This is a genomic window from Chondromyces apiculatus DSM 436 (assembly GCF_000601485.1).
GTDB classification, from domain to species: Bacteria; Myxococcota_A; Polyangia; order Polyangiales; family Polyangiaceae; genus Chondromyces; species Chondromyces apiculatus.
In genome coordinates this window covers 1-57,671 of sequence record NZ_ASRX01000051.1, presented here as the reverse complement: position 1 = coordinate 57,671, position 57,671 = coordinate 1, and the positions used below count along the sequence as shown (strand labels likewise).

The window sequence follows — 57,671 nt, the reverse complement described above, 5'->3', positions numbered from 1 at the left end:
TCCTGGCGGAGCGCGGCGAGGACCGGACCGCGATCGAGCGGTTTCGCCGCGAGGTGAAGATCGCGCGGCGGATCTCGCACGCGGGCGTGTGCCGCGTGTTCGACTACGGCGAGGCGGACGGGCTGCATTTCCTGACGATGGAGCTCGTCGAGGGGAAGACGCTGCGCGCGCACCTTGCAGGTGGGGCGTTCCCGCTGGAGCGGGCGCTGGACATCGCGCGGCAGGTGGCCGAGGGGGTGTCGGCGGCGCACGCGCAAGGGGTGATCCACCGGGACCTGAAGCCCGAGAACGTGATCCTGCGCGAGGACGGGCGCGCGGTGGTGGTGGACTTCGGCCTCGCGCGGAGCCCGGCGACGGAGCATTCGAGCATCGCCGCGGTGGCGGGCACGCCGACGTACATGTCCCCGGAGCAGCTCCGGGGAGAGGCGCTCGACGTGCGCAGCGACGTGTTCGCGATGGGGCTGATCACGGCGGAGCTGCTCACGGGGCGGTCGCCGTTCGATCAAGGGTCGTCGGCGGCGACGACGAGCGCGATCTTGCGGGATCCGCCGCGGCCGCTGGAGATGCCGTCGCTGCCGCGGAGCACGGTGTCGGCGCTGGAGGCAGTGATCCAGCGGGCACTGGCGAAGTCGGCGGTGGACAGGTTCGCCTCGGCCACGGAGCTGGCCTCGGCGCTGTCGCTGGTGCAGGGCGGGGTGGCGTCGCTCGCGTCGCTCACGTCGGTCGGATCGCTCACGTCGGTCGGGGGGGCGGTGGTGAGCGCAAGCGCAAGCGCGAGCGCGAGCGCGAGCGTGCGGGGCGTGGACGCGCGCAGCGAGCCTGAAGGCGGCAGACACCCCACGAAGAGCAGCACGAAGCGCGCCCTGAGCGGCGTGGGTGGCTTGCTGCGGGATCGACGGCTGCAGGCTGCGCTGGCGATCGGGGCGATCATGGGCGGGACGGCGCTCGTGGCGGGCGCGGTGCGGCGCTACGACACGGCGAACACCCAGGCGGTGAGCGCGGTGGCGACAGTGCCGGCCGATGCGCCCGTGGAGGTGCCGGAGACGAAGACGCCGACGCTGCTCGTGCAGCCGTTCCAGAACCTGAGCGCGGACCCGGCCTGGGAGAGCCTGTGCTCGAGCGCGACGGAGTCGATCCGGGCAGGGCTGCGCAAGCTGCCGGACACGCGGTTGCTCGACGCGATCCCCGGGGCGGAGACGATGGCGGACGCGCGGCGCCGCGGCGTGACCTGGGTGATGACCGGGAGCGTGCAGCGGCTCGGGAGCGCGCTGCGGTTCGCGGCGCAGATCCGGGCGTCGTCGGGGCAAGCGGTGGGAGAGCCGATCGAGGTGGACGGCAATCCCTCGGAGGCCGCGGCGCTCCTCGGGCGGCTGCGGGAGCGGGCACTCGACGAGCTGCGGCTCCTCCGGCAGGAGCACGATCGGGAGCAGCGCGCGGTGCTGGAGACGCAGAGCGAGACGGCACGGAAGAAGCTGCTTCAGTACTACGCGATGGTGGGGCCGGCGCCGGGGTCGGAGCACCTGCACGTGGGGAAGCGGCTGCTCGACGAGGCCATCGAGGCCGACGGGAGCTACGTGGGGGCGCTCGTGGAGCGCGCGTACCTGCAAGCGCGCGGGGGCGGCGCGGCGACGCTGAAGGAGCGGCTGGCAGGAGGGCTCGCCGACATCGATCGGGCCCTCGCGGTCGAGCCCACGAGCGGGGCGGCGCTGGTGATGCGGTGCCGGCTGCTGCAGGTGGCGCTGGAGGCAGAAGGGGATCCGACAGACGTGGGGATCGCGCGCGCGATGGATGCGTGCGGCGCGGCGCTGCAGGCGGATCCTTCGTCGGCGCAGGTGCGGCTGGTGCTCGCGCGTCTGTACGATCGGACGTGCAGGGACGATCAGGCGATGGCGTCTCTGGAGAAGGCCAACGAGCTGGATCGGAGCCAGGGTGGGCGCAGCCTGAAGCACCTCGGGGAGCTGGCGCTGCAGAACGACAAGCTGCAGCTCGCCGACCGGGTGACGCGCGATCTGGTGGAGCTGCAGGAGGAAGAGCGGCGGGTCGGGGCGCGGTCGCTGAGCCAGCGGGCCGGGGTGCCGACGACGAGCGATGCGCACCTGCTCCGCGCGGCGGTGCTGCTGCGGCTCGGGCGCCTCGCGGAGGCGCGGACGGCGCTGGAGCGGCAGCTCGAGCTGGTGCCGCCGGGCGGGGGCGACACGCTGACGGAGGCGAGCGCGCTGCGGGGGCTCCTGCGGGTCGCAGCCCAGGCGAAGGAGGCTCCGCCGGCAGGCGCATCAGCGCGGCTCGGGGCGCTGGAGGCAGAGCTGCGCGCGGCGGTGGCGAAGGAGCCGCGGGTGGGGCTGGACGTGGCGAGCGCATACCGGTGGACCGATCCGGAGGCGGTGGTGCCGTGGCTGGAGCACGCCGGGGGCGCGGTGGCGGCGACGTGCGACGAGGCGCTGAAGCGCGCAATCTTCTACGAGGCGGCAGGGCGGCGGCGCGAGGCGCAGCAAGTGCTCGAGCGCTGCAAACCGCAGCACCGCTGGGAGGAGAGCTGCGTCGGGTGGGTGCGGGCGCGCGTCGGACGCTGAGAGCCGTCCGGTAAAGCTGCTGCGCGCCCCGCGTCGTCGGTCGGCCTCCCTCGAAATCCACGTGGATTCCTCGGTCGGCCTTCCTGGTCGCGGGGCGCTCGCGACGCTTTCCCGGTCAGCTCTCGAGCCGAGGTGAGCGACGCGCGTGAGGGGTCAGGTGAGGGCGTCGTGAGCGAGGTGGCCGCGCAGGACCGGGGCGCGGGTCACGGCCAGTCGCTCCAGGCATGCGCAGGCGTGAGCGAGGTCGGCGTGCTTCGCGAAGGCGCGCTGCAGGGCGTGGGCGCTGGCGCGCGGAGCGGGGTCGGCGAGGAGCGTGCGGAGCGCGTTTCTGAGCGCTTCCGGGGAGAGGTGCGCTGGAGGCAGGAGCAGGGACGCTCCGGCGGCGGCGCACCGCTCGGCGACGTCGGGTTGCTCGCTCCCGCCGGGGATGTGCAGGCTGGGCAGGCCGCTGGTGAGGGCGCCGAGGGCGACGGTGCTGTTGCCGCTGGCGATCACGGCTTGCGCGTGGCGCAGCGCGAGGGCCTGGGGGACGTGGGGGCGCACCAGGAAGTTGTCGGGGATGTCGCCCATCTCGGCGTCCATGCGGCCGACGGAGGCGATGACCCGCAGGGGTTCGTGGCGCAAGGCCTCGACGAGGGCCGTCCAGAAGCCTGGCTGATCGAAGGAGCGCCCGTGCTGCACGTAGATCACGGGGAGATGCTCGGCGTGCGCGCGCTCCAGCCAGTCGACGATGTCGGCGGGGGCTTCGGCCGGCTCCCAGAGGCACGCGCCGATGGCGTGCACGCGGGAGGGCAGGGCGCTCAGATCTCCCTCCAGCTCGGGGACGCTGCGCAGCAGGAACAGGTCGCCGAGCAGCGGCGTCTCGCGGGGGTGGGCCACGATCTCGGGCAGGCCGAGCCGCTCCCGCGCGCGCTGGTACCAGGTCGCCATCTCCTGGTAGCGCCAGCTCATGCGCTCCTCAGCAGTACTGCGTACCCTGGTGCTGCGTACCCCGGAGCAGGGACCCAGGGTCCCTACGCTCCCGTTGGTCGCTACCCCCTCCTCCTGGGGCCATTCGCCTTCCCAGGAGGGCCACAGGTAGGCCGCCTGGCCCAGCACGGCGACGGGGATTTGCGCGCGTTCGGCCATGATGTGGCCGCCGAGGGTGAGCATCTGCCCCACGAGGGCGTCGGGGGAGAACAGGGTGAGGGCGTGCTCGATGTGCCTCGCCTGGAGGCTCACCGCGGGGGCGAGCCACCAGTTCTCCACCTGGAAGCTCTCGCCGTCCTTGGGGCCTCGCGGCAGACGCTTGAGTCCATGTTCCTCGAGCAGCGAGGCCGCGCCCATGGCGGTGACGAAGGCGACCTCGTGCCCGCGCGCTTCGATTGCTCTCGCCAGCGCGATGGAGGGATACAGAAACCCGGGCGTGCCCAGCGAACAGAAAAGAAATCTCATTGCAATGACTCGAAGGTGCAGCAGCCGGCAATCTTTTCTCGAATGCCCTGCAGCCCTCTCATTCTCTCTCTCAAATTCGCTTCTGAACCTTCGGCTTCCCGCTTTGCATGAAACGAGGGGGTAGCGACCAACGGGAGCGTAGGGACCCTGGGTCCCTGCGCCAGGGTACGCAGTACCGGTACTCAGGTTTCGCAGGAGCGGACGACGGTGGCTTCGCTGCGTTCACCGCGGAGGAATTCCTGGTAGGCCTTGGCGACGCTGGCGCGGAAGCGTTTTCCGAAGCCGTCGCAGTGGTTCGTGTAGGCGTCGCCGTTGGATTCCTCGGCGAGGATGGCGCAGCCGCCGCCGCAGGAGGCGGCGTAGCGACACTTGCGGCAGACCGGGTTGGAGACCACGCTGCGACCGCGCCATTGCGTGAGCATGGACCGGTTCATCAAGGGGCGGCCGAGATCGTCGATGTGGCCGATGCGTTCCTTGGTATCGCCGGTGCGCTCCCAGCAGGCGTAGATGTCGCCGAGCGCGTCGAGCACGTACATCGTCGAGTGGGCGCCGCAGAAGGAGGCGCGGAAGGAGGGGTTCGTGGCGCTCTTGCCGTCGAAGATCTGGCGGGCGCGGGCGAGGATGGAGTTGTCGGAGATGCCGATGCAGGACACGCGGGGGTCGCTCTGCTTCAGGGCTTCGAGGGAACGGGACAGCTCCCAGGAGCCGAACACGGATTTCGCGTCCACGTTGGTGTTGGCGGCGTGGATGGGGGCCACGTAGGGCAGGAAGCCGGGGTGGGAGGCCCAGCCTTGCGCGTGGAAGACCTCGGCCAGCTCCGGGAGCTTGGCGAGGTTCACGCGGTCCACGTTGATCCGGATGCTCACCTCGACGCCGAGGTCGAGTGCCATGCGGATGTTGCGGGCGATGCGATCGAAAGAGCCGGAGCGGTCGGGGTAGATGCGCCGCAGATCGTGCTCGGCGGGGGGGCCGTCGAGGGTCACCTGGATGCTCGCGATGCCCTCGGGGCCCAGCAGGTCCTGGTAGGCGTCGAGCTCGGTGGCGTTGGAGACTGCGGAGAAGGACGCCTTGCCGCGCTCGCGGAGGCGCGCGATCAGGTAGCCCACGACGTCGTGGTTCGAGGCGAGGAGCGGCTCTCCGCCGAAGAACGTCACCTGGCGCGTGATGTCTGCGGCCGGGTCGAGGCCGTGGCTCGCTTCGAGGTGGAGCATCCCCTGCAGGATCCGGTCGGCCATGGGACGATCCATGGCGCGCAGGATGTGCGCGTAGGCCGGATCAGTGCGCATGTGATCCTGGAAGCAGTAATGGCAGCGCAGGTTGCACTGGTAGGTCGGAATGATCACGTAGCCGGGGGCGCGGCGCTGCGAGGCCTGGTGATAACGACCTGCAATGCCGCTGAAGAACTGGTCCTCTTCCTCGGGGGACATGTCCACGAGGTAGCCGCGCTTCTTCAGGATGGCGATGACCGCGTCCGAGGGCGTGACCACCTGCCCGTCCACGCGCGGCTCGGAGACCCATTGCCCGTAGAGGGGCTTCGGGGCTCGGTGCGTCTCCAGCGAGCGCAGGTAGGTGGCGACGCGCCGGGAGACCCGATCGTAGGCGCCGGTGTAGCCGTGCACGAGGAGCATGTCGCTCGGCTCGCCGGGCAGATCGACGTAGATCGTGAAGCTGCTGGTGCGGAGGTGCGGGGTCACCTCGCTGGAGGTTGCGGAGGGCTCGTTCGTGGAGAGCGGCCGCGTGACTGGAGGGAGCGTCAGGTCCGGCAGCGCGAAGGGCTCCAGCTCGGCGAGATCGGCGCCAGCGTTGAAGAGGGGAAGGCGCAGCTTTTCAGCCTTCGGCACGGATGGATCTCCTGTTCTACGGGACACTGGCTCGGACGCGCCGGCGTGGCTCGCTCGGGCGTCATCGAGGGGCGAGGGGAGCACCGCGCTCGGCTGGGAGGCGGACGCTGATTGCGAGAGCGAATGTACAGCCACCCGCCGCCTTCCGAGGGGAAGGCGGCGAATGCGCGGATCACTCGCCCTGCGGCTCCTCAGCGGCGTTCTGCTGCCGGATGTTGACGCCGCAGTTGACGCCACACCCGCCGCCGGCCACGCGCTTCAGCTCTTCCTCGTCGAGGTCCACGAGCTGGTTCGCCTCGGGAACTCCCTGGTTGAAGCTGGTGATGTCGGTGGTCGTCTCGTCCTTCTTGCTGTCCATCGTCTGCTCTCCTTGCGCCGGCCCTGGGGGCCCGGAACGTTGCGAAGTGCGGAGAGTACACCAGCGCCTGGAGGCAACCGTCAAGCGCGCTGGACTGGCCGCGATGCATTCACGGACCCATGGAGGGCCTGCGGCCAAGATTCGCTCATGGCTGTATCGCGAGGGACGGCGGGGCGGGAACTGGCGGAGAAGCGTCGGGGGCGCGTGTTGCGCTGCGCAATGCGTCGAAGCTCAGATCTGGTTGCAGGTCGTACCGGTGCAGAGACCGTTGGGGGAGGGGGGAGGAGGAGGGGGCGTCTCGTCGTCGCCGCCGTCGGCGATCTCGTCGCCGGCCTCGGCGTCCTCGTCACCGGCCTCGGCGTCCTCGTCGCCCGCCTCGTCGTCGAGCATCTCGGTGTCGGCGTCGCCCATCTCGTCGCCCGTCTGGGCAATGCAGCCCGTCGCGAAGACCGCGAGGCCGAGGACGATGGCGAGAGAACGCAGCGACTTGAGGCACGAGTTCATGTCCGACTCCTTCAGAGCGCAGGGTGCAGGTCGCCCTTCCACGGGCGATGCGTGGTCCAGTTCGGCGTGAGACGGCGCTGGGCGGCTCGGGCGCCGGGCAGAACGCGCCGGCACCCACCGCGTGGGCAGTCTCGCTAGCGATGTCTTGCGGGCCGGTGCGACCGCCGGTGGGCGGCGCTCAGTCGTCCCGCGCGTTCAACCCGAAGCGGTCGACACGCCGCTTCAGCATGATCCGGGTGATGCCTAGCAAGCGCGATGCCTCGGAGAGATTGCCGCGCGCCGTGCGGAGGGCTTCCTCGACGAGCTGGCGTTCCAGCACGTCGAGCTGTCCAAACCGTTCTGCAAGCGTCGCGCCAGCGCTCGGAGCCGCAGGGGTCTCCGCCGACGCCGACCGGAGCCGGGGGCTCAGGTCGGTGAAGTCCACCAGGGGACCGTCGGCGTTGATCGCTGCGCGCTCCATCTCGTTCCGAAGCTCCCTCACGTTGCCAGGCCAGGGGTGCCGTCTCAGGGCTGCGAGCGCCGCGGGGGTGAATCCCTCGAGCCGCTTGTCAGCGCTGGACGCGGAGGACTGAAGCAACGCTTGTGCCAGCAGCTCCAGATCGCCCTCGCGCTCTCGGAGAGGCGGGGTTTCGACCTCGATCACGTTGAGCCGGTAGTAGAGGTCCTCGCGGAAGCGGCGGGCGGCGATCTCCTTCACCAGATCCTTGTGGGTGGCGGAGACGACGCGGACGTTGACGCGGTGCGTTTTCTCGGCGCCGAGAGGCTGGATCTCGCCTTCTTGAAGGGCGCGCAGAAGCTTGGCCTGGGCGGCGAGATCGAGGTCGCCGATCTCGTCGAGGAAGAGGGTGCCGCGGTCGGCGAGCGTGAATTTGCCGCGTTTGTCGCGGATGGCGCCGGTGAAGGCGCCTTTGACGTACCCGAACAGCTCGCTCTCGATCATCGACTCGGGGATGGCGGCGCAGTTCAGGGTGATGAAGGGCTGGGCGGCGCGGGGGGAGAGGGTGTGCAGGAGGTGGGCGATGAGCTCCTTGCCGGTCCCGCTTTCGCCCCGGATGAGGACGTTGGCGGAGGCGGCGCCGTACTTGTGGAGCTGCGCCTTGAGCTGGAGCATGGGGGGGCTCGCCCCGATCAGATCGTCGGTGGGGCCGCCCGCGCCCAGGGCTTCGGCCATGGCCGTGGCGCTGCGGAGGCGCTCGGCGCCCTCCAGGGCGGCGGCGGTCAGGTGGCCGAGGGAGGTGAGAAACTCGAGATCTTGCGGGGAAAAGCGGTCCACCCGGGCGCGGTCGTCCACGTAGAGGAGGCCGAGGAGGCGGGAGCCCACGAGGAGGGGGGCGCCCATGGCCGAGAGGATGTGCTCCCGGACCAGGGTGTGGGGGGTCTCGCGGCCGCCGGCGTTGCGGAGGATCACGCCCTGGCGGCGCTGGAGGATGGCCTCGACCATGGCCCGGCTGAGGACGATCTCCTCTGCGGCGGCCGTTTTTCGGCTCCGGACCACGCGGCGCAGGCTGCCTTCAGGCCCGCTGGTCAGGCCGACCAGGGCCCGATCGCAGTCGAGGACGTCCAGGATGGCTTCCAGCATGCGCCCGAGCAGCTCGTCCTCGTTTTCGAGGGCTCCGATGGCGCGGCTGACCTCGTAGACGAGCCGCAGCCGTCGGTTGGCGCCATCGTCGGGCTGCGACGGGATCGCCGCCGACGTGAGCTGCTCGTGGACGATCTGCTGGGTGACCTCGGCCTCGATGAAGGTGATGAGGACGCTGCCGACCTGGATCCGGTCGCCATCGGTGAGCTCGTGGGACTCCTCGATCCGGCCTCCGTTCACGAAGGTGCCGTGGGTGGACCGGAGGTCTTTCACCCGCCACCCCGCAGGTGTCCGCGAGAACTCGATCTGCTGCCGGGAGACGCGGTGATCCGCCAGCACCAGGTCATTCCGCTCGTGGCGGCCGGCACGGAGGCCATCGCGGAGGGGAACGGCGACAGAGACCTGCCCGGGTTCGGTGACGATGATGTGGGCCATCTGCTTCGGGGGGGGCAGGGCTCATTGGGGGGCAGTTTGATCTTTTGATCAAGCGCTTGATCGAAACATCAAAGGGGGGGCTGATCATTCGAGACAGGGTCGGCGCGAGGGCCCGGAGGCGGCGCGATCGGAACTGGCCGCGGTGTGGCGCGCGACGTGCATAGAGGGTCTTCCGTGGCAACCCTACGAACCCTTCTCCCCCGTCCGGTGGCGATGTCCGCCGGGGTCCTCCTCCTCTCGATGGCTGGATCGGTGGCGCTCGCCGCGATCGGCAAAGAAGAGGCGCCGGTCAGGGCGTCGGAAGGTTCGGCGCTCGCGCCCCCGGCGGTGAAGATTGCCGAGGAGGCGCGCCCCCGGGCGTCCGAGGAGGGGCTCCTCGGGGTGGTGCTGGCGCGGGCTTCGGTGGATGTCGTCGCGCCGGCATCGGGGAAGCTCAGCGCCGTTGACGTGCGGCTCGGGGACAAGGTGTCGGCCGGCGGCAGGGTGGCGCTGCTCGACCTGCCCAGCTCGCGCCTGGAGCTGACGGTGGCCGACGCCTCGGCGCGGGAGGTCGAGGTGGAACTCGATCGGGCCCGGGTGCAGCTCGCGGAGGCCGAGGAGAAGCTCGCGCGCAAGCAGTCGCTGCGGGCGGAGTCGCTCGCGTCGGGCGAAGACCTGATGACAGCCACCTACCAGGTGAAGCTCGCGCGGGTGCAGGTGGAGGCGATGGAGGCGCGGCTCAAGCAGCACCGGGGCAAGGTGGGGATGCTCCAGCACGCGAACGCGGAGGCCGAGCTCCGGGCGTCGTTCGAGGGGATCGTGGCGGCGCGGTACGTGGACCCGGGGGCGCGCGTGGAGGCAGGGCAGCCGATCATGCGCCTGATCGCGGCGAGCGAGAGGTTCGTGCGCTTCGCGGTGCCGGAGGACAAGGTGTCGGAGATCGGGGTGGGCCTCCCGGTGCGGGTGCTCGCCGGGCGGCTGGAGCTGATGGGGCGCGTCGAGAAGATCTCTCCGGAGATCGATCCGGCCTCGCGCATGGTGATCGTCGAGGCAGGGCTCGAGCAGGTGGCGAGCGCGCTGGATGGCGTGCTCTCCGGTGAAATCGCGCGGGTGTTGCTGCCGGAACCTTCGCAGAAGTAAAAGCGATGCCATGACCGAAGGTCGTGGCAGCCTGTTCCGTGAAGAGGCCGTCAAGCATGCGGCGGCCATGCGTGGGGGGGGCGACGGGGACATCCTGCGGCTCTCGCCAGCCTGGACGCGCTGGGCCTACTGGGTGCTGGTGGCGGCCTTCGGGCTGGGCACGCTGTTTATGATGACCGGGACCGTGCACGAGTACGCTGCGGGGCCCGCGGTGATCTGGGTCGCGGGGAGGACCTCGCTGACGGCCACGGCCTCGGGGACCGTGGAGACGGTGGAGGTGCAGCCCGGCCAGCAGGTGGAGGCCGGCGCGGTGCTGATGCGCTTCCACGCGGAGCGGGAGATCGCCGAGCTCGAACAGATCCAGCGCGAGTTCGATCTGCAGCTCGCGAAGTCGCTGCGCGATCCGCTGGACCAGGCCTCCAAGCAGACCTTGACCGCGCTGCGGACGCAGCGGGATCTGGCGCAGTCGCGGATCGAGCAGCTCGCGGTGCGGGCTCCGAAGGCGGGCGTGATCGGCGACGTCCGGATCAGGTCGGGCCAGCTCCTCAGCCAGGGCGACGTGGTGCTGACGATGCTGGGGCAGGGGGCGCGGACCTCCATCGTCTCGATGCTCCCTGCCCATTTCAGGCCGCAGCTCCGCCCGGGGATGTCCCTGAGGTTCGAGCCGACCGGTTATCGCTATGCCTATCAGGACATGATGATCGAATCGGTGAGCACGCAGATCATCGGTCCCAACGAGGTGCAGCGATACCTGGGGCAGGAGATCGCCGACACGATCAAGGTGGAGGGGCCGGTGGTGCTGGTGGAAGCGCGGCCCAGCGCGCCGACCTTCGAGGTGGACGGGGTGCGCTTCGAGATGCACCACGGGATGAACGGCACGGCGGAGGCGCGGGTCCGCTCGGAGACCATCCTGTTGACGCTCTTGCCCGGTCTCCGTGCGGTGCTGGAGGTGCTGCGTGCCTGAGGGGAAGTCGAAGCGATTGACGGAGCGGTTCCCCGCGCTGTGGAAGCTCGGCAGGGGGCGGGATCAGATCCCCTTCGTCCAGCAGCTCTCCGGCACGGAGTGCGGGGTCGCCTGCCTCGCCATGGTGCTGGGCTACCACGGCAAGGAGCTGAGCCGCGAGGAGGTGCGGGACGTCCTCTCGGCCGGCCGTGACGGGACCAGCGCGCGGGACATCCTCAAGGCCGGGGGCCATTACGGCCTGCGTGGCCGCGGCGTGAAGGTCAAGCTCGACAACCTCCAGTTCCTGACCCGCGGGACCATTCTGCACTGGGAGATGAACCATTTCGTGGTCTTCGACCGGCTCCTCCCCGGCGGCGCCATCGAGATCATGGACCCGGCCATCGGGCGGCGGCGGATCGGTGCGGAGGAGGTGAACCGCGCCTTCACGGGCGTCGCGCTGCTCTTCGAGCCCACCGATCGCTTCGAGCGCCGCGGGGCGCAGACCACCACGAACACCCGCGTCGGGCGGCTCCTCTGGCAGAGCGGGGAGTGGGGGCGGGTGATCACCACGTCGGTGTTCCTGCAGGCGCTGCTGCTCGGCTTGCCGCTGCTCACGGGGGTGATCGTCGACCGGGTGATCCCCCGCGGCGACGAGCACCTGCTGCTGATGCTCTCCATCGGGCTCGGCCTGGTGATCGTGTTCTACATGCTGGCCTCGATGGTGCGCGCGCACCTCTTGCTCCACGTGCGGACCCTGGTCGACGCCCGCATGACCCTCGGCTTCCTCGACCGGCTCCTCGCCCTCCCCTTCGGGTTCTTCCAGCGGCGATCGGCCGGCGATCTGATGATGCGCCTGAACAGCAACGTGATGATCCGCCAGATCCTCACGACCGGCGTGCTGTCGGCGATCCTGGATGGGGGGCTGATGCTGACCTACCTCGCGCTGCTGATGGTGGGCAGCGCGCAGATGGGCGGCGTCGTGCTCGCGGCCGGGGTGCTGCAGGTGATCGTGTTCCTCGCCACGCGCGGCAAGCGGCGGGACATCAACACCCAGATGCTCACCCGGCAGGCGCGCTCGCAGAGCTATCAGGTGGAGATGTTCTCCGGCATCGAGACGCTGAAGGCCATGGGCGTCGAGGAGCGCGCGGAGGAGCAGTGGTCGAACCTGTTCGTCGACGTGCTCAACGCCTCCATCGAGGAGGGGCGCCTCGCCGCCGTGCTGGAGGCGGTGAACACCACCTTGCGCATGGGCGCGCCGCTCGTGGTGCTGGGCGTGGGGACCATGCAGGTGCTCGCCGGCGAGCTGACCCTGGGGAACATGCTGGCGCTGAACACCTTCGCGATCGGGGTGTTCGCGCCGCTCGCCAACCTGGTGCTGCTTGCGGGGCAGATCCAGCTCCTCGGCAGCTACGTGGAGCGCCTCAACGACGTCGAGGCGACGCCCCCCGAGCAGGACGAGGACCGGGTGCGGTCCGCGGGGAAGCTGCGGGGGCAGATCGAGCTCGACGGCGTGAGCTTCAGCTACGGGCCGCTGGATCCGGTGGTGGTCCGCGATGTGTCCGTGAAGATCGCGCCGGGCGAGATGGTCGCCATCGTGGGGCGCTCCGGCTCTGGCAAGTCGTCGCTGGCGAGCCTGCTCCTCGGGCTTCATCGCCCCACCTCGGGGCGCGTGCTCTACGACGGGATGAACCTCGCCGATCTCGATCTGCGCAGCGTCCGCACCCAGCTCGGCATCGTGACCCAGCGGTCCACGCTCTTCGGCTCCAGCATCCGCGCCAACATCTTGCTCGCCTCCCCGGAGGCCACCCCCGAGGAGATCGTGGAGGCGACCCGGGCGGCCCAGATCCACGACGAGATCGTGCGCATGCCGATGGGTTACGAGACGCTGCTCCTCGACGGGGGAGGGTCGCTCTCGGGAGGGCAGCGTCAACGGGTCGCGCTGGCGCGGGCCCTGGTGCGCAGGCCCGCGATCATGCTCCTCGACGAGGCGACGAGCGCGCTCGATACGATCACCGAGCGCAAGGTGCAGGACGAGCTGGATCGCCTCCGCTGCACGCGGGTGGTGATCGCCCACCGGCTCAGCACCATCATGAGGGCGACCCGGATCCTGGTGATGGAGGAGGGGCGGCTCGTCGAGCAGGGCTCGCACGCCGAGCTGATGGCGAACGGCGCCCTCTACGCGGAGCTGGTGAAGACGCAGACCGACGGGAACGCCGACCTGTCCGCCGCGGCGTAGGCGGCGTAGGCGGCATAGCAGAGAGGCGGGTCAGCGGCAGGGGCGCGGGTCCCCTCGTGGAGACTCAGGGCGCGTAGCGGGTGACCGTCAGCGTGTAATTCGCGCTGCTGTAGCCGCGGATCATCACGTACGCCGAGGAGTTCGAGGCGGGGGAGGTGAGGGCGCAGGTCTCGTTGGTGCCGTTCTGGTAGGGCCGGCAGGTGTACGCGCTGGTGGTCGGCGGGGCGCCGAAGCGGACGTAGAGGTCGGCGTCGCCCGTGCCGGTGAGGGCGGCGGTGATGCTGGTGCCGGGGAGGGTCGGGAAGGGGCCGTACTGCACGCTCTGGCCCTGGGCCACGGTCCCGGTATGGGTCGTGGTGGTGGGCGTCGGCATGGTGGGCGGGTCCTCGCCGTCGTCGCTGTAGTCGAGGGCGCCCTTCGCGAGTTCGGCCATGTACGCGGCGCCCAGCTTGGCGAACTTGAGGGCGTGGTTGGCGTTGCCGCCGCTCTGGGCGAGGGTGTCGGCCCCGGAGTGGATGTGGGGGTTGGACTGAGCGAGGCTCGACTCGAAAGGGATGGAGGCGACGAAGCCGCGGTTGTGCCAGGAGGCGTGGTCGGAGCACCCGTAGCCGCAGGAGGTGTCGAGCGTGGTGTAGGAGGTGTACGTGGTGATGAGGTTGCGGAGGAACTGGTTCTGCGCGGCGTTCGTGTAGTCGGTGACCAGCGCGATGTCCTTGGTGGACCCCTTGTAGTTGGTCATGTCGAGCTGGAGGACGCCGACCACGTTGACGCCCTGGGTCTTGTAGGCGGCGGCGATGTCGCCCGAGCCGCGGAGGCCGACCTCCTCGGCGGCGTAGCCGATGAACTTGACGGTGCGGTCGGGCTTGAAGCCGCTCGACAGGGCGACGCGGGCGATCTCGGTGATGGTGGCGATGCCGGAGGCGTCGTCGTCGGCGCCGGGAGACGGAGAGAGCGGGCTGCCCGACGTGGTGGTGGAGTCGAGGTGGGCGCCGAGGACGATGACCTCGCCAGGGACGCTGTCGCCAGGGATGGTGAGGATGACGGAGGGCTGGGGGTAGCCAGTGTGCTGGTACGTCTCGACGGTGGCGTCGGGGCGGCCCGAGGTGAGCTGCTGCCAGCGGTCCCGGAGCCAGTGCGCCGCGTCCACGCCGCTCTGGGTGGTGTAGTAGCGGGTGCTGTAGCTGGAGAGGGTGTTGATGGTGCTGCGGATCTGGGGCTCCTGGACCGCGGAGAGCAGCGCGTTCACCACCGAGGCGTTGTTCAGGGTGTAGCTGACGAGGGAGCTTTCGGCGGCCTGCTTGCGCACCGACGTCTCCAGGGCGCCCGCCGCGTCGTCGAAGGAGGCGTGGACCATGTAGCCGCCGCAGCGGTGGAGGTGGTCGTGCATGACGCGGGTGAGGGCGGGGAGCTGAGAGGTGGCGACGCGGAGGACGGTGGCTTCCCCGGTGGTGTCGTAGGTCTCCAGCTCGCCAGGGAGGTCACCCCGGGCCATGGCTTCGTGGATCACCTCGATGGCGTCGGTGCCGATGGTGATCCAGGCATGGGCGGCGTCGGTCTCGCCCGAGGGGAAGGTGTCTTCCAGGGAGCCGCGGGACGGATCGTCGGAGGCGGTCTCGTGGGTACACGCTCCCAGGAGAGCGCCGAATGCGAGCAGAATGGCTGTGGCTTTCATCAACACCTCGGTGCGGTCGCCGTGAGGGCCGGCAAGCTACCGGGATGGATTGGGCACAGCAAAGTTCACGGCGCGTGCAACCGTGGGTGCGGCCCTTGATCAGGCGGGTCTGGCCTCGCGGAGGATGCGGGGGAGGGGGTGGCGGTGCGCGGTGTACCCCTCCTCGTCGGCGACACCGAGGGCGATGACGGCAGCGACGGCCGCGTGCTCGGGGAGGCCGAGCACGGCCTTGACCTCGGCCGGGACGAATCCGCCCATGATCGAGGTGGCGTACCCGAGAGACTGCGCGGCGAGCGAGAGGTAGCCGACGGCGATGAAGGTCTGCGCGGTGCCGAAGGCGTCGAGATCGGCGTCGCTCTTCGGGCCGAGGAAGCCGCGGATGCTGGTCAGCATCTGCTCGCGCGGGGGGCCCTGGAGGCCGGGGTGGACCACCTCGTCGAGGGTGGCCAGGGTGTCGCGCATGTCGCTGTAGGCGACGATGGCGACGGGCGCGGCGTCGACCTGCGCCTGGTTGTAGGAGGCCGCGCGCAGCGCCGACTTGAGGGCAGGATCGCGCACGAACACGAAGCGCCAGGGCTGGGTGTTGGCCGAGGAAGGGGCGTGGCTCGTCAGCGCGAAGATCCGTTCGAGATCGGCGTCGGGGACCGGGACGGGCTTGTACTTGCGGATCGAGCGGCGGGCCTCGATGGCCTGGGAGACGGAGAGGGATGCAGCCTCGGGGGCATGCGCAGGGGAGAGGGAACCGTCGGGGGGGCTCATGGTCGTCTGTGCTCCTCGATCAGGGCGTGTGGGACTGGTTGAAGGTCGGAGGTTGCGGTGTTGCGGGGGGGCCGGGGCCACCGCTCAGGTGGCGAGGGAGGCTTCCGGGGAGACGGGGTGCGACGAGGGGCTCCTGGCGGCGTCCTTCGCGCTGGCCTTCAAGGTGCGGCTCTCGGGCCGGAGGGCCCACGAGGCGGCGACGATGCCGAGGAGCACGAGCGGGGTGAGGATCTTGGCAGCGCCATCGTTCACCGCCGCATGCGAGACGGCGGCGCCGGTGAGGTCGAAGAACATGCCGGCATAGGCCCACTCCTTGAGGCGGGGGAAGCCGGGGGCGAGGATGGCGACGGCGCCGAGAAGCTTCCAGACGCCGAGGATGGTGGTGAGGTAGGGGGGGTAGCCGAGGTGCGCCATCGAGGCGAGCATGTCGGGGGTGGCTGCGAGATCGGCGGCGCCGCCCGCGAGGAAGGCGAAGGCGGCGAGCCCGGTGGCGATCCAGTAACCGACGCGCTTCGTCTTCGTCGAACCCTGCGTGGTGGTCTTCATGCATTCAGTTGTAGGGCGCGGATGAAGATGGGACAATGCGTCAACAACGGGCATCATCTGACAGGATTTGATCCAGATGAACGAACCGGTCGAGACGGCGGAGATGCTGGCCTTCTGCAAGACGGTGGCGTCGGAGTCGCTCTCGCGGGCGGCCGTGGAGCTCGGGGTGCCCCGGGCGACGATCAGCCGGCGTCTCGCCCGGCTGGAGGAGCGCCTCGGGGTGCGGCTGCTCCGGCGGACGACGCGGAGCCTCGCGCTCACCGACGCGGGGCAGGCGTTCTACCGGCACGCGCGGATGGTGCTCGACGCCGTGGCGAGCGCCGAGGAGAGCGTGCGGCGGGTGGACGAGGAGGTGCGGGGGGACCTGCGGATCTCCGGGCCGCCGAGGGCGCACGCGAGCTTCAGCGAGATGATCTGCGAGTTCGCGAAGCGGTATCCGCACGTGCGGGTGCAGCTCGAGCTCACGACACGGATCGTCGATCTGCGCCGGGACGGCTACGACGTGGCGCTCCGGGCGACGGGCGACATGGAGCCCGGGCTCGTGGCGCGGGTGCTGGCGCGGTTTCAGGGGATGGCGGTGGCGTCGCCGTCGTACCTGGCGGAGCACGGGGTGCCGCGGGTGGCGCGGGATCTGCGCAAGCACCGGTGCCTGCTGGGGTTCGTGCGGGGAGAGCTGCCGCAGACGCACTGGCCGCTGGCGAAGGGAGGGAAGCTGCACGTGGAGGGGTCGTTCCGTAGCAACGACGTCACGCTCCTCGGCGAAGCCGCGCTGCGGGGGCTGGGGATCGCCTTTCTGCCCGAGGTGCTGGCGGGACCGGAGATCCAGCGGGGGACGCTGGTGCACGTGCTGCCGGGCGTGATCGGGTCGACCATGCAGATCGCCGTGGTGTATCCCGAGCGCGAGTTCATGCCACCCCAGGTGCGGGCTTTTGTGGACGCAGTGGTGGCCTGGGCGCCGGGGAAGCTCGTGCCACTGGAGGGGGAAGAGCTGGGCGTGAGGAGCGAGCCCTGCGGGAAGCAGGCGCCTTCCGGGAAGCAGGCGCCTTCCGGGAAGCAAGTGTCCGTGGCCCTGACGAAGGGCGGCGGTGCGGAGCGAACCCGGAAGGCGAAGCCGAGGCGGTGAGCAGAGGCGTCAGCGCGAGGGCGGGGCCACCCGCACCAGCGCGCGGCCAAAGTTCTCGCCGCGGAAGAGGCCAGAGAAGAGGCGGGGCGCAGCTTCCAGGCCCTCCTCGATGTGCTCGCGGTAGAGCAAGGTGCCGGCCTTGACCCGCTGCTTCAGGTCGGCGCGGGCCTCGTCGAAGCGCCTGGCGTAATCGTAGACCACGAATCCCTCCATGCGCAGGCGCTGGATGATGAAGCTCGTGGCGTTCCTGAGGCCATGGCGACGCTCGGGAGGGACGCCGTAATCGGCGACGAGCCCCGAGATCACGACGCGCCCGCCCCGCGCCATGATCGGGAGGGCGGCGTCGAGGACCAGGCCGCCCACGTTGTCGAGGAAGACGCTCGCGCCGCCCGGGCACGCGCTGCGGAGGGCGGCGGCGAGCTCGGGCTCCGTGCCGTGAGCGCGGTGATCGATGGCGGCGTCGAAGCCCAGCTCTTCGAGGAGGTAGCGGCACTTGGCAGGCCCCCCGGCGATGCCCACCACCCGCGCGCCCTCGGCCTTGGCGATCTGACCCGCGGCCGAGCCCACGGCGCCGGCGGCCGAGGATACGAGGACGGTGGCGCCAGGGTGCGGCTTGCCGAGCTCCAGGATGCCGAACCAGGCGGTGAGGCCAGGCAGGCCGAAGACGCCCAGCTCGGCAGCGAGCGGTGTGTCGTCGGCCGTCACTTTGCGCACTGCCTTCGCGGGGACGACGGCGATCTCCTGCCAGCCCCATCCACCTGCGACGAGGTCGCCAGGCGTGAAGCGCGCGTCTCCGGAGGCGATGACCTCACCCAGGGTCGCGCTGACGATGGGTTCTCCAAGCGGCTGTGGGGGAGCATAAGTGGTCGCGCCGTTCAGCCGCGCGAGCGCGCCGGGATCGACGGAAGCGTAGAGGGTCCTGACCTGGATCTCCTCGGTGCCTGGGTCGCGAACGCCCACGGTTTCCAGGCGGAAGTCTTCTTCCCGTGGCAGCTCCGGGATGTGCCTGGCGAGGACCCACTGGCGGCTGGTGCTGATGCTCATCCTGTCTCCTCGCCGTCTCGTACCACACGCATGCTGGCATGGGTGGCGCGGCGGCGGTTACCCTCGGGGGATGTCTTTTCTGCACGATGACTCGGGCCTGGACTCTCCTCGCGTGCACCCGGTGCTGGCCGCTGCGCGCCGGATCGCGCCGAAGGCCGCCGCGCTGTCTGCCGAGATCGAAGCTGCACGTCGGCTGCCGCGAGCGCTGGTGCGGGAGCTCGCCGAGGCGGGGCTGTTCCGGATGGTGGTGCCCGAAGCGCTCGGGGGCTTCGAGATGCACCCGCTCGCGGTGTACGAGGTGCTGGAGACGCTCTCCCGCGCCGACGGCTCCACTGGATGGTGTGTGGCGATCGGTGGTCTGACGGCGATGACCTCGGCGTGGATGCTGGAGGAGACGGCGCGGGAGATCTTCGGCAACCCGATGACGATCGTCGGCGGCGTGGCGGCACCCGCGGGGCAAGCGGAGGTGGTGCAGGGGGGCTACGAGCTGACGGGCCGGTGGTCCTGGGCGAGCGGGGGAGAGCACTGCAACTGGCTCCTCGCGGGGGCGGTGGTGACGGAGAACGGTGAGCCGCGCCTGGTGCGCGAGGGGGTGCCAGAGACGCGGATCTTCGTGGTGCCGCGGGAGGAGGCGGTGCTGCACGACACCTGGCACGCCGTGGGCCTGTGCGGTACCGGCAGCGGCGACATGGAGATCACCCGCGTGAGGGTCCCCGCGGCGAGGACGCTCTCGCTCACCGCACGTCCGCGCGTGGAGAGCACGCTGTACGCATTCCCGGCGCTCGGGCTGCTCGGCGTCGGGCTCCCGGCCATCGGGCTCGGGATCGCGCGGCGTGCGATCGACGAGCTGACTGCGCTCGCGCTCACGAAGAAGCTGATGCCGACAGGGCAAAGGCTCCTCGCCACGCGGTCCTCCGTGCAGGAGGCCGTCGCCGAGTCGGAGGCGGCGCTCCGGAGCGCGCGCGCGTTCGTCCTGGAAGCGGTGCAGGCGGTGTACGAGGCGGCAGAGAGGCGGGACGTCTCCCTGCGCCAGCGGGCGGAGCTGCGGCTGTCCTACACCCACGGGATGCAGACCGCAGCGCGGGTGGTGGATCGGATGTACGAGGCAGCGGGAGGGGCAGCCGTCTTCAGCGCCCACCCCCTGCAGCGATGCCTGCGCGACATCCACGTGGCGACGCAGCATGCGATGGCCGCGAGGCCCACACTTGAGCCGATCGGAGCGGTGCTCCTCGGCGTGGAGCCACAGACGCCGGCGCTTTGACCTCACCGAGCGCACCTCGCCCAGCGCACCTCACCGAGCGCACCTCGCCCAACGTACGACCCTCGGATGCGGGGCTGGCGCCTGCACAGGTCGACCTGCCATTCAAGCATCCAGAGACGGGGAATGGAGCGCAGTGCTCAGCGTCACATTCCCTGATTTCCCCGTCACCGGAATCGCTGCGCGGAGAACGTCCACGCTCTCCAGAAGGATTCCTTTCCCAGAAAAAGGCTCAAGATTACGTGGCAATGGCTCTTCCGACCGATCTAGTGATTGCGTTGGCACTGTCCCGATGGTGATTGCACTGTCACTGTTCCTTCGTCGAATCGTCTCCCCGGGCGCGGCCGCTCTGGCAATTGCAGGTCGGCAGTGCGTACCCTTCGAGGATGCCCTTCCCGCACGTTCACTTCACCGCGGAGGCTCCTCGTGAGCATCCGGTGCTTGCCGCTGCGCGACGGATTGCTCCCAAGGCGGCGGCGCTGTCCAACGAGATCGAGGCCGGCCGGCGATTGCCGACAGAGCTGACCAGGGAGCTCGCCGAGGCCGGGCTCTACCGGATGGTGATGCCGGCGGCGCTCGGAGGCTTCGAGCTGCACCCGCTCACGGTCATCGACGTGCTGGAGACACTCGCGCGCGCTGACGCGGCCACGGGGTGGTGCGTGATGACCGGCGCGCTGACCGCAATGACGGCGGCGTGGCTGCCGGACGAGGCCGCGAAGCACATCTTCGGCCGACCGGAGGTGATGACCTCGGGGGTCACGGCGCCCATGGGCCGCGCGGAGTTCGTCGGGGGGAGCTATTACCTCACGGGGTGGTGGCCTTCCGCGAGCGGCGGCGCGCATTGCCAGTGGCTGGCCGCGGGGGCGGTGGTGACCGAGAACGGCAGGCCGAAGATGATGCGGAAAGGCGTCGCGGAGATGCGGCTGTTCTTCGTGCCCCGTGAAGAGGTGATCCTGCACGAGACATGGCGGGCCTCGGGGCTGTGCGGCACGGGCGTGGGGAACATGGAGATCACCAACGTGCGCGTGCCGGCGGAGCGTAGCCTGTCGCTCACGACGCGCCCGCGCGTGCGCGGCCCCCTCTATGATTTCCCCTGTCTCGGGCTGCCCTCTGTGGGGGGTCCCGCGGTCGCGCTGGGGGTGGCGCGGCGCGCGCTCGACGAGCTGCTCGTCGCGGCGCACCAGGAGAGGAGGCTGCTCCTGGGGCAGAGGGCGCTGGCCAGGTGGTCTGCGCTGCAGGAGGCGGTCGTCGCGTGCGAGAGCGTGCTGCGCGGCGCTCGCGCCTACCTCCTCGAAGCCGCCCACGCAGCCCACGAGGCGGCGACGCGGCGGGAGGTGTCACTCCATCACCGGGCAGCGCTGCGGCTGTCCTGCACCCACGCGACCCAGAGCGCGGTGCGCATCGTGCGCGAACTCGTCGACGCGACGGGGGAGGTGGGAGGGGCGCGGGAGGACCTGCTGCAGCGCTGCCTGCGCGATGTGCAGGCGGTGTCGGAGCATGCAGCCTTCGTGAGGCCGACGGTCGAGCCCCCGGAGGACGTGCTGCCCGGGGTGCCCGCCGCGGAAAGGACACCGTTCGCGATGTCCTGAGGCATGGCGCCGTGTGCGCACGCCACGCCGTGGACATGCGTTCGCGAAGCCATGGTGTAGGATGCCGAGATGACTCGGTCCGGGAGCCAGGAAGCACCTGCCAGGGCGGTGCTGCTGCTGGACCTGCAGGCTCGCTCGGACGGCTTCATCGGCGAGCCGACGCTGGCTGCGCTCGCCGAGAGGCTGGCTGCGGGGGGGAGACGGGCGCGTGTGGTGCGCCTCGTGGGAGATCCGGGAGGCACTCCCGGGGACGCGGTGAAGCCAGCGCCGGCGTTTCTTGCAGCGATCTCCCAGGCCGTACGCGAGGCGGGAGCACCGGTGGTGGTGCTGTCCCGGGCCTGGGATCGGGCGCTCTTGGAGGCCGTGCGCGCAGGGCTCGCGGAGGGGGGCACGGTGGTGCGCCTCGCGCGAGGTGTGCGGGCAGCGCTCGATGAGGCCTTCGACCACGTGCTCGACGAAGAGGGGGTGCATGCCCTCTTGGCCGGCGAGGCGCCGGAAGAGGCGAGGTTCCGGAGGATCACGGCGGCCGACGCGCGCCGGAAGCTCACCGTGATGACGCCCGTCGCGACCGGGCGCGAGAACCCGGGCGAGAACACGGGCGCGATCGAGGTGCTCGGGGTACCCGCGCGGGCAACGATCTCCGGGCCCTCCGGGGGCTGTCCCTACCTGTCCGACGCGCGGCGGAACCCCCTCTTCGCCGCACTGTCGCTGGACCCGGAACAGGTGCAGACGCGCGGCTGCACCTTCTGCCTCGACAACACGGGCACGTACGTCGCCACGGACACGCAGACCGTGGTGGCGACATGGCTCGCGCAGCTCCGGGCGCTGCGGGCATCTCACGCGGTACAGCAGGCCTCGCCACCGGCTACGGCGGGCGGCGCGAGGCTCACCGTGCTGCTCACCGACGAGCGCCCGCACCCGCACCTGCCAGCGCTCTTCGAGGCCCTCCTCCGGGAGCCCGGCATCGGTCCGATCGAGCTGCTCTGGAAGAGCCGCGTGGACTGGCTGCTGGAGTTCGCAGAGTCGGCGATCGCGCCGGCCTGCGCGCTGGCCGAGCGGTCGGGGAGCCTGCTGCACCTGTACCTGGTGGGGTTCGAGAGCTTCGACAGGGAGGCGCTCGCGCTGTTCCACAAAGGGCACGGCCCCGAGGAGAGCGAGGCCGCGATCGGCGTGATGCGCGATCTCGGCGCCCGCTTCCCGCGGTCCTTTGCTTACCTGCCGCTGAGGACCCATGGCTTCCTGCTGTTCACGCCGTGGACCTCCCCCGAGTCGCTGCTGGAGAACGCGCGCTGGATGCGGCGGCTGCGCTTTCACGAGCTGCGGGCAGAGGCGCTCCAGACGCGCCTGCGGCTCTACCCGCGCACCCCGCTTCACCACCTGGCCGCGCGAGACGGGCTGCTCGTGGACGCCCTCGATGCAGGACGGGTCGATCGCGCGGTGGAGCAAGGCTACGACGCGAGCGCTGCGTGGCGCTTCAAGGACGGTCGGGTGGAGGCCATCTTCCAGGTCGCGCAGGCGGCCCGCGCGCTCGATGGTGATCGGGCGGTGCTCGACTCGGACATGATCGAGGTCGCCACGCGCCATGTCCTGCGCTGGCCAGGCCTCGCGCGCGTACCAGGCGACGCCTGGCTGCCGCTCCGCGCGGCGACCGAGACATGGGGGGCGCCGCTCGGCGTCCTGGTGGAGACGCTCGGGACAGAGGGGGCAGTGTTCGACCCCGAGATCGAAGCCATGGGCGTGACCAGCAAGCGAGCCGCCCTCAAGGAAGCGGTGTGGGCCGCAGATGCCGAGGGCCTCGCGCGTGCCTACAGGGCGATGGGGTTCTCGGCGGAGGTGGTCGGCTTCCACACGGTGGACCAGGCGAGCGGGGATCACGCGGCGATTCGCCCGGGGGCGGCGCCTCTGGAGCGCGCCGTGGTGGCGGTGGCCGTCGACGACACGACGCTCCTGGACGTGCTCCAGCAACTCCGGTCGATCGCCGACCGGAGCGCGCCAGAGAAGTGGGGTGCGGCGGTGCGCGCGATGGGGAGGCTCATGGGATACCCCTCGTGCTGCGTGGAGGTGTTCGTCAGGCGAACGGAGCAGCGCGACAATCAGGCCATGGAGCGCGCTCCCTACCTGCGGGTCCCAGGCGAGCCGCTCTCGCCGCTCCTCCACCGCACGGGGCTGCTCCGGTGGATCTCGCACCTGCCTTGCTCACCGGGGTGCGGCGCCTCGTCGGAGCGGGCAGGGCGGGTGCTCGCGCGGCTTGCGGAGATGAGCCCGGAGGCCGCGGTCCGTGCGAGGGCGGTGCTCTCCGAGGCGTCCCTGTTCCTCGACTACGAGCGCCACGCCCTCGTAGAAGGGAGCTTCGAGGGAGAGGTGTTCGTCTTGCGAGGGAGGCGCGCGTGGTCCGCGGGGCGAAGCCGGGCCTTCGCGGAGATGGTGGCGAAAGCGTCATGGGTGCGGCTCGCGCCGGACGGGGTGACGCTGGGAACTGCGGACGGGCGCGTGCAGCGTGTGGGAGCGAAGGGCCCGCTGCTGGTCGAGCCAGGTAAAGCGCTGGCGGCACCGGTGCTCGAGATCCTCGCCCGGAACGAGGCAGCCGAGGAGGCGGAGAGAACACATCGCTCGGGGAAGGCCGCTGGAGGTGTCAGAGAGAGAGGGGGGACGGCGCTGACACCGCTGCCGGCGTCGCTCCGGAGGGGTGTGCGTGTCGGTGCCCACGTCATCACCGCGATCGAGCAGGTCGGGCGCGGGTACACGATCTCCCTGGCGCGCGGGGCGGAGCGGCTCGCGGTGCGGGTGCGGCCCCACGTGGAGGGCGCGCCCTACGCGGTCCGGGTCGGCGCGTGGGCCGTGGATCTGGACGCGCCGGAGGACCTCACCGAGGGCGCGCGGGCGGCAGTAGGCGTCCTCGTGCGCGCCTTGCGGGTGAGGGCGGCGAGCGGTGCGAGGAACGCGGGTGATGCGGGCGACGCGGGCGACGCGGGCGACGCGGGCGACGCGGGCGACGCGGGCGACGCGGGCGACGCGGGCGACGCGGGCGACAGATGAGGGAAGGCGCTCAGTCGGTGAGGCGCTCGAAGTTGACGACGAGGTGGCTCGGGCCACGCAGGGCCGGGTTGAAGCGGTAGGGCGGCGGATCGACGGCGAGCACGGGCCCGTCGAGGCGGCGGATGATCTCCCGCAGGGCGATCTGAGCCTCCACGCGGGCGAGGGGAGCGCCGAAGCAGTAGTGGACGCCGCTGCCGAAGCTCAGGTGCTGGTTGTCCGTGCGGTCGGGGATGAAGCGGTCTGCGTCGGGGAAGCGGAGCGGATCGCGGTTGGCGGCGGCGATCAGCAGGATGATCTCGGCGCCCTTGGGGATGGTGACGCCGGCGACGGAGACGTCCGCGAGCGTCGTCCGGTTCCTGAACTGTACTGGCGGCTCGTAGCGCAGGACCTCCTCGATCGCGGCGGGAACGAGTTCCGGTTCGCGACGGAGGCGCGCGAGCAGATCGGGGTGGCGCAGCAGGGTGAGGACGCCATTGGAGATCAGGTTCACCGTGGTCTCGTGACCCGCGATGAGGAGCAGGATGGCGATGCTCATGAACTCGCCGTCCGTGACCTGCGCGCGCGCTTCGGGGTCGTTGACGAACGCCGAGAGCATGCTGTCGTTGGGGGTCCGGCGGTGGGCCTTGAGCAGCTCGGCCATGTAGACGCGGATCTCGGCGGACGCCTTGAAGATCCGCTGGAGGAAGGCGGGGTCGTTCTGCAGGGACGGGTCGGGATCGAGGCCGCTCGTGAGGATGTCGGACCAGTCGCGGAAGCGCGGTTCGTCTTCGAGCGGCACCCCGAGCAGGTCGCAGATGACCATCACGGGAAGGGGGTAGGAGAGGTCCTGGACGATGTCGATCTCCTGGCGGCCCTGGTGGGCTCCAAGGAGCTTGTCGACGAGCTGGCCGATCCGCGCCGCCATGCCCGAGATCCTCCCCGGGGAGCGTGGCGGGCCGAAGTGCTTCATGGTGAGGCGGCGCATGTGCTCGTGCCGGGGCTCGTCGAGCTGGATGAAGGAGGGCTCCGGCGGCGGCGCGTTGGGGTTCTTGTACATGGGCGGCGGATCGGCGCTGTTGCGCGGGTCGGCGCTGATGCGGGGGTCGTAGAGCAGCGACGAGACCTCGCGGTAGGTGCTGACCACGTACGTGCCGTCACTCTCGCGCGAGACGGGCGTCCTGCGAAGCTCGGCATAGAGGGGATACGGGTTGGCTCGGTTCGAGACCCGGGCGGACTCCTGGAACAAGGTTTCCTGGGGCATGTCGCTTCTCCTTGGGCGTGTTCTTTCGCTCGTGTCCTTCAGCCCGCGTCGCTGGTGAGGGAGGTGCGCGACGCGGCGTGCTCCATGGCCATCGCGGAAGTCGCTGCGTGCTCTGCGCGGGATCGTGTGGGCGCGGCCATGGTGGGGCTGGGCTGCGGCGCCGCAGGGAAGCCAGCCGGCAAGGGCCGCGTGTCCGAGGGGCGATCGGAGGCCTTGAAGTCGATCGGGAGCGGCGCAGAGGCTTCGATCAGGGCCTGGTAGACGGGCAGCATGCGCGCCTGGTTGAAGGTGACGGCGGCGATCAAGCGGCCCCCGAGGCCGTAGGCTGCCACGAAGCGGCGGTCGTCGACGGAGCCCTGGGTGATGAGCACCTGATCCGCGAGGGCGGGGACGCCAGCGGACTTGATGTTGATGCCGAACTGGTGGGACCAGAATGAGGGGAGGTGGGTGTGCGCGCGGTACGCCGCCGGACCATGGACCAGGTTCTGCGCCACCGTCCTGGCCTGCGCGACGGCGTTGCTCCAGTGCTCCACCGAGAGGAGCTCGTCGGGATAGAGCGGGTGAGGCCAGCGGGCGACGTCCCCCGCGACGAAGACCCGCTCCTGGATTTCCCCGCGCTCGTCGATGGCCCGGCAGAAAGCGTCGCAGACCACGCCGCGAGGATCGGCGGCGAGGCCCGAGCCTGCCAGCCACTCGGTGTTGCGGAGGGGGCCGATGGCGACGAGGGCGACGTCGACGTCGAGCGTGTCACCGTCGGAGAGGTGGACACGGCGGAGGCGCCCATCGGCATCGCCTTCCAGGGTGGTGACGGTGGTGTCGCACCGGAGGTCGACGCCATGATCGCGCTGGACTGCGGCGGCGATGGAGCCGACCACCGTCCCGAGCGCGCCGGCGAGGGGCGCGGGGCCGCGCTCGACGACGGTGACCCGGAGGTCGAGCGCACGACAGACGGAGGCGACCTCGGCGCCGATGAAGCCGCCCCCGATGATGAGCACCCGCGGGGAGCCCGCCGCGAGCCGCGCCCGGAGGCGGCTGGCATCGTCGCGGGTGCGCAGGAGGAGGACCCCGTCGAGCGCTGCCTCGGCCGGGTGGAGCCACGGTCGCGCGCGGGCACCGGTGGCGATGATCAGGCGGTCGAAGGGGACGTGCTGTCCATCTGCAAGAAGCACGTGCCCATCGGCGAGGGACAGGCCGACCGCCGGAACGCCACACCGCCAGGATGCCTCGAGGTCGTGGAGGCGCGCGAGCGGTGTGTGCTCCACGGGCAAGCGTCCGGCGAGGACCTGCTTGGACAGCGGGGGGCGGTCGTAGGGCAGGTGCGGCTCGTCGCCGATCAGCGTCAGCGCGCCCGTGAACCCTTCCTGCCGCAGCGCCTCCGCGGTGCGCAACCCTGCGAGCGAGGCGCCGACGATGACCACCCGGCCACGGGTGAAGCGATCCGTCCTGGAGTCGAGGTGTTCGGTCACGGGACGCGCGCCTCCATGTCCTCGGGTTCCTCGGACCATCCGATGCTGATGGCCTGCACCGGGCATGCTCTCGCAGCCAGGATCACCTGCTCGTGTGCAGCCTCGTCGGGGGAGGGGTCGTATTCGAGCACCTCGTCGCCATGCAGCACGAAGGTCGTGGGCGATGCGAAGACGCACTGCGCGAAGACCTCACATCGGCTCAGGTCGACGACCACTTTCATGCGGCGTTTGCGGGCCGCGCTGGTCTCATCGTTCATGGATCCCTCCTCGGCGTCTGGTGCACGACGGCGTGCGCCATCGTGCATGCAGATGGCGCTCCTGACCACGCGCATCGTGGAGAGCATGAAGCACGATCCGTGGGGTATCCCCTCGGCGCTGCGGGGGCGCGACCTCGCATCGGCGTACCTCGGAGTGATCGGGTGGTGGCTGGAGGTGGGAATCAATCCGCCCTCGAAGCAGATGGCAGCGTGGCTCTGAGGCCTGTCGCTGCCGGTGCCCGTGGATGAGGTGGTGCGGCCCGTCTGCGCGGAACGACGAGGCACTGTCGGCTGGAGGTAGTTGCAACGCGGGGAGAAAGTCTGGGAGACACGGTAGGGACGAGCGGGGGAAGCCAGCAGGGAGGGAGCTTCATGGCGCTTCGCAGGGGTTGTCATGTGGCCCGAGCCGACTAGGGTGCCCAGCCATGCGAACGCTGCTGAATGTGCTTGTACCGATGGTGCTCGTCTCCTCTCTCGGGTGTGGCGGCGGCGAGACGCCGCCCCCGGAGACGCCTCCGCCGCCGCCCGCCGCGACGCCTGCGCCGGTGGCGACGCCCGCGCCCGCGGAGACACCTGCACCCATCGATCCGGCCGAGAAGAAGAAGCAGGAAGAGCGGGCGAAGCTCGCCGCAGAGATGGCGTCGATGGAGGAGGCCGCGAAGAAGGAGGCCGCGCGCTTCGACGACGCCCTCAAGGCGCAGGTGAAGACGCTGATGGAGGCGAAGTACATCGACGCGAAGGCGGCTCTCACGGCCGCGATGGCGAGCCCCCACCGGATGCCCGGCAACGCGGCCCGCGATCAGTTCCGTCACCCCGTGGAGACGATGGTGTTCTTCGGCCTGAAGCCGACGATGACGGTGATCGAGTTCGGCGGTGGCGGCGGCTGGTACACGGAGCTGCTCGCGCCGGTGTTCGCCAAGAAGGGCAAGCTGATGGTGACGACCTCCGATTGGAACGGCCCCGAGGATGTGCGCAGCACGCTCTACGGGCGCCGGTTCAAGCGGTTCCTGGACAAGTCGCCCGACCTGACGGGGAAGATCGAGCCCATCGTCATCAAGGACATGAACGCACCCGATCTCGGCCACGAGGGGCAGGTGGACCTGGTGCTGGCCATCCGCGAGATGCACGGGTGGGTGAACAACAAGCGCCTGGAGAAGAACCTCGCGGCGGTGCACAAGGCGCTGAAGAAGGGGGGCGTGTTCGGCGTGGTGGCGCACCGGGCGAAGCCGGACGCAGCGCCCGAGGAGAGCTCGAAGAACGGCTACCTGCCCGAGGCGTGGGTCATCAAGCAGGTGGAGGCTGCTGGCTTCAAGCTCGCCGGCAAGAGCGAAGTGAACGCCAACCCGAAGGACACGAAGGACTACGCGGACGGCGTCTGGGCGCTCCCCCCCTCGCTGGAGGGCGGAGACAAGGACCGTGACAAGTTCGTGGCCATCGGTGAGAGCGACCGGATGACCCTGAAGTTCACGAAGCTCTGATCTCTCGTTCCCGCCAGGAGGGCGCGCTGCACGAGGGGTGGCGCGCCCGGGCTGCTTTCATTCGGAGCCCGCCAGGACCACCACCGAGTAGCCGACGGCCGCCACGCGGCCTGGGTTGTAGTACGAGTGCCGCTCGTCGCCGCGGAAGACGACCACGTCTCCGGGGGTGACGGTCCAGATCTCCCCGGCGACAATGAGCTGGATCTCTCCTGCCTCCACGGTCAGGTATTCGCGGGTGCCGGGGGTGTGGGGGATGCCCACCATGCGGCCACCCGGGGTGAGTTCCATGCGCTCGATGGACATGCCGGGGATGGGATCGGGCAGGAGCTTGCGGACCGTGGCCTCGCCAGGAGTACGGACGGGGAGGCTGCCGCGCGCGTAGAAGCGGGCCGTGGCGCGAGGGGCCGACAGGAGTTCCTCGATGGAGACCTGGAGGACCGTTGCCGCGCGGTCGAGGACGGCCAGGGTAGGGTTGGCCTCACCGGACTCAAGGTGCGCCCAGGTGGCGCGCGGCAAGCCTGCCAGCTTGGCGATCTGCTGCTGCGTCAGACCTCGCGCCTCGCGGAGCTGCTTCGCGTTCCTCGCCAGCCGGCCGGAAAGGTCCCCGTTCGCTTCCATGCTGGCGCGTTAGCATGACTGCGCCCGCTCCAGGATCCCGGACATCTCCTCGGACGCTGCCCTCACAGGTTCAGCGGGAGCTGCGCGCGAAAAAGAGGGTCAGGGAACGCCGTACATCGTGCGCCGCACCGGGTCGAAAGCCGTCAGGAGTCGGCGGGGGGACGCTGTTCGGCGGCGCCCTCGGTGTCCTCATCGCCGAACCCTGGGCGCGTGGGCCGCTCGTGGAAGGCCTCATCCTCGTCGTCCTCGGGTTCCTCCGGAGGGCTCGGCGGATCGAGTCCAGGGCCCTGGCCCACCTGGCTCGAAGGCGTCGTGCTGGGTTGTCCCGTCGGAGTGGGCGTCGAGGGGCCCCCTCCTTGCGTGCCCGCCTGCGCGGCGGGAGTGTGGTCGTCTTCGCTCATGGCACCTCCGGGGAGCATGGTCCCCACAGAGGCGACAGGCTAGCACCGCGCACTCCGTTGCAGGGACCCGTCGGCTTTGAACCCAGGTCTCTGGCGAGGCAGCCTCGCGGCCCAGGGGGGTAGCGATCCGCGGACGCGCGAGGGCTGAAAATACCCCGATCCAGGGTACGCGGGACTGGCGCGGATCGTCTTGCCACGGCATGGTGCGCGGGTACCCGGAGGTCGGTTGCATACCCTGCTCGTCTCCTCATCGAGGCTCCTGGAGCACGACCCGGGTCCGGAGCACCCGGAGAGTCCCTCGCGTCTGAGAAGCGTCCTCGCGGCGCTCACGAACCTGCCGGAAGGGGCAGTGCTGCGCGATCCAGGCAGGATGGCCACCGCGGAGGAACTGGGTCGGGTCCACACAGGGGCGTACCTGGAGGCGGTGCTGGGACAGCGGGGGAGGGCCTGCGCGCTCGATGAGGAGACGATCCTGTCCGAAGGGTCGGTGGAGGCAGCGCTCCTCGCAGCGGGAGCGTGCCTCGCGCTGGTGGATGCACTGTGCGACGGGTCCGCGCGGAATGGCTTTGCCCTGGTGAGACCGCCTGGGCACCACGCGACGGCGGCGCGGGCGATGGGGTATTGCATCTTCAACAATGTCGCCGCCGCGGCAGCGCACGCGATTGTGCGGGGCGTGAAGCGGGTCCTCGTGGTCGACTGGGACGTGCACCATGGCAATGGGACTCAGGAGATCTTCGAGGCGCGGGACGACGTGCTGTTCTTCTCCGTGCATCAGGAGCGGCTGTTCCCCGGAGGAGGCGGCGTCGATGAAAGAGGGACCGGGCCTGGCGCCGGGCTCACGCGGAACGTGCCTCTCGCGCCCGGTGCAGATGACGAGGTGTACGCGGCGGTGCTGACGCGGGAACTCGCGCCCCTCGTCGCAGGGTTCGAGCCCGAGATGGTGCTGGTCTCGGCGGGGTTCGACGCGCATGCCGACGACCCCATGTCCGAGCAGCAGGTGAGCACCGCAGGATTCGCGGCGCTGTGCGACACGGTATGTGCGCTGGCCCAGCGATCGGCAGGAGGGCGGGTGGGGCTCGTGCTGGAGGGAGGGTACGATCTGGCCTCGCTCGGCGCGAGTGTGCGGGCATGCGTCGAGGTGCTCTGTCGACGGTCGCGAGAGGGGCAGGGGACGCGTACGGTGACGGCGAGCCATGCGCACGAGTGATTGCGACCTGCTGGCTGCAGTCCCCGACCTCACCGGGATTGCCGAGTCGACGGCGTGGTTCGAGGAGAAGCGGGAGACGCTGCGCTCCTTCGTTGCGTCGCCCACGGTGCTCGCCTCGTTCAAGCCGATGCAGGTGCGCGACGTCCTCGGCGCGCCGGCAGCTCCCTTCGGCCGCTACACGGACGCGGCGTGGAGGAAGACTGTGCTCGCGGTGCTGCTGGCGGACTGGGCTTGCTACGCGATGCCCGGCGACCAGGTGAGCTTTGCGAGGTTGGTGCAGGTTCTGGAGGTGTTCCCGGCTGGGTTCAGGCTGTGGTGGGCGGAAGTGCCCGGCGCTGGCTGGCTTCCGGTGGGATACACGGGCTGGTTTCCCATCCAGGAGGTCACGTTCGAGACCCTGGTGTCGCGCGCCGGAGAGCTGAGGGACCGAACGCTGACCGTGTTGCCCGTCGTGGATCCGGAGGGGAGCTTCGTGTACCTGTTCAACTACAGCATCGTGGAGCCGCTCCGGAAGACACCCTGCGCGAGGCGGCTGCTGCGGGCCCTGGCGGAGGATCTGGAGCACATCTCGCTGCGGGGTCTCGCGGCAATCACCGTCTCCGAGGACGGGATCCGGGTGGCAGAGCGCTTCGGGATGGGGCGGTCAGGGGTGATCTGGGTCGCGGGGGCGCCCGACCAGGTGTTCACCCGGCGGATGCGCTGACATCACCCGGCCAGGGTCGGGGGGGTCAAAGTTCATCCCAGGACAGGGGGAGGATATTGCGGATGTTCTCCTGGCCCGTGAGGAGCATGACGAGGCGGTCGACGCCGAGGGCCATGCCTGCGCCTGGCGGAATCCCCTGCCGGAGCGCCGCCAGGTAACGCGTATCGAGTTCCACGGTGGGGAGGCCCTCCTCGGCGCGTCGTGCGAGCTCGCGGGTGAACAGGGCCTCCTGCAGCGCAGGGTCGCGGAGCGAAGGGAACCCGTCGGAGATCTCGATGCCGGCGATGAACAGCTCGCTGCGTTCGGCGAGGGCAGGGGAGCCGGGGGCGAGGGCGGCCGAGGTGGTCATGAACGCTGGCCATTCACGCAGGAAGACCGGGAGATCGTGGCCGAGGTGAGGGGTGAGCTGGTCGAGGAGCAGGGTGATCACTGCGTGAGGATCTCCGCGGAAACGCTCTTCGATGCCGAGGTCGGGCCTCGCGGCGGCGGCCCGGAGGCTCTCGGTGGAGAAGGTCGCGTCGAGCGCGACGTCGAGGTGACGGGCGAGGGCATCGCGCACGGTGAGCCGCTCCCAGCGGGCGCCCGAGAGCTGGACCTGGCGGCCTCGGTAGCGAATGTGCTGGGCGCCGGGGCTGAGGCTGTCGAGCGCGTGAGAGACGAGGGCTTCCGCGTCGTCCTCGATGGCGTCGAGCGTGTCGAAAGCGCGCGCCCACTCGAGCATGGTGAACTCGGGGTTGTGCATCGCGCCGGAGTCTCCGCCGCGGAAGTTCTGGGTGAGGGTGAAGACCTTCTCGAAGCCGCCCACGATCATGCGCTTGATCTGGTATTCGGTCGAGGTGGTGAGATATCCGTCGCCAGCCTGGATGGGACTGAGGTGAATGTCGGGGCAGGTACCGCGAACGAGCAGCGGCGTCTGGGCTTCGAGGAAGCCCTGGTCATAAAAGTAACCGCGCACCGCACGGAGGATGGTCTGGCGCTGCCAGAGCAGCTCCATGCGGGACGGGGTCTTGCCTGGGCGCAGCCAGCGGAGGGCGTCGCCCTCCGGATCCCACGCCCCCTCCGCGGGACCGCCGAGGCACATGAGGCGAGGAGAATCGTGGTGTGCGGTGGAATCCGGAGAGCCCGGTGAGGGTGGGAGGTCCACCACCGCGAGGTCACCGGGGGCGAGCGAAGGGGCTTCCGGCAGCCCGCAGAGTGTGCGTGTCTCCCCGGCGACGAGCATGGTGATGGTGCGGCGGCCTCCGGCCTCCAGGGAAACCTCCAGGACGCGGCCGTGGATTGGTCGAGGGAGGGCGCGTCGAGGCTCACTTTGCGTACGCATGGGCTCCGTTCATATCACCGGAGCGTCTGGTCGCTCCTGTGGCGCTCCTGTGGCGCTCCTGTGGGCGCTTCTGCGGGCGCTCCTGTAGGCGACTACCCAGGAAAAACCGCATGTCTCACTTGACGGACGTTCCATGTCTGTGTGTAATCAGATGCGCTCCAAACACCTGGGGTGTATTCCAGGCCGCTGACCCGGAGCGGGTTCAATGGTGGCATCATGCGAAAGCCGGGGGATTCAACCTGGCGGCCGCCGGAGTCTGGTGCTCACCCTGCCCATGCTGATTCCGCGCATGTCGCTCATGCTGCCGGCTGTCAGCCGGGTAACCGTGCCTTGCGGCATCTCCACGAGTCCCCTGAACCGGCGCGAGGGCACCTCGTGATCGGGCCAGGGTTCTTGCGGCGGCGGTGCCTCGACGTGAACCTTTTCTGCAGACCGTGCACCGTATGACCTCTACCCACTCCAGCGACGCGGACGCCTGCGTCCACCAGTTGTTCGAGCGTCAAGCCGCGCGTCTCCCCGACGCCGTGGCCATCACCTTCGGCACGGCGCATCTGACGTACGGTGAGCTGAATCGCCAGGCGAATCGCCTGGCCCACCGCCTGAAGGAGATGGGGGTGGGCACCGAGGTGCTTGTCGGGCTCTGTGTGGAGCGGTCGATCGAGGCGCTCGTCGGGCTGATCGCCGTGCTCAAGGCAGGGGGGGCGTACGTCCCGATCGACCCGGCCTATCCCCCGGACAGGGTGGCCTTCATGCTGGAGGACGCTGCGGTACCGGTGCTGCTCACGCAGGCGCGGCTCGCGGCGTCGCTCCCGCCTCACGGCGCGAAGGTGGTGCTGCTCGACGAGGCGTGCGCAGCGATTGCGAGCCCGGAAGACGACGGGTTGCCGGACCTTGCGACAGATCCCGATCGGCTTGCCTACGTCATCTACACGTCGGGCTCCACCGGGCGGCCCAAGGGGGCGCAGCTGACCCACCGGGGAGTCGTGAACCTGGCGCTGGCGCAGCAGGCGGTCTTCCGTGAGGTAGGGCCCGGCAGCCGGGTGCTCCAGTTTGCGTCGCTCAGCTTCGATGCGTCCGTCTGGGAGATCCTGCTGGCGCTCACCACGGGGGCGACCCTGGTCATGGGATCACGCGCCGCGATGATGCCAGGCCCGGCGCTCGTCGAGTTCCTGCGCACGGAAGCGATATCGTCCGCCGTATTCATGGCCAGTGCATTGTCGGCACTCCCGGAGGGCGCGGAGGACATGCTTCCTGCGCTTCATACGCTGGTCGTGAGCGGGGAAGCCTGCCGCGCCGATCTGGCCGCGCGCTGGTCCCGGGGCCGTCGCTTCTTCAATGTCTATGGCCCGACCGAGGCGTCTTGCGTCACCACGATGGCCGAGTGCGTCGCCGCCGCCGCCGCTCCGCCCATCGGCGGGCCCATCCCCCGCACGACGTGCGTGGTGCTCGACGCTGCATTGCGCATGGTCCCCGACGGTGAGCCCGGAGAGCTGTACATCGGAGGCGTGGGCATTGCGCGTGGTTATCTTCGCCGGCCAGCGCTCACAGCGTCACGGTTCATCCCGGATCTCTTCGGGGGTGAGCCCGGCGCTCGGCTTTACCGCACGGGAGATCTGGTGCGGAGGCTCCCGGATGGAGCGCTGACGTTCCTGGGTCGCGTCGACAGCCAGGTGAAGATCCGGGGGTTCCGCGTCGAGCTCGAGGAGATCGAGGCCGTGATCGCGCGGCACCCCGCGGTGCGCGCGGCGGCGGTCGTGGTGCGCTCGACGGGTGCTTACCAGGACCGGCTCGTGGCCTACATCGTCGCGCGGACCGGCGAGGGCGTTGCTGGCGCATCGGGCGCAGGATCGGTCGCAGAGAAGGGGAGGCCCCAGCGCCCCACCGGCTCCTCGCACGCGCTCAGCAGGACCTTGAGGGAGTCCCTGAGAGCATCGCTGCCGGAGCCGATGATCCCTTCGGCGTTCGTGGTGCTCGACGCCCTGCCGCTGACGGCGGGTGGGAAGCTGGACCGCGCGGCGCTCCCGGACGTCGGGCCGGAGCGCCCGACGGGCGGGGAAGACCTCGGGCTCCCGCGGAACGAGGTGGAGGCGACCATCGCGGCGATCTGGGCCGAGGTGCTGGGGATCGAGCGGGTCGGCATGGACGAGGATCTGTTCGAGCTGGGGGCGCACTCGCTGCTGGTCGCGCGGGTCCTCTCCAGGTTGCGCAGCGCTTTCAGCACCGAGATCCCGCTGCACAGCATGTTCGCGTCGCGCACGGTGAGCAGCCTCGCCCGCAGCGTGCAGGAGCAACGCGGCGGCGCCTCCAGGGCAGCCCCTGTGTTCATCCCGAGGACGCGCCGCGACGGCCCGCTCCCACTCTCGCATGGACAGCGGCAGATCTGGGTCCACGCCGGAATGACCGAAGGGGCCAGGTTCTACAACGAGCCCTTCTCGATCAGGCTCCCAGGCGCCCTCGACGTGCCGGCGTTCCGCCGGGCGCTCGACGAGATGGTCCGACGTCACGAAATCTGGAGGACCACCTTCACCAAGGTGAGCGGCGAGCCGGTGCAACGGATCGGCGCGCCAGCGCCGATGGACCTGACGTTGGTGGACCTGAGGCAGCTCCCCGAGGAGACGCGCTGGGCGCGGGCGCTTGCGCTCGCCACCGACGAGGCGCGCGCTCCCTTCGATCTGGAGCAGGGGCCGCTGCTCAGGGCGACTCTGGTCCGGCTGGGGGAGGCGGACCAGGTGCTGTTCATGACGGCCCATCACATCGTGATGGACGGGGTCTCCCTCTTCGAGGTGCTCCCGGGCGAGCTGCGGGCGCTCTACCAGGCCTTCGCCAGGGGCGAGCCCTCGCCGCTCCCAGAGCTACCGATCCAGTATGCCGACGTGGCGCTCTGGCAGCGGGAACAGCAGGCCGGAGGAGCCCTGGCGTCGAAGGTCGATTACTGGAAAAAGCAGCTTGCCGGGCTGCCTACCATGGAGTTGCCGTTCGACCGGCCGCGCCCCGTGGCACCGTCCCACCGGGGGGCACGCCAGTGCGTCGCGCTATCACGGGAGCTGAGCCTGCGGGTGAAGACGCTGGCGCGGGAGCAGGGCGTCACAGTGTTCGTGGTCCTGCTTGCCGCCTTCAAGGCGCTGCTGTTCCGGCATGTGCGGCAGGACGAGATCGTGGTGGGCACGTTCTCGTCGAACCGCGACCGTCCAGAAACCGAGGGGCTGCTCGGGTTCTTCCTGAACACCCTCGTGCTCCGCACGGATCTGCGGGGCGATCCGACGTTCGGCGAGCTTGTTCGCCGGGTGCGCGACGTGAGCCTGGAGGCGCTGACGCATCAGGACGTGCCGTTCTCCCGGCTCGTCGAGGTGCTCCAACCTGCGCGTGTGCCGGGCAGGAACCCCCTGTTTCAAGCTGCGTTCGTGCTGGAGCCCCCCGCGCCGTCCTCCGACGACGGCTGGTCGATGAGCCAGCTCGATGTGGACACTGGCGCGTCCAAGTTCGATCTGACCCTGGAGCTCGACGAACGCGAGGAGGGGATCATCGGGCGCGTCGAGTACAGCACCGACCTGTTTGACGCGGAGACCATCGCGCGCATGGTGGGCCATTACGAGACCCTCCTCGACGGAGCCACGCGCGACGCGGCCTGTCGCGTCGCCGAGCTTCCCCTGCTCACACCCGCGGAGCAGCGGATGCTCGATGCGTGGAGCACGGCGCTCCCGGGCCCGGGTCACGACGTCTGCGTGCACCGCCTGTTCGAGGAGCAGGTGGAGCGCTCTCCCGAGGCGATCGCGGTGATGCTCGACAACGGTGGCTCGGGCGTGGAGTCCATCACCTACCGTGAGCTCAACCGCAGGGCCAACCAGCTCGCCCACCGCCTGGTGCGCCTCGGCGTTTCGCGGGAGGACCGGGTGGCGGTCTGCATGTACCGCTCCGTGGAGATGGTCGTCGCGCTGCTCGCGGTGCTCAAGGCGGGTCTCGTCTACGTGCCCCTCGATCCGGCGTATCCCACGGAGCGCATCGCGTTCATGCTGGACCAGGCCCGCGCCGGGATCCTGCTGACCCAGGCGCGTATCGGGGACATTTTGCCGGGCCGCCTTCGGGTCCTGTGCCTCGACACCGACTGGGACGACATCGGACAGGAGAGCGGTGACGATCTGGAGGTGGCCGCGTCACCGGACCAGCTCGCTTACGTGATCTACACCTCGGGATCCACGGGGAGGCCCAAGGGGGTGGCCGTGCCTCACGAGGCCATCGCCAGGCTGGTCAAGGGTACGAACTACGCACATTTCGGACCCGAAGAGGTGTTCCTCCAGTTCGCGCCGGTGTCCTTCGACGCAGCGACCTTCGAGATCTGGGCGCCACTCCTCAATGGCGGTCGGCTGGTGGTCATGCCGCCGACGACGCCTGCCATCGACGAGCTGCTGCGCGTGATCCGCGAGCACGGCGTGACGACGGTGTTCTTCACGACGGGGCTGTTCCACGTTCTGGTGGAGGAGCGCCTCCAGGACATGCGCGCGCTGCGCCAGATTCTGGCGGGTGGGGACGTCATGTCGCCCCAGCACATCAGCCGGGTGGTCAACGAGCTCCCCGGCTGCCGGATGGTTCACGTGTACGGGCCCACGGAGACCACCACGTTCGCCTGCAGCTACCACGTGACGAGCGCGGTGCGGGACATCGTTCCCATCGGCCACCCCATCCCGGGGACACGGATGCACGTGCTGGACGAGCAGATGCGCATCGTCCCGGCGGGGGGCCGTGGAGAGCTCTACATCGGCGGAGAGGGGCTCGCGCGTGGCTACTGGGGCCGCCCCGATCTCACCGCCGAGCGGTTCGTCCCGGATCCGACGGGCCTCGAAAAAGGGGGGAGGCTGTACCGCACGGGAGACAAGGTGCGACTCACGTCCGACGGGAAGATCGAGTTCCACGGCCGGATCGACCATCAGGTGAAGGTGCGCGGCTTCCGGATCGAGCTCGGCGAGATCGAGACGGTACTGTCAGCCCATCCAGGGGTGCGCGATGCAGTGGTCGCAGCGCGCCCCGATCACTCCGGTGAAAAGCGCCTCGTGGCCTACGTGGTCCCTCACCCCGACGCCGCCACGTCGGGGAGCATGGAGCGGTCGATCCTCGACTACCTGCAGCCCCGGTTGCCGGACTACATGCTCCCCTCGGCGATCGTGGTGCTCGACGCGCTGCCGCTCACGCCGAGCCACAAGGTGAATCGCAGCGCGCTACCTGCCCCGGAGGAATATCGCCCGGCCGACAAACCCGTGGTCGCCCCCCGGAGCCAGCTCGAAGAGCAGCTCGCCGCGCTCTGGAAGGACGTGCTCGGCCTGAAGCACGTGGGCGTTCATGACAATTTCTTCGACCTGGGGGGGCACTCGCTGATCCTGATGCGCCTGCACGAACGGATCCGGGAGACCCTGAGCGTCAGCCTGTCCATCGTCGACATCTTCGCGCGGCCCACGATCGGTGAGCTCGCGACGTTCCTCGCGAGCGGCGATGGGGGGGGGAATTTCGCCGAGGCGGATGCGCGGGCCCGCAAGCAGCGAGAGATTCTGAAACGGAAGAAGCTAACCGCAGCCCAGGCCAAGAGCAAACCGCATGGATCCGCTTGATCAGCCCGTCCCCGAAGATCGGATCGCCATCATCGGAATGGCCGGAAGGTTCCCGGGAGCGAAGAACGTCGACCAGTTCTGGAGGAACGTGCGCGACGGCGTGGAATCGATCGTTCAGCTCACCTCCAAGGATCTCGCTGCGGCGGGGGTGCCTCCCGAGATAGCCACCGATCCGAGCTACGTCCGCGCCAGGGCGGTCCTCGACGATGTGGAGTGGTTCGACGCCGCTTTCTTCGGCATGACCCCGCGCGAGGCCGAGATGCTGGATCCCCAGCACCGCTTCTTCCTGGAGTGCGCCTGGGAGGCGCTCGAGCACGCGGGCTACAACTCCGAGGCCTTCAAAGGCGCGATCGGCGTCTACGCGGGGGCATCGGGGTTCAACACGTACTTCCTGAACAACCTCTACCCGAACCAGGAACTCCGCAAGGCGATGGAGTACCCGATGTACATCGCCAACGAGAAAGACTTCCTGGCCACGCGGACCTCGTACAAGCTCAACCTCCGCGGTCCGAGCGTCACGCTGCAGACGGGTTGCTCCACCTCGCTCGTGGCCGTTCACATGGCCTGCCAGGCCTTGCTCACCTACCAGTGCGACATCGCGCTGGCGGGCGGCGTGGCCATCAACGTCCCGGCACGCTCCGGGTATCTCTACCGCCACGGGATGATCCTCTCTCCGGACGGGCGCTGCAGGGCGTTCGACGCCGAGGCGCAGGGGACGGTGGTGGGCAATGGCGCCGGCGTGGTCCTGCTACGGAGGCTCGAGGATGCCCTCGACAGCGGAGATCACATCGAGGCCGTGATCCGTGGCTCCGCCGTCAACAACGACGGCTCGGCGAAGATCGGGTTCACCGCGCCCGGCGTGGAGGGGCAGGCGCAAGCGATCGCGCAGGCACTGGCCATGGCGGAGACGGATCCCGAGACCGTCACCTACGTCGAGGCCCACGGGACGGGGACGCGGCTCGGGGATCCCATCGAGATCGCCGCGCTCACCAGGGCATTCCGGGCGCGCTCTCAGACCCAGCGCAAGAACTGGTGCGCGATCACCTCGGCGAAGCCGAACATCGGCCACCTCGACGCGGCCGCGGGGATCGCCGGCCTGATCAAGGCGATCCAGGCGCTCCGTCACCGCCAGATCCCCCCCAGCTTGCATTTCCGGACGCCGAACCCGGAGATCGATTTCTCGAACAGTCCGTTTCACGTGAACACCGAGCTGACGGCCTGGGAATCGGACGATGGTCCTCGTCGCGCCGGCGTCAGCTCTTTCGGCATCGGGGGTACCAACGCCCACGTGGTGCTGGAGGAGGCACCGCACGCAGCCGCAGCGCCTGGGGGACGGCCGTGGCAGCTCCTCCTGCTCTCCGCGCGCACGAGGACGGCGCTCGATAGCGTCTCCGAGAACCTGGTGACCTACCTGAAGGAGCACCCGGAGATCAGCCTGCCCGACGTGACGTTCACGCTGCAGGTGGGTCGGAAGGCATTCCCGCACCGCCGCATGCTGATCTGCAAGGACGGTGAAGAGGCGGCCACCCTCCTTTCCACGCTGGGAGATCGCCGCGTGCTGACCCAGATGGAGGAAGCCATCGACCGCCCGGTGGTCTTCATGTTCTCGGGGCAGGGGACCCAGTACGTGGGCATGGCCCAGGAACTCTACGAGCGGGAGCCGACCTTCCGCGCGGGTGTCGATCTCTGTGCCGCGATGCTCCAGCCGGAGATCGGGCTCGATCTCCGGGAAGTCCTCTACCCACCGCCTTCGCGCGAGGCGTGGGCTGCGGAGCTGCTGAAGCAGACCCGACTGGCCCAGCCAGCGCTCTTCGTGATCGAGTATGCCCTCGCGACGCTCTGGATGGAGTGGGGGGTCAAGCCGGCGGCCATGATCGGCCACAGCCTCGGCGAGTACGTCGCCGCCTGCCTGGCCGGGGTCTTCCCGCTGCAGGACGCTCTCACCATCGTCGCCAAGCGAGGGCAGCTCATGCAGGAGATGCCCGCCGGGGGCATGCTCTCCGTTCCGCTTCCGGAGGCCGAGCTACAGCCGTACCTCGGCGGCGAGCTCTCGCTGGCCGCGGTCAACGGTCCGTCGTCGTGTGTGGTCGCGGGGCCCCTGGAGGCGCTGCAGGATCTCGACGACCGCTTGCTCGCCGAGCGCGACGTGGAGTCGCAGCGACTGCAGACGTCGCACGCGTTCCATTCGTCGATGATGGAACCCATCATTCCTCAGTTCACCGCGGCAGTTCGCCGCGCCCGCAGGGGGCCTCCGAAGATCCCGATCGCCTCGAACCTCTCCGGAGCCTGGTTGTCGGCGTCCGAGGCGCAGAGCCCCGAGTACTGGGCGCGACACCTGCGCGAGCCAGTGCGATTCCTCGCGGGCCTCGGCGAGGTGCTCGCCGATCCCGCGCGTGCGCTGCTCGAAGTGGGGCCGGGACGCGTCCTCGCCACGCTTGCCAGACAGCACCCGAGCCGCGGTACGGGTCGGGTCGTGCTGTCGTCGATCCGGCACCCGCAACACCGCCAGTCCGACGCCGGTTTCCTCATGGAGACGCTGGGGCAGCTCTGGCTCTCCGGGATCCGCATCGACTGGTCAGGGTTCTACACCCACGAGCCGCGCCGGCGGGTCTCGCTCCCCACGTATCCCTTCGAGCGCAGCCGGTTCTGGATCGATCCGCCGCCGCCCGTCAGCGCCGGGCCGATCCGTGCGCCGGCGCGTCCAGCGCCAGCGCCGGTGGGGACACTCCAGCTACCCACCTGGAAACGCTCGGTGCTCTCTGGCTCCGTGAAGCCCTCGGCGCGGCCCCGAGGAGGGCGCTGCTGCCTGCTGTATGCAGACAGCCATGGGCTCGGAGCGCGGGTGGAGATCCGGCTCCGCCGCGACGGCTACGAGGTCATCACCGTGAGGCCCGGGGCGGGCTTCGCCGTGGATGGGGCGAGCGCCTTCGTCGTCGATCCTGCGAGCGCATCCGATCACGCCTCCGTGTTCGGCGCGCTCCGGGCGATGAACCGCGTCCCTTCGATGATCCTGTTCCTCTGGGGGGTCGCGCCACCCGTGCGCGCCCCGCTCGACGCCAGCCGCCTCGAGGCGGCCCAGATCCTCGGGTTCCACAGCCTGGTGGCGCTCGCGCAGGCGGTGGGTGCCTCGGGGCTGCGCGAGGAGGTGCGCCTCGGCGTGGTGACGAGCAACATGCAGAAGGTCACCGAGACTGCCGTGCTCTGCCCCGAGAAATGCACGGTGCTCGGCCCGTGCCGATCGATCCCGCGCGAATACCCGAACGTCTCGACGATCTGCATCGACGTCGATCTGCCGGAGCCGCGCACCCTGCAGGAAGGGCGGCTCATCGATCAGATCCTCGCTGAAGTGAATCTCGAACGAACCGAGTCGGTCATTGCGTATCGCAATGGAGAGCGCTGGATCCGCACCATCGAGCCGGCCCGCATGGATCGCCCCGAGGGGTTGCCCCCCCGCATCCGGGAGGGAGGGGTCTATGTCATCCTCGGTGGCCTGGGTCTCCTGGGCTCGACGCTCGCAGAGCACTTCGCGCGGGTCGCGCGCGCAAAGCTGGTGCTCACGAGCCGCACTGTGCTCCCCCCCCGAGAGACGTGGGGGACGCTCCTGGCCAGCACGAGCCCCGAAGGGGAGCCGTTGCGGCGCAGGCTCCGGTCGATCCTCCACATGGAGAAGCTGGGGGGCGAGGTCCTTCTCCTCAAGGCGGACGTCACGCAGCCCGAAGAGATGCGGGCTGCCATCGCCGAAGCACGCCAGCGCTTCGGTCGCATCGACGGGGTGATCCACGCGGCAGGGATCACCCGCACGGACACGATCCAGGCGACGACGCGGGAGTCGGCGGACGCCGTCCTTGGACCCAAGCTCCAGGGCGCCCTGGTCCTCGACGACGCCCTCCGGGGGTTCCGGCCCGATTTCATCATCCTGTGCGCTTCACGCGAGGCCAACCTGGGCGGTGCCCGCCTGGCGACCCAGAGCGCTGCGAGCATGTTCCTCGACGCCTTTGCGCAGCGGCCGGCAGCCGTGGATGGCCCGCTCACCATCGCCATCGACTGGGATCCCTGGCAATTCTCGGAGGGGCCCCGGGTGGAGGAGCGCGAGGAGGCGGATTCGACCAGATCGGGAGCCTTCGCGGCGTCGCTCACCCGCGAGGATGCGCTGGACGCCTTGATGCGGATCCTGACCAACCCGGTCCCTCAGGTCATCGTCGCCAGGCGCGAGGAGCAGGCAGCTCCCCGCCAGGCCCCTGGCTCGATCGCGCCGCCCTCGAAGGAGGTCGAGTCGGACAGCATTCCGCGCTCGGTTCACCCGCGGCCCGATCTGGGAACTGCCTACGTGGCCCCCCGGGATCCGCTGGAGCGGGCCATCGCGGAGACCTGGGAGAAACTCTTCGGCATCGACCGTATCGGCGTCCATGACGACTTCTTCGCCCTCGGCGGCGATTCACTCCTCGCGGTGCAGGTCATTTCCAGGCTGCGTGGTGTCGTCAACATGGATCTGCCCGGTCACAGCTTGCTCAACGCGCGCACCGTGGCAGCGCTGGCCGAGCTGATTGCGCAGTCCGATTCTCCTTCGTCCACCTCGGTGTCGAGACGTCGCCCGGCGCGCACGCTCCCAGGCTCCCTGGTGCTCATCAAGCCGGGAACGGAGCGGCCCCTGTTCCTCATGCACCCGGTCGGGGGGCACGTCTACTTCTATCACGACATGGCGATGTGCCTCGATCCTGCGCAGCCTGTCTATGGCCTGCAGGCGCAAGGCATGGATGGCAAGGAACCACCGCTCGCCCGCATCGAGGAGATGGCGGCGCGCTATCTGGAGGCCGTGAAGCAGATCCAGCCGGAAGGCCCCTACTTGCTCGGCGGGGCCTCCTTCGGCGGCATCGTCGCTTTCGAGATGGCGCATCAGCTCATCTCCGGGGGCCAGCGCGTGGCGCTTCTCACCATGATGGACACGCCATCGCCAGCGGCGGTGTTTCCCCAGCATCACCTCGACAGCACGGAGCGCCTGGCCTACCTGATCAGCGGCGATGCGGGGCTCAACGCAATCACGGAGGACGTCCGGCACCTCTCTGCGGACGAGCAGCTCCTCAACATTCTCCGCGGCAAAAAGGGTGTCTCCCGCATGTTCCCCAACCTGGCGCTCCCCGAACTCGCGAGCTTCCGCAAGATCGTCACCGCCAACCTGCAGGCTGCCCTGAGCTACGTGCCCCGCAGCTATCCCGGTCAGATCCTCTTCTTCCAGGCCCGCGAGCGCGACGCCCTGAGCGTGGCCAACCCGTCTCATGGCTGGATCGACCTCGCCCTCGGGGGCCTCGTGCTGCACGACGTGCCCGGGAACCACATCACCATGAACCTGCCACCCAACGTGCCTGTCCTCGCCGAGCACCTGCGTCGAGCACTCGCTTCGTCGCAGGCTCAGGAATGAGCTGAGGGGCCGCGCGTTCCGCCGGCTGGTGACGGCGGCATCCATCCGTGCGATCGTGAACGCCTCGCAGGCGGCCTACCGTGCGAGGGAGGAAGAGCATGTCGACGGTGACCACAGAGCAGGCAAGGGAAGCGATGATCCAGCTTTACCGGGGCTGGGTGAAGGCCGTGGGGGGCCCGGACAAAGACTACAAGTTCTTCGACCGGCACCTGGCCGATGGCTGGCGGTACGTTGATTACTTCGGCGTGCGACGCGACAAGGACGAATACCTGGCCCTGGTCGATACAATGACCTTCTACTCGCAGGAGATGCGACAGATGGAGGTCCGCTTCATTCGCGACGACCTGATCATCGCGAGCGGCGTGTACTATGCGCTGGGCGAGGTCAAGAGCGGCCAGAAGCACGATAACACGATCATCTTCAGCGCTGTCTGGGAGCTCCACGACGACGTGTGGCGCTGCTTGCTCCACCACACCACGAGAGTGCCGCCGGCGCCCTGAGAGTCCCGCGCGGGCGCGAGGTCCCTGCGACCGGAGCCTCGCTCGAGGTCCAGTCTCGCTCGAACTGATTGACACAGATCTCGCTTAGAGTAGCGTCCAGGAGCAAGCCTCAACGCTCACCAGGAATACCATGGATCTTCGTCGATTTTTGGAGCAAGCCATCCAGCTCTCGTCGGCGCTGTCGAGAATTCATCAGGCAGGCTCGCTACATCTGGACATCCGACCCGCGAACGTCTTCGTGAACCCCGAGTCCGGGGCCGTCGACCTCCAGGGCGGGCTGGCCTCCTCGGCTGGTGAGCTGGAACCCGGAGAAGAGCCGAAGATCCTCCCTGCTTCGCTGCCCTATCTTGCCCCGGAGCGGACAGGTCGCGTCGAGCAGGCGGCGGACCAGCGCACGGACCTCTACTCGCTCGGCGTGACGCTGTACGAGATGTACTCCGGCAAGCGCCCGTTCGAAGCCGACGACGCCCCGGAATGGGTGCATTGCCACATCGCGCGGGCGCCGACCTCGCTGCTGGAAGCGGTGCCCGAGGCTCCCCGGATCCTCTGGGAGATCCTCTCGAAGCTCCTCGCGAAGGCTCCCGAGGACCGCTACCAGACGGCGCTGGGGCTGGCGACGGACCTGCAGACGTGCCTGTCCAGGTTGGACAGGCTGGGAAACATCGAGCCCTTCGAGCTGCGCACCGCAGATCTCTCGGACAAGCTCCAGATCCCTGCGAAGCTCTACGGCAGGGAGCGCGAGCGCGCCATCTTGCTGGAGGCGTTCGAGCGCGTCATCGGGACCGGCGCCGCCGAGCTGGTGCTCGTGGCTGGGTACTCCGGCATCGGCAAGACCTCGCTGGTCAGGGAGGTGCAGGCGCCCATCGTGCGAGAGCGGGGCAACTTCATCTCCGGCAAGTTCGAGCAGCTTCAGCGAGATGTCCCTTACCGCACCATTTCGCAGTCGTTCGGAGAGCTGGTGCGCCAGCTCTTGACCGAGAGCCCGGAGTCGCTGTCGGCGTGGAAGCGTCGGATCCTGGAAGCGCTCGGGCAGAATGGCAGGCTCATCACCGATATCGTCCCGCAGCTCGCGGTGATCATTGGTGAGCAGCCGCCAGTACCCTCGTTGCCCCTGGCCGAGGCCCAGACCCGCTTTCTTCGCGTGTTCCAGGCCTTCATCGGCGCCGTCGCGCGGCGCAAGCACCCCCTCGTTCTCTTCGTGGACGACCTCCAGTGGGCAGATCCGGCGAGCTTGCGGCTCCTCCGGCACCTCATCTCGACGCCGGAGGCGCGGCACTTGCTGGTGATTGGTGCTTACCGCGACAATGAGGTGACCCCGTCGCACCCCCTCATCGAGGCGCTGGAAGGGATCCGCTCCGCCGGGGCGAACATCTCCACGATTTTCCTCGGTCCGCTGCAGCACGAGCACGTCATGTCGCTGCTCATGGACGCCCTGCATTGCGATGAGCTCTACGCGGCGCCGCTCACCGGACTGCTCGCCCAGAAGACTGGCGGCAATCCCTTCTTCGTGGGCCAGTTCCTGGCGGACCTGTACCGCAAGAAGCTCATCCGGGTCGACCCTGCCCACAATGCGTGGCGGTACGATATCGAGGAGATCGAGGCCCAGGAGCTGACCGAGAACGTCGTCGATCTCGTGCTGAGCCGCCTGAAGCGCCTCGGGCCGGACACCCAGCGCGTGCTCACCCTTGCCGCATGCATTGGCAGCCGGGTGGAGGCCGACATCCTGGCCAGCATGCACGGGCAGTCGCCACAGAAGACCCACGCCGACCTCGGCCCCGCCATCCGTGAGGGGCTCATCGTTCGGCGAGCCAGCACCTACAAGTTCCTGCATGATCGCGTGCAGCAGGCGGCATACCTGCTGATCCCGAAGGACAAGCGCGCGGAGACGCACCTCCGCGTGGGGCGCCTGCTTCTCGTGCAGACGCCCGAGGCGGCGCTCGAGGCGCGCCTGTTCGAGATCACGAACCAGCTCAACATCGGCGCTGCCCTCATCACCGACGCCGACGAGCGGCGCAGGGTGGCGTCGATGAACCTGAGGGCGGGCCGGAAGGCCAAGGTCTCCGGCGCTTATGGCTCCGCGGTGACGTACTTCACTGCGGGGTGCGTGCTCATCGGAGGCACCGACTGGACAGAGGACAACGACGCATTGGGGTTTGCGCTCCACCTCGATCTCGCCGACGCTTCCTTCCTCAACGGCGACTTCGAGCAGGCGAGGAACCTGTCGATCATGTTGCTCGCGCGGGCCCGTACGCCGCTCGACAAGGCCGCCGTTTATCGTGTCCAGATGCAGATTCATACGACTCACGCCGAGCATGAACGCTGCATCGACACCGGGCTCGAATGTCTCGCGCTTCTCGAACTCAACATCTCCCGCAAGCCGACGAATGAAGAGCTCATTGCCGAGCTCACGGAGCTGCAAAGCACCTTCCGCGAGCGGAGCCCCGAGGACCTGGTGAAGCAGCCCAGGATGACGGAGCCCGAGAAGATCGTCCTGATGAACGTGATGGCCGTCATGTACGCCTCCGCGTACTACACGGACCCCAATCTCAGCGACATGCTGGTATGCAAGATGTCCCAGCTCAGCCTGGCGTACGGCAACACCGAAGCTTCGGGGATGGGGTACGCGAGCGTCGGCAAGGCGTTCTGCGTCCGGCTCGGCGCCTACGAGGACGGCGACCGCATGGGGCGGGTGGGGTTCGAACTGACGGACGTGATGAACGCGGCGACGTACAAGCCCGAGGTCGCCAACATGGTCGGGACCGCCATCGTGGTGTGGACCCGGCATCTGCAGGCCGCGATCGAGTACGCACGCATCGGGGTCCAGGCGGCGAACGACATCGGGAGCACCACGTGGGGGAGCTTCAACCACGTGCAGCTCTGCTTCGACTTGCTGGTGCGCGGTGACGTGCTGGACGAGGTGCTGAAGACGTGCGTCGCGGCACTCGATTACATGAACAAGGCCAAGCTCGGCTTCACGGCCGACGTGGTCACGTCATTCCTGCGGTTCGTGCAGGCCATGCGGGGGACGACCGACGGCCTGGCTTCTCTGGACGGGGAGGGCTTCGAGACCCAGGCGTTTGAAGCCCACATCGAGAAGGACAGCTTCCCGACCGTCAGGCTCTTCTATTACACGATGAAGATGCAGGCCTGCTTCCTGGCCGACGCTCAAGAGGAGGCGGTGCAGGCAGCGGCAGACGCCGAGCGCAATGCGGCAGGCGGGGAGGGAACGCTGCTCCTGGCCGAGTACCACTACCATGCTGCATTGGCCAGAGCCGCCCATTTTCAGGCAATGACCCCGGCGCTGCAGGCCGAGACCCGGGGCAAGCTCGCGGACCACCTGGAGCGGCTCCGCCAATGGGCCAAGAATTGCCCGGAGAACTTCTCGGGCAAGCAATCGCTCATCGCGGCGGAACTCGCGCGCCTCGAAGGTCGGACCCTGGAAGCCGCGTCTTTCTACGATCAGGCCATCGGCAGCTTCCGGCAGAACCGGTTCATTCACCAGGAAGCCCTGGCGAGCGAGCTCGCGGCGCGGTTCTACATTGGCAACAACTACACCGGCCTGCCGGGTCTCTACCTGCGCGAGGCGGTCTCGGCATATTCACGCTGGGGCGCGAGCGCCAAGGTGCGCCACCTCGAGCAGCAGTATGCGCTCGTCCTCGACCAGGAGCAGCGTCGCGCCACGAGCCACGGCGTCATGAAGATGGCCGCCGAGGCGGTCGACGCGCAGACGGCCGTCAAGGTGTCGCGCGCGCTGTCGGGTGACATGACCCCCGCCGAGATGATGGGGTCTCTGATGCGCCTCGTGATCGAGCACGAGGGCGCTGACCGCTGCTGCCTGCTGCTCCTCTCCGGAGACGGGCTCCGGCTGGTCGCCGAGGGGATCGTGGGGCGCGAGGGCATCAACATCCGCGTGTTCGAGCGAGGCGCAGCGCCGGCGGCGACCCGCATCCCGATGGCCATCATCAACTACGTCCAGCGGACCCGAGAGCGGGTGCTGATCAGCAACCTCGCCGAGCGCAACGCCTTCGGCGCGGACGAGTACCTCACCCGCGAGCAACCGAAGTCGGTGCTCTGCCTGCCCCTCATGAAGAGCCCCGGCGAGGTGGGAGGCATGCTGTACCTGGAGAACCGGCTGGTGCACGGCGCCTTCATCCTGCGCCGCCTGTCCATCCTCGAGTTCCTGGCCTCGCTCTCGCTGCAGAACACGGTTCTGCGTGACGACCTCGCCCAGGAGAGCACGAAGCGCAAGCAGGCCGAGGAGGCGCTCCAGCGCAACGAGAAGCTCCTGCGCGAGCTGGTCGAGTCGACCTGAGTACTGCGTACCCTGGGGCAGGGACCTTCGGTCCCTACGCTCCCGATGGTCGCTACCCCCGCGAGTGCATGCAGAGGTCACGCCAGGGACCCGGGACGCGCTCGGCTCGGCGTCCCCTCCCTGGCGCTAGATGCGCCACTCAGGGGCTGACGTGGGTGGCAGGCGCTTCGTCGAGGAGCGAAGCCACCCACCCGGTGAGCGAGACCCCGGCCACCGTCGTGCTGTAGTAGCCGTTGCCGCCCAGGATCGTGTGGGCAGTGCCCGACATGTAGTAGCTCGCCCAGCTCGTGGTGCTGGTGAGGTAGTCGTCACGCAGCTCGGTGAGGCCCGCGGTGTAGGCGGCGCCCGTCATGGATCCGGGGAGCCCCTCGATCCCGGCGCAGTTGTTGTTCCCGTAGCTGTAGAAGGTCCGGATGGTGTTGTCCTGCAAGGACGAGATCAGCCCCAGCCGGCGCTCCGGGTACTTGGACCCGAGGTACACCGTGTAGTTCAGGAGCCCGCCCCCGTTGCTCGGCGTGCACTCGGCGCAGTCGGCAGGGAGCGTCCCGTCGAGGCCCCAGAGCGTGCGCCAGCGCTGCTGCAAGCAGGGAGCGAGGTACTCGTCGGACATGACGGGCCCGGAGTCGTCCACGAGGGTGACGGGCGTGGGGCAGAAGGCTTGCGCGACGCGGTCGTAGTTGAACGCCGCGCCGAAGCCTCCAGCGCTGGTGCCGGTGAGCAGCACCTGGCTCAGCTCCGGGAGCGTCGGGATGATGCGCCGCAGGTAGTGCCCGATGTTCGCGTACCCCACGAACGACTGGTTCTGCGGGGCCCCGAGCCCAGGAACATTCACGCCGGTCGCGTTGCCCGAGTGGACGTCGCCCGTGCAGTAGGGCACGAACACCATGTTCCAGTCGCGCACGGGGTTGTCGTCGTTGTCGTTGTCGAGGATGCCCCCGGGGCCGTTGCCACCCTTCCAGGTGTTGAAGTTCTGCTCGGTGTAAGCCTGCGGGTTCGCCAGGCAGGTCGCGCCGTTGAAGCAGGCGCCTCCGCCTTCGAGGAAGATGACCAGCTTGTCGGAGGCGGGGTTCAGCCGGATGCCGAAGCCCGTCTCCGAGCGATTGCGACAGTGCGCTTCCGGCACGCCGACCCACGTCCAGGTCTCGGGCGTGGCGTTGATGGGGTCGCCATCGAAGGGGCCTTCCGGAGTGCACGCCGAGGCGCCGCCTTCCCCGCCTTCTCCTCCCGTGCCTCCGCCGCCCTGCGAGGAGGAAGCGCCGCTCCCTCCCGTCCCGTCGTCACCGCCGCTCCCACCGGTCCCGCTGTTCGCTCCGGAGCCCGACGAGGTCTCGGTTCCCGGTGCAGGGGTGACCGGCCCATCGGAGCAAGCGGCGATGGCGAAAGGAAGAGCGAGCAGGCAACCAACCAACACCGAAGCCGTGCGCATGCGATGGATGCTAGGTCAGCGCGTGGGCATGCTCAACGCGGCGCCACTCAGGCAGAAAAGTCCATGCTCGTTGCGGGATGCGCCATGCCACGTCCACAGGACGCTTGCGGTTTCCCTGGAATCACCCCGAGGATCCCGGGCGTCATGGATCGGGAACCCTCCGCAGGTAGCGAGCGCCGCCAGCGCATCCTGAACGCCACGGAGCGGCTCCTCGACCGCTACGGTCCGGGCAAGACGACCATCGCGGACATCGCCCGCGAGGCCGAGGTGGCGGTCGGGACCGTCTACCTGGAGTTCGACTCCAAGGACGCGATCATCCTCGCGATCTCGGGGGCCCGCTACGAGGGCGTGCTCGACGCCATGCGCCTCGCGGCGTCGCAGCCGGGCTGCTCTGCGCGGGCGCGGCTGGAGGACGTTCTCGACGCCCGGGTGGAGGCCTTCCTCGCGGCTGCCGAGGCAGGCGGTCATGCTGGCGATCTCCTCCACTGCCAGAGCCGTGCGGTCCAGGCCGCGCACGAGCGCTTCCTCGGCGAGGAGCGCGCGTTGCTCGGCAGCCTGCTCCGCGAGGGCGCGAGCACGGGGGAGCTCGACGTGCCCGACGTGGAGCTCGCCGCCAGCACCTTGTTGCGCGCCTACATGAGCTTCTCTCCACCATGGCTCTTCAAGACGCCCCGCGACGCCATCCCGGGTCAGCTCGCCGCCATGCACGCCCTCGTCCTCCACGGGCTGGTCCGGCGGCCGTGAGGGACAGGGGGCCTATTCGCACGAAGTTCGGCCTCAGCCTTGACGAAGCTGTGAACGAATTTAGTTTCGGTTCACGGCTTCGAGGAGAGCTTCCCACGCATACGGCGATGGCCACCCTCCAGAAGCCTCTTCACCGGCGGACGCCGCTTCGACGCGGGCCCGCCATCGACAAGGTGTGCGTATGAGCCAGCTCCGTGGTGGCGGCGTCGCGCCGCGTTCTCCTTTCCCGCTCCTCCCCCTCCGCACCGGCGTCCTCTTCCCGGGCACGTCCATCACGCTCCCCGTGGGGCGCTCTCGCTCGGTCGCGCTGCTCGCCGACATCAAGGCGGGCGCCATCCTCGGCGTCGTCGCCCAGCGCGACCCGCGCGTCGAGGATCCGCAGCGCGACGATCTGCATGACATCGGCGTCTTCGCCCGCGTGGTCGACGTGGCCCGGGTGGCGAACGGCGGTTACCGGCTCACCCTCGAAGGCCTGGACCGGATGGTGCTCACGGCGCTCGTGCAGCACGACCCCTACTGGCTCGCCGAGGGCAACGTGGCTCCCGAGTTCGCGGGGGACGCCGAGGAAGGGCGCGTGGTCGCGACCGCCCTGCGGGACCGGGCGCGCGAGCTCGGTCCGCAGCTCGGCTCGAACCTGGCGGACGTCGCCGCCGCCAAGATCGAGCCAGGTTCGTACGCCGATCTCATCGCCGCCGCGCTCGGGATGAGCACGGACAAGGAGATGCAGGTCCTCTCCGAGCTGCGGGTCGTGCCCCGGGTGAAGCTCGTGGCCGAGCTGCTCAACGAGGCGGTGCACCTCGCCGACCTGAAGCGCAAGGCAGACGCCGACGTGCGCAAGGAGATCGGCAAGAACCAGCGCGACGCCATCCTCCGCGAGCAGATCCGCGCCCTGCAGCGGCAGCTCGGCGACGAGGGCGACGACCTCTCCGCCCTGCGCCGGCGCCTCGACGAGGCAGGCCTCTCCGAAGAGGCCCGCACCGTGGTCGATCGCGAGCTCCGCCGCATGGAGAGCATGAACCCCCAGCAGGCGGAGCATCACGTCATCCGGACCTACCTGGAGTGGATCGCCGATCTGCCCTGGAGCAAGCGGGCCGGGAGCGCGGGCGCGAGCGAGGCCGAGCAGCACACCCTCTCGGGCACCGATCTCGACGCCGTGGCGAAGAAGCTCGACGAGGACCACCGGGGCCTCGACGACGTGAAGCGCCGCATCCTGGAGCACATGGCCGTGCTCAAGCTGGCGGGGAAGACGCGCGCCACGATCCTCTGCCTGGCGGGCCCTCCAGGGGTCGGCAAGACCTCGCTCGGACAGTCCATCGCCGACGCCACGGGTAGGCCCCTGGTGCGCATTTCGCTCGGCGGCGTGCACGACGAGTCGGAGCTGCGCGGGCATCGGCGCACCTACGTGGGCGCCCTGCCCGGCCGGATCATCCACGCCATGAAGAAGGCCAAGGTGAAGAACCCGGTCATCCTCCTCGACGAGATCGACAAGCTCGGGACGAGCTACCGGGGCTCGCCGGAGGCAGCGCTGCTCGAGATCCTCGATCCCGAGCAGAACAAGACCTTCCAGGATCACTACCTGGAGCTGCCCTTCGACCTCTCCGAGGTGCTCTTCGTCTGCACGGCGAACGACCTGTCGTCCCTCTCCGCGCCGCTCCGCGACCGGCTGGAGGTCATCGAGATCAGCGGCTACACGGCCGACGAGAAGACGGCGATCGCCCGCTCTCACCTGATCCCGAAGCACCTCCGGGAGCACGCCATCGATCCGAGCGCGCTCACCATCACCGACGTGGCGCTCGCGGCCATCCTCCGGGACTACACGCGGGAGGCCGGCGTGCGGCAGCTCGGCCGCGAGCTGACCAAGCTGTGCAGGGCGCTCGCGCTGGAGGTCGCCCGGGCCTCGGACGGCAAGCTCCCGCGCCTGCACGTGGACGTGGACGATCTGCCGAAGTACCTGGGCAAGGCCCGGTTCTTCAGCGAGATCGCGGAGCGCACCCAGGTCCCTGGCGTCGCCACGGGCCTGGCGTGGACGCCGGTCGGCGGGGACATCCTGTTCATCGAGACCTCGCGCATGCCGGGCAAGGGGAGGCTGGAGATCACCGGCCAGCTCGGCGACGTCATGAAGGAGTCGGCCAAGGCCGCGCTGACCTACGTGCGCAGCCACGCCGAGGAGATCGGCGTCGACGTCGCCCAGCTCGAACAGGAGGACCTGCACATCCACGTCCCCGCGGGCGGCGTGCCCAAGGACGGCCCCTCGGCGGGCGTCACCATGTTCACCGCGCTCACCTCGCTGCTCTCCGGGCGGCGGGTGCGCTCCGACACGGCGATGACGGGTGAATGCACGCTGCGCGGCCGGGTCCTCCCCGTGGGCGGCATCAAGTCCAAGGTGCTCGCCGCGCACCGGGCGGGGATCACGCGGGTGATCCTCCCCCAGAAGAACGCCCGCGATCTCGAGGACGTACCCAAGGAGGTCCGTGACCACCTCACGATCATCCTGGCCGACGACATGAGCCAGGTGATCGCCGCCGCGCTGGAGGAGACGCCGGTCACGCCGACCCTCGGGAGCGGCGGGCTCGCCACCCCGGGGTTCGGTTCCTCCGGCACGACCTGAGCTGAGCTGCTAGCTCCTCCAGCCAGGCCGGGCTGCTCCTCCGCGCGCGGCGCTCAGGGCAGCCCGGTCCCCACGAAGACGGCCGTGGTTCGTGCGGGAACCATCACCGTCGGCGCACTGCCGGCGGTGAAGAGCGCTTGCTTCACGATCCCGTCCGCGGAGTTCTCCTGCACCGGGTGGAGCGAGAGCCCCGCCGTGTCAAAGCCGGCGAGCGGCAGGGTGACCGCCTCGGGGCGCGCGTTGAAGACCACCAGCACGCCTCCCGTGGCCGGGTCGAGGTCCGGTTGCCCCGGGACCTCGTCGGAGATGGCCATCACGATCACCCCCGGCACCTGGTCCGGCCCCGTGTTGTGGAACCGCACCCGCGCGCTCACCGCCTCGGCCGTCTCCAGGCGGAAGAGCGGCGAGCTGCGCCGGATCTGCAGCACCTCCTGAAAATGGGCGACGGCGCCGACGATATGCGCCTGATCCACCTGCAAGGCCGGGTTCGCGAGCAGCGCTCCGAGGAGATCCCAGCTATCCTGGTTCTTCTCCGCGGGCGGCAACCCCACGCCCCAGTTGTTCGTGGTGTAGGTGAAATCTAGCCGGTTGAACCAGTCGCCGGAGTTGAAGCTGTCGCGGTCCAGCGACTTCGAGCGGAGCATCTCCATGCCCGCGTGGAAGAACGGGACCCCGAGCCCGAGGGCGCACACGCTCACCGAGAGGTTCTGGAGGCGCACGCGGTCCGGGAGCGTCGTCCCGGCGGCGACCTTGACCTGGAGCATGTCCCACAGCGTCTGGTTGTCGTGCGCCTCGACGTACGTGACGGCCTCTCCAGGCGCTGCCGTGTACCCCGCGGGGGCGCCCTTGTACGTCAGGTCCTTGCCGGTCACGAGCACGCCATTGCGGTCCTCGAACTCGTAATCCCGCAGGTTGCCCGCGAGCCCGAGGCGGATGTGATCCGCAGCGTCGAGCAGGAGCGCGCGCTGCTCCTCCTCGGTCCCCTGATCGTGGGCATTCGGCGCGGTGTACAGCCCGGTCGCGAAGCCCTGCCGCTGGAGCGCCGCGCCGCTGTCGAAGGGGTCACCGCCACGAATCGCGTCGCGCAGCCGGTCGTTGAAGGTGGCGATGCCGGTGCCCGCCATGCCGGCCTGTGTCGCGTTCTCCCCGCGCGCCTGGCCGGCGACCTCGCCGAAGTCCCATCCCTCGCCGTAGAGCACGATCCGGGAGCCATCCACGCCATCGTTCGCCAGGGTCAGCGCCGCGAGCCGGTCCCGCACCTCGATCAGGTTGGCCTTCATGTGGTGGCCCATCAGGTCGAAGCGGAAGCCGTCGACCTTGTAGGCCGTCGCCCAGGTGAGCAGGGAGTCCACCATGAGCCGCTGCATCATGGTGTGCTCGGTGGCGGTGTTCTGGCAGCAGGTGCTGGTGTTGATCGCGCCCTTGTCGTCCAGGCGGTGGTAGTAGCCGGGCACGATGCGGTCGAGCACCGAGCGCGGGTTCTGTCCTGCGGCGCTGGTGTGGTTGTAGACCACGTCCATCACCACCCGGAGGCCGGCCTGGTTGAGGGCCTGCACCATGCTGCGGAACTCGACGATCCGCGCGGGGCCGTCCGGCGCCGTGGCATAGCTGCCCTCGGGGACCGTGTAATGCCAGGGGTCATAACCCCAGTTGAAGCCGTCCTGATCCCGCAATGCCCACACCGCCGCCTGCTGCTCCTGGGAATCGGGGGAGAGCCCCGCCGGAATGACGGGGCTCTGCTGCTGCGCCTCGTCCTCGTTCACGGTGGCGAAATCGAACGTCGGCAGGAGGTGCACGTGGGTGAGGCCGGCCTGGGCGAGGCCCGTGAGGTGGGTCATGCCGTCGGAAGCAGGGTGGGTGAAGCCCAGGAACTTGCCCCGGTGCCCGGCCGGCACGGAAAGGTCGTGGATGCTGAAATCGCGGACGTGAAGCTCGTAGAGGGTGGTGTCGCGCAGCGAGGCGAGCTGCGGCTTCGCGAGCGTGCTCCAGCCCAGGGGGGCGAGCGCAGGGTCGTGGAGGTCGATGATCTGGCTGCGCTGGCTGTTCATGGAGAGGCTCAGCGCGTAGGGATCGGTGACGAGGTTCGTCTCCACCTTGCCCGTCGAGGGGGCGAACACCTCGACCTCGAAGAGGTAGTAGCGGGCCATCCAGCCCGGGTCGCCGTCGGCGCGCCACACGCCCTGCGCCTCGGTCATGGGCACGATCTCGGTCGCGTCGCCGCTCGGGGTGTCGAAGAGGTGGAGGCGCACGGCGCGCGCGGTCGGCGCCCACAGGCGGAGGGTCGGCGCGCCACCGGAGAGGTCGACGCCGAGGGGGCTGTCCGTGGCGAAGCGGTCGTCGAGCACGCCCGGGAGCTGGACGCCCGTCGCCAGGACCTTGCCGCTCGGAAGCGTGGCCACGACGACGAGCTGGCCCTTGAGCAGCTCCGGCAGCCGCGCCTGAGCCTCGCTCGGGAAGCGCAGGGCGGTGTGCCCGGCGAGGTGGGGGAACCTGGCGCGCGCGGCGTCGCCGAGGCCAGCGGGATCGAGGGTCAGCGTGAGCTCCTCGCTCCCTCCCGTGACGCGCCCCTCCTCGCCGCGGATACCGCCCGCGGGGGCATGCACGAGGGTGAAGGTGGCGCCTTCGAGCGCTGCCGCGTCGACGGGGAGCTTCCAGGCAAAGGTGTCGCGGTCGACCCAGTGGGCCTGCATCGCGGCGAGCACCTGGGACTCCGCAGGGTAGGTGTACAAGGTGGGGTCGCCCGAGAGGACCCAGATGCGGCGGCCCACCTCGGCGAGCCTGAGGGCCTGGTCCGGGCCGGGATCCTTGGCGTCTCCCTGGTGGATGATGAAGTTGACCTGGGCGGCGTTCTCCGCGAGCGGGACCTCGTACCAGGCGCCGTAGCTATCCTCGCCGCTGGCCAGGACCGGCGCTGACCAGTCGGTGGGGGTGGCGGTGTCGCCCCAGAGGTGCAGGCCCCAGTCGTCGTAGCCGTCATCGGGGCGGCGGTAGTAGACGATCGCGGTGTCCTCCGCGGGGACCGCAGGCGCTTCGGTGAAGGCGCGCGCTTTCTCGGAGAAGACCCAGACCTCCTTGCCCAGCTCGGGGACGCGGACCTCGATCTCGCCGGCCGGCGCGGTGTCGGCGCCACTGGCGATGGTGAAGCGCACGGTCTGCGCGTCGGGGCGGGTGGGAATGACGAAGACGGCGCCGAAGTCGTCGGCCTCTCCCTGGCGGACGACGAGGTTCTCGGGAAGGCGTTCGGCGACGTCTCCGGTGGGGAGCAGCTCCCAGCCTGCGTAATCGCCGAGGGGGCGGTAGTAATGGACGCGCAGGATGTCCTCTGCGGGGATCTCGTCGACGTCCGGTCGTTCGGTGGCCACGGGATCCGGATCCGCGCAGCCCAGCAGGGGAGAGAGGAGCAGGGGGAGCGCGAGCTTGCGGCGCAGCAGGAGAAGGGGACGCTTCATCGTGGGACTCCAGGCCGAGTCGCGCAGCGTGGGCGTCGGCCAGCGCGGAGTGTAGGCAGGGGCCGGAGGCGAGAGCGATTGGAAAGGGCAGGGCTTTCCGGGGCTGCGGAGGGCGCGCCCGGAGCTGCCGCACGCGCTGGAAAGCCAGGAGGGATCGGGTGGTGAGGGTCGGTGCGTGGCTCGGCGGAAGTGGAGACCGGAGCCGAAGCTGAAGCCGGGCTGAGGGGACGGGGCCGAGTGGGCGGACGTCCCTCTCGTGAAGGCTCAGACCATGAGGTGGGCGCCGCGACGCAGGTCGAGGACGCGGCCAGTGGACCGGAGGAGCTGCTGGTGCTCGACGATCATGAACTGGAAGCCACCGCCGCCGCCGAAGACGCCGTTGTTGCGACAGCGGCCTGCAGGAACGCTCACGGGGTAGAGCACCTCGTACTCCTCGATCTCCATGCGGTAGCCGAAGCGGGCGTGCGCCGGGACCTGGAGGGCTTCCCACATGTCCTCGGGGGAGGTGGCGAAGCCGCGGATGGTCTCGGCATTGGTGTAGTAGATGCTCTGGCCAGGCCTGCCGCAGTACACCTTATCGCCCGGCCAGAGCGACACGGCGCCCCACATGTCGGAGTTCCAGTCGCTGCCTGCCTGGGTCCTCGACGCATTCATCTGGATCATCGGAGTCCTCCACCGTCCTTCGGCTCGCGAACGTGACTTGGGGGACTCTATCAGGGTTCGTGCCAAGGGCGGCTCTGGGGTTGGCCTGATCTGGATGCGGGGTTTCTCGTGGATCTGGGGTGTCTCCGGGGAGGGATGGTCTGGGGCGGTGGGTCCATGGATGGCTCACCTGGGGGGGCGGTGATCCAGTGGGTTTGGTCCAGGGGCAGGGGGGGCATG

General features: G+C 69.5%; 36 protein-coding genes (1 of these 36 running past the window's edge). 18 read left to right on the top strand and 18 right to left on the bottom strand.

The window, feature by feature from the left end:
- Positions 1-2,570, top strand: partial view of a serine/threonine-protein kinase gene (locus CAP_RS45710; RefSeq protein WP_052376164.1) — the 3' portion only. Its footprint begins 205 nt before the window's first position; only the last 2,570 of its 2,775 coding nucleotides appear in the window; its start codon lies off the left edge, out of view; it ends in the stop codon at positions 2,568-2,570.
- Between the two features lie 153 nt (positions 2,571-2,723).
- Here CAP_RS45710 and CAP_RS28175 read toward each other — a convergent pair whose 3' ends face one another.
- From CAP_RS28175 to CAP_RS45705, 5 genes are all read right to left on the bottom strand, one after another.
- The gene (locus CAP_RS28175) at positions 2,724-4,004 is read right to left on the bottom strand and encodes a glycosyltransferase (protein ID WP_044246687.1); all 1,281 of its coding nucleotides are present in this window, start codon (positions 4,002-4,004) and stop codon (positions 2,724-2,726) included.
- A gap of 182 nt (positions 4,005-4,186) precedes the next feature.
- Positions 4,187-5,845, bottom strand: coding sequence for a radical SAM/SPASM domain-containing protein (locus tag CAP_RS28170; RefSeq protein ID WP_231511733.1), 1,659 nt, complete (start codon positions 5,843-5,845; stop codon positions 4,187-4,189).
- A 172-nt stretch (positions 5,846-6,017) separates the two neighbouring features.
- Positions 6,018-6,203: a hypothetical protein gene (locus tag CAP_RS28165; protein ID WP_044246683.1), complete on the bottom strand. Its 186-nt coding sequence runs from the start codon at positions 6,201-6,203 to the stop codon at positions 6,018-6,020.
- A 231-nt stretch (positions 6,204-6,434) separates the two neighbouring features.
- Entirely contained in the window at positions 6,435-6,707 is a 273-nt protein-coding gene (locus CAP_RS52640) for a hypothetical protein (RefSeq protein ID WP_044246681.1), read from the bottom strand.
- A 178-nt stretch (positions 6,708-6,885) separates the two neighbouring features.
- Positions 6,886-8,721: a sigma-54-dependent Fis family transcriptional regulator gene (locus CAP_RS45705; RefSeq protein WP_052376162.1), complete on the bottom strand. Its 1,836-nt coding sequence runs from the start codon at positions 8,719-8,721 to the stop codon at positions 6,886-6,888.
- 174 nt (positions 8,722-8,895) lie between these two features.
- On the opposite strand from CAP_RS45705, the gene CAP_RS28150 reads away from it, so the two are divergent.
- The 3 genes from CAP_RS28150 to CAP_RS28140 are packed head-to-tail and all read left to right on the top strand — an operon-like array spanning position 8,896 to position 13,019.
- Positions 8,896-9,840, top strand: coding sequence for an efflux RND transporter periplasmic adaptor subunit (locus tag CAP_RS28150; RefSeq protein ID WP_156041204.1), 945 nt, complete (start codon positions 8,896-8,898; stop codon positions 9,838-9,840).
- Between the two features lie 10 nt (positions 9,841-9,850).
- Complete coding sequence (locus CAP_RS28145) at positions 9,851-10,804, top strand: efflux RND transporter periplasmic adaptor subunit (RefSeq protein ID WP_044246677.1); 954 nt, start codon at positions 9,851-9,853, stop codon at positions 10,802-10,804.
- Entirely contained in the window at positions 10,797-13,019 is a 2,223-nt protein-coding gene (locus CAP_RS28140) for a peptidase domain-containing ABC transporter (protein ID WP_044246675.1), read from the top strand. Before CAP_RS28145 ends, CAP_RS28140 begins: the two co-directional genes overlap by 8 nt.
- 64 nt (positions 13,020-13,083) lie before the next feature.
- Here CAP_RS28140 and CAP_RS28135 read toward each other — a convergent pair whose 3' ends face one another.
- From CAP_RS28135 to CAP_RS28125, 3 genes are all read right to left on the bottom strand, one after another.
- Positions 13,084-14,691 carry a M20/M25/M40 family metallo-hydrolase gene (locus CAP_RS28135; RefSeq protein ID WP_052376157.1) on the bottom strand — a complete coding sequence of 536 codons (1,608 nt, stop codon included), beginning with the start codon at positions 14,689-14,691 and terminating at the stop codon, positions 13,084-13,086.
- Positions 14,692-14,790: 99 nt separating this feature from the next.
- A complete protein-coding gene (locus CAP_RS28130; RefSeq protein ID WP_044246673.1) occupies positions 14,791-15,450 on the bottom strand; it encodes a nitroreductase family protein in 660 nt (219 codons plus the stop codon).
- Positions 15,451-15,534: 84 nt separating this feature from the next.
- Positions 15,535-15,996, bottom strand: coding sequence for a DoxX family protein (locus CAP_RS28125; protein WP_044246671.1), 462 nt, complete (start codon positions 15,994-15,996; stop codon positions 15,535-15,537).
- Positions 15,997-16,072: 76 nt separating this feature from the next.
- Here CAP_RS28125 and CAP_RS28120 point away from each other — a divergent pair, with 76 nt between their 5' ends.
- On the top strand, positions 16,073-17,119 hold the full coding sequence (locus CAP_RS28120; protein WP_044246668.1) for a LysR family transcriptional regulator: 1,047 nt from the start codon (positions 16,073-16,075) through the stop codon (positions 17,117-17,119).
- A 9-nt stretch (positions 17,120-17,128) separates the two neighbouring features.
- Here the strand turns inward: CAP_RS28120 and CAP_RS28115 are convergent, their stop codons facing one another.
- The gene (locus tag CAP_RS28115) at positions 17,129-18,163 is read right to left on the bottom strand and encodes an NADP-dependent oxidoreductase (RefSeq protein WP_052376155.1); all 1,035 of its coding nucleotides are present in this window, start codon (positions 18,161-18,163) and stop codon (positions 17,129-17,131) included.
- A gap of 70 nt (positions 18,164-18,233) precedes the next feature.
- Here CAP_RS28115 and CAP_RS28110 point away from each other — a divergent pair, with 70 nt between their 5' ends.
- The 3 genes from CAP_RS28110 (at position 18,234) to CAP_RS52635 (ending at position 24,046) form a co-directional block, all read left to right on the top strand.
- Positions 18,234-19,424: an acyl-CoA dehydrogenase family protein gene (locus CAP_RS28110; RefSeq protein WP_044246665.1), complete on the top strand. Its 1,191-nt coding sequence runs from the start codon at positions 18,234-18,236 to the stop codon at positions 19,422-19,424.
- A 383-nt stretch (positions 19,425-19,807) separates the two neighbouring features.
- Complete coding sequence (locus tag CAP_RS28105) at positions 19,808-21,010, top strand: acyl-CoA dehydrogenase family protein (protein WP_052376153.1); 1,203 nt, start codon at positions 19,808-19,810, stop codon at positions 21,008-21,010.
- A gap of 69 nt (positions 21,011-21,079) precedes the next feature.
- Positions 21,080-24,046: a radical SAM protein gene (locus CAP_RS52635; RefSeq protein WP_197041389.1), complete on the top strand. Its 2,967-nt coding sequence runs from the start codon at positions 21,080-21,082 to the stop codon at positions 24,044-24,046.
- A 10-nt stretch (positions 24,047-24,056) separates the two neighbouring features.
- On the opposite strand, the gene CAP_RS28095 is transcribed toward CAP_RS52635, so the two are convergent.
- The 3 genes from CAP_RS28095 to CAP_RS28085 are packed head-to-tail and all read right to left on the bottom strand — an operon-like array spanning position 24,057 to position 27,009.
- Positions 24,057-25,286, bottom strand: a complete 1,230-nt coding sequence (locus tag CAP_RS28095) for a cytochrome P450 (RefSeq protein WP_044246660.1) — start codon at positions 25,284-25,286, stop codon at positions 24,057-24,059.
- Positions 25,287-25,324: 38 nt separating this feature from the next.
- The gene (locus CAP_RS28090; protein ID WP_197041388.1) at positions 25,325-26,752 is read right to left on the bottom strand and encodes an NAD(P)/FAD-dependent oxidoreductase; all 1,428 of its coding nucleotides are present in this window, start codon (positions 26,750-26,752) and stop codon (positions 25,325-25,327) included.
- Positions 26,749-27,009: a ferredoxin gene (locus tag CAP_RS28085; RefSeq protein WP_197041387.1), complete on the bottom strand. Its 261-nt coding sequence runs from the start codon at positions 27,007-27,009 to the stop codon at positions 26,749-26,751. Before CAP_RS28085 ends, CAP_RS28090 begins: the two co-directional genes overlap by 4 nt.
- Positions 27,010-27,061: 52 nt before the next feature.
- Between CAP_RS28085 and CAP_RS50995 the strand changes: the two genes are divergently transcribed.
- Positions 27,062-27,229: a hypothetical protein gene (locus CAP_RS50995; protein ID WP_156041203.1), complete on the top strand. Its 168-nt coding sequence runs from the start codon at positions 27,062-27,064 to the stop codon at positions 27,227-27,229.
- Positions 27,230-27,434: 205 nt separating this feature from the next.
- Positions 27,435-28,487: a class I SAM-dependent methyltransferase gene (locus tag CAP_RS28080; protein ID WP_156041202.1), complete on the top strand. Its 1,053-nt coding sequence runs from the start codon at positions 27,435-27,437 to the stop codon at positions 28,485-28,487.
- 57 nt (positions 28,488-28,544) lie between these two features.
- Here CAP_RS28080 and CAP_RS28075 read toward each other — a convergent pair whose 3' ends face one another.
- Complete coding sequence (locus CAP_RS28075) at positions 28,545-29,105, bottom strand: XRE family transcriptional regulator (protein WP_044246657.1); 561 nt, start codon at positions 29,103-29,105, stop codon at positions 28,545-28,547.
- Between the two features lie 143 nt (positions 29,106-29,248).
- Positions 29,249-29,506, bottom strand: coding sequence for a hypothetical protein (locus CAP_RS28070; RefSeq protein WP_044246655.1), 258 nt, complete (start codon positions 29,504-29,506; stop codon positions 29,249-29,251).
- 226 nt (positions 29,507-29,732) lie between these two features.
- Between CAP_RS28070 and CAP_RS28065 the strand changes: the two genes are divergently transcribed.
- Entirely contained in the window at positions 29,733-30,713 is a 981-nt protein-coding gene (locus CAP_RS28065; protein WP_044246653.1) for a histone deacetylase family protein, read from the top strand.
- A complete protein-coding gene (locus tag CAP_RS28060) occupies positions 30,700-31,416 on the top strand; it encodes a hypothetical protein (RefSeq protein ID WP_052376147.1) in 717 nt (238 codons plus the stop codon). Before CAP_RS28065 ends, CAP_RS28060 begins: the two co-directional genes overlap by 14 nt.
- Positions 31,417-31,441: 25 nt before the next feature.
- On the opposite strand, the gene CAP_RS28055 is transcribed toward CAP_RS28060, so the two are convergent.
- Complete coding sequence (locus tag CAP_RS28055; protein WP_081865331.1) at positions 31,442-32,737, bottom strand: amino acid--tRNA ligase-related protein; 1,296 nt, start codon at positions 32,735-32,737, stop codon at positions 31,442-31,444.
- Positions 32,738-33,180: 443 nt separating this feature from the next.
- On the opposite strand from CAP_RS28055, the gene CAP_RS28050 reads away from it, so the two are divergent.
- The 4 genes from CAP_RS28050 (at position 33,181) to CAP_RS28035 (ending at position 48,562) form a co-directional block, all read left to right on the top strand.
- Positions 33,181-38,334: a non-ribosomal peptide synthetase gene (locus CAP_RS28050; protein WP_052376143.1), complete on the top strand. Its 5,154-nt coding sequence runs from the start codon at positions 33,181-33,183 to the stop codon at positions 38,332-38,334.
- Positions 38,321-43,750, top strand: coding sequence for an SDR family NAD(P)-dependent oxidoreductase (locus tag CAP_RS28045; protein WP_044246651.1), 5,430 nt, complete (start codon positions 38,321-38,323; stop codon positions 43,748-43,750). The genes CAP_RS28050 and CAP_RS28045 overlap by 14 nt, the downstream gene beginning before the upstream one ends.
- A gap of 98 nt (positions 43,751-43,848) precedes the next feature.
- Positions 43,849-44,250 (top strand): nuclear transport factor 2 family protein, encoded by a 402-nt coding sequence (locus tag CAP_RS28040; RefSeq protein ID WP_052376141.1) that lies wholly within the window; start codon positions 43,849-43,851, stop codon positions 44,248-44,250.
- 130 nt (positions 44,251-44,380) lie between these two features.
- Entirely contained in the window at positions 44,381-48,562 is a 4,182-nt protein-coding gene (locus CAP_RS28035) for an AAA family ATPase (RefSeq protein WP_044246721.1), read from the top strand.
- Positions 48,563-48,701: 139 nt separating this feature from the next.
- Here CAP_RS28035 and CAP_RS45700 read toward each other — a convergent pair whose 3' ends face one another.
- Entirely contained in the window at positions 48,702-49,988 is a 1,287-nt protein-coding gene (locus tag CAP_RS45700; RefSeq protein WP_052376137.1) for a pectin acetylesterase-family hydrolase, read from the bottom strand.
- A 144-nt stretch (positions 49,989-50,132) separates the two neighbouring features.
- On the opposite strand from CAP_RS45700, the gene CAP_RS28025 reads away from it, so the two are divergent.
- Both CAP_RS28025 and lon read left to right on the top strand, forming a co-directional pair.
- Positions 50,133-50,732 carry a TetR/AcrR family transcriptional regulator gene (locus CAP_RS28025; protein WP_044246646.1) on the top strand — a complete coding sequence of 200 codons (600 nt, stop codon included), beginning with the start codon at positions 50,133-50,135 and terminating at the stop codon, positions 50,730-50,732.
- 181 nt (positions 50,733-50,913) lie between these two features.
- Entirely contained in the window at positions 50,914-53,340 is a 2,427-nt protein-coding gene (gene lon, locus CAP_RS28020; RefSeq protein WP_044246643.1) for an endopeptidase La, read from the top strand.
- A gap of 53 nt (positions 53,341-53,393) precedes the next feature.
- On the opposite strand, the gene pulA is transcribed toward lon, so the two are convergent.
- On the bottom strand, positions 53,394-56,789 hold the full coding sequence (pulA, locus tag CAP_RS28015) for a pullulanase-type alpha-1,6-glucosidase (RefSeq protein WP_052376134.1): 3,396 nt from the start codon (positions 56,787-56,789) through the stop codon (positions 53,394-53,396).
- A gap of 264 nt (positions 56,790-57,053) precedes the next feature.
- Entirely contained in the window at positions 57,054-57,452 is a 399-nt protein-coding gene (locus tag CAP_RS28010; RefSeq protein ID WP_044246641.1) for a hypothetical protein, read from the bottom strand.
- Between the last annotated feature and the right edge of the window lie 219 nt (positions 57,453-57,671).

Coding starts and splice junctions, on each gene's coding strand:
- CAP_RS28075 (WP_044246657.1), bottom strand. CDS start 29,105: ATGGAAGCGAACGGGGACCTTTCCGGCCGGCTGGCGAGGAACGCGAAG.
- pulA (WP_052376134.1), bottom strand. CDS start 56,789: ATGAAGCGTCCCCTTCTCCTGCTGCGCCGCAAGCTCGCGCTCCCCCTG.
- CAP_RS28175 (WP_044246687.1), bottom strand. CDS start 4,004: ATGAGATTTCTTTTCTGTTCGCTGGGCACGCCCGGGTTTCTGTATCCC.
- CAP_RS28085 (WP_197041387.1), bottom strand. CDS start 27,009: ATGAACGATGAGACCAGCGCGGCCCGCAAACGCCGCATGAAAGTGGTC.
- CAP_RS28050 (WP_052376143.1), top strand. CDS start 33,181: ATGACCTCTACCCACTCCAGCGACGCGGACGCCTGCGTCCACCAGTTG.
- CAP_RS28080 (WP_156041202.1), top strand. CDS start 27,435: ATGCGAACGCTGCTGAATGTGCTTGTACCGATGGTGCTCGTCTCCTCT.
- CAP_RS28010 (WP_044246641.1), bottom strand. CDS start 57,452: ATGATCCAGATGAATGCGTCGAGGACCCAGGCAGGCAGCGACTGGAAC.
- CAP_RS28135 (WP_052376157.1), bottom strand. CDS start 14,691: ATGAAAGCCACAGCCATTCTGCTCGCATTCGGCGCTCTCCTGGGAGCG.
- lon (WP_044246643.1), top strand. CDS start 50,914: ATGAGCCAGCTCCGTGGTGGCGGCGTCGCGCCGCGTTCTCCTTTCCCG.
- CAP_RS28095 (WP_044246660.1), bottom strand. CDS start 25,286: ATGCCCCAGGAAACCTTGTTCCAGGAGTCCGCCCGGGTCTCGAACCGA.
- CAP_RS28105 (WP_052376153.1), top strand. CDS start 19,808: ATGCCCTTCCCGCACGTTCACTTCACCGCGGAGGCTCCTCGTGAGCAT.
- CAP_RS28130 (WP_044246673.1), bottom strand. CDS start 15,450: ATGAGCCCCCCCGACGGTTCCCTCTCCCCTGCGCATGCCCCCGAGGCT.
- CAP_RS28120 (WP_044246668.1), top strand. CDS start 16,073: ATGAACGAACCGGTCGAGACGGCGGAGATGCTGGCCTTCTGCAAGACG.
- CAP_RS28070 (WP_044246655.1), bottom strand. CDS start 29,506: ATGAGCGAAGACGACCACACTCCCGCCGCGCAGGCGGGCACGCAAGGA.
- CAP_RS28115 (WP_052376155.1), bottom strand. CDS start 18,163: ATGAGCATCAGCACCAGCCGCCAGTGGGTCCTCGCCAGGCACATCCCG.
- CAP_RS28165 (WP_044246683.1), bottom strand. CDS start 6,203: ATGGACAGCAAGAAGGACGAGACGACCACCGACATCACCAGCTTCAAC.
- CAP_RS28045 (WP_044246651.1), top strand. CDS start 38,321: ATGGATCCGCTTGATCAGCCCGTCCCCGAAGATCGGATCGCCATCATC.
- CAP_RS28025 (WP_044246646.1), top strand. CDS start 50,133: ATGGATCGGGAACCCTCCGCAGGTAGCGAGCGCCGCCAGCGCATCCTG.
- CAP_RS52640 (WP_044246681.1), bottom strand. CDS start 6,707: ATGAACTCGTGCCTCAAGTCGCTGCGTTCTCTCGCCATCGTCCTCGGC.
- CAP_RS28035 (WP_044246721.1), top strand. CDS start 44,381: ATGGATCTTCGTCGATTTTTGGAGCAAGCCATCCAGCTCTCGTCGGCG.
- CAP_RS45705 (WP_052376162.1), bottom strand. CDS start 8,721: ATGGCCCACATCATCGTCACCGAACCCGGGCAGGTCTCTGTCGCCGTT.
- CAP_RS28145 (WP_044246677.1), top strand. CDS start 9,851: ATGACCGAAGGTCGTGGCAGCCTGTTCCGTGAAGAGGCCGTCAAGCAT.
- CAP_RS28055 (WP_081865331.1), bottom strand. CDS start 32,737: ATGCGTACGCAAAGTGAGCCTCGACGCGCCCTCCCTCGACCAATCCAC.
- CAP_RS28060 (WP_052376147.1), top strand. CDS start 30,700: ATGCGCACGAGTGATTGCGACCTGCTGGCTGCAGTCCCCGACCTCACC.
- CAP_RS45700 (WP_052376137.1), bottom strand. CDS start 49,988: ATGCGCACGGCTTCGGTGTTGGTTGGTTGCCTGCTCGCTCTTCCTTTC.
- CAP_RS28125 (WP_044246671.1), bottom strand. CDS start 15,996: ATGAAGACCACCACGCAGGGTTCGACGAAGACGAAGCGCGTCGGTTAC.
- CAP_RS52635 (WP_197041389.1), top strand. CDS start 21,080: ATGACTCGGTCCGGGAGCCAGGAAGCACCTGCCAGGGCGGTGCTGCTG.
- CAP_RS28040 (WP_052376141.1), top strand. CDS start 43,849: ATGTCGACGGTGACCACAGAGCAGGCAAGGGAAGCGATGATCCAGCTT.
- CAP_RS50995 (WP_156041203.1), top strand. CDS start 27,062: ATGGCGCTCCTGACCACGCGCATCGTGGAGAGCATGAAGCACGATCCG.
- CAP_RS28110 (WP_044246665.1), top strand. CDS start 18,234: ATGTCTTTTCTGCACGATGACTCGGGCCTGGACTCTCCTCGCGTGCAC.